The 56,367-nt window shown below is 64.9% G+C and carries 53 protein-coding genes (1 of these 53 only partly in view); 33 read left to right on the forward strand and 20 right to left on the reverse strand.

Going from position 1 to position 56,367, the window contains the following annotated elements:
* Positions 1–141 precede the first annotated feature (141 nt).
* The 4 genes from ACFPPB_RS12145 to ACFPPB_RS12160 form a co-directional block, all read right to left on the reverse strand.
* Positions 142–492 carry a hypothetical protein gene (locus tag ACFPPB_RS12145; RefSeq protein WP_377327410.1) on the reverse strand — a complete coding sequence of 117 codons (351 nt, stop codon included), beginning with the start codon at positions 490–492 and terminating at the stop codon, positions 142–144.
* Between the two features lie 77 nt (positions 493–569).
* Positions 570–935: a DUF6404 family protein gene (locus ACFPPB_RS12150; RefSeq protein ID WP_377327412.1), complete on the reverse strand. Its 366-nt coding sequence runs from the start codon at positions 933–935 to the stop codon at positions 570–572.
* 55 nt (positions 936–990) lie between these two features.
* Entirely contained in the window at positions 991–1,434 is a 444-nt protein-coding gene (locus ACFPPB_RS12155; RefSeq protein ID WP_377327414.1) for a hypothetical protein, read from the reverse strand.
* A 75-nt stretch (positions 1,435–1,509) separates the two neighbouring features.
* On the reverse strand, positions 1,510–1,875 hold the full coding sequence (locus ACFPPB_RS12160; RefSeq protein WP_377327416.1) for a DUF2262 domain-containing protein: 366 nt from the start codon (positions 1,873–1,875) through the stop codon (positions 1,510–1,512).
* Between the two features lie 706 nt (positions 1,876–2,581).
* Here ACFPPB_RS12160 and ACFPPB_RS12165 point away from each other — a divergent pair.
* Positions 2,582–3,556: an integron integrase gene (locus ACFPPB_RS12165; protein WP_377327417.1), complete on the forward strand. Its 975-nt coding sequence runs from the start codon at positions 2,582–2,584 to the stop codon at positions 3,554–3,556.
* Positions 3,557–3,576: 20 nt separating this feature from the next.
* On the opposite strand, the gene ACFPPB_RS12170 is transcribed toward ACFPPB_RS12165, so the two are convergent.
* The gene (locus ACFPPB_RS12170) at positions 3,577–5,559 is read right to left on the reverse strand and encodes a hypothetical protein (RefSeq protein WP_377327419.1); all 1,983 of its coding nucleotides are present in this window, start codon (positions 5,557–5,559) and stop codon (positions 3,577–3,579) included.
* A gap of 565 nt (positions 5,560–6,124) precedes the next feature.
* Positions 6,125–6,916 (reverse strand): hypothetical protein, encoded by a 792-nt coding sequence (locus ACFPPB_RS12175; protein WP_377327421.1) that lies wholly within the window; start codon positions 6,914–6,916, stop codon positions 6,125–6,127.
* Here ACFPPB_RS12175 and ACFPPB_RS12180 point away from each other — a divergent pair.
* The 3 genes from ACFPPB_RS12180 (at position 6,896) to ACFPPB_RS12190 (ending at position 10,062) form a co-directional block, all read left to right on the forward strand.
* A complete protein-coding gene (locus ACFPPB_RS12180) occupies positions 6,896–7,297 on the forward strand; it encodes a hypothetical protein (RefSeq protein WP_377327423.1) in 402 nt (133 codons plus the stop codon). The two genes, ACFPPB_RS12175 and ACFPPB_RS12180, sit on opposite strands and share 21 nt — an antisense overlap.
* A gap of 392 nt (positions 7,298–7,689) precedes the next feature.
* Complete coding sequence (gene fusA / locus ACFPPB_RS12185) at positions 7,690–9,741, forward strand: elongation factor G (RefSeq protein WP_377327425.1); 2,052 nt, start codon at positions 7,690–7,692, stop codon at positions 9,739–9,741.
* Positions 9,742–9,804: 63 nt separating this feature from the next.
* On the forward strand, positions 9,805–10,062 hold the full coding sequence (locus ACFPPB_RS12190; RefSeq protein WP_377327426.1) for a hypothetical protein: 258 nt from the start codon (positions 9,805–9,807) through the stop codon (positions 10,060–10,062).
* A gap of 296 nt (positions 10,063–10,358) precedes the next feature.
* Here ACFPPB_RS12190 and ACFPPB_RS12195 read toward each other — a convergent pair whose 3' ends face one another.
* Positions 10,359–10,832 (reverse strand): SET domain-containing protein, encoded by a 474-nt coding sequence (locus ACFPPB_RS12195; protein ID WP_377327428.1) that lies wholly within the window; start codon positions 10,830–10,832, stop codon positions 10,359–10,361.
* 111 nt (positions 10,833–10,943) lie between these two features.
* Here ACFPPB_RS12195 and ACFPPB_RS12200 point away from each other — a divergent pair, with 111 nt between their 5' ends.
* From ACFPPB_RS12200 to ACFPPB_RS12215, 4 genes are all read left to right on the forward strand, one after another.
* On the forward strand, positions 10,944–11,426 hold the full coding sequence (locus ACFPPB_RS12200) for a hypothetical protein (protein WP_377327429.1): 483 nt from the start codon (positions 10,944–10,946) through the stop codon (positions 11,424–11,426).
* Between the two features lie 51 nt (positions 11,427–11,477).
* Positions 11,478–13,268, forward strand: coding sequence for an acyl-CoA dehydrogenase C-terminal domain-containing protein (locus ACFPPB_RS12205; protein WP_377327431.1), 1,791 nt, complete (start codon positions 11,478–11,480; stop codon positions 13,266–13,268).
* 329 nt (positions 13,269–13,597) lie between these two features.
* Positions 13,598–14,569, forward strand: a complete 972-nt coding sequence (locus ACFPPB_RS12210; RefSeq protein ID WP_377327433.1) for a polysaccharide deacetylase family protein — start codon at positions 13,598–13,600, stop codon at positions 14,567–14,569.
* Positions 14,566–15,339, forward strand: a complete 774-nt coding sequence (locus ACFPPB_RS12215; RefSeq protein ID WP_377327435.1) for a formyl transferase — start codon at positions 14,566–14,568, stop codon at positions 15,337–15,339. Before ACFPPB_RS12210 ends, ACFPPB_RS12215 begins: the two co-directional genes overlap by 4 nt.
* A 3-nt stretch (positions 15,340–15,342) precedes the next feature.
* On the opposite strand, the gene ACFPPB_RS12220 is transcribed toward ACFPPB_RS12215, so the two are convergent.
* The 3 genes from ACFPPB_RS12220 to ACFPPB_RS12230 all read right to left on the reverse strand — a co-directional run bounded on the left by ACFPPB_RS12220 (position 15,343) and on the right by ACFPPB_RS12230 (position 16,638).
* On the reverse strand, positions 15,343–15,579 hold the full coding sequence (locus ACFPPB_RS12220; RefSeq protein WP_377327437.1) for a hypothetical protein: 237 nt from the start codon (positions 15,577–15,579) through the stop codon (positions 15,343–15,345).
* 158 nt (positions 15,580–15,737) lie between these two features.
* The gene (locus ACFPPB_RS12225) at positions 15,738–16,394 is read right to left on the reverse strand and encodes a hypothetical protein (protein ID WP_377327438.1); all 657 of its coding nucleotides are present in this window, start codon (positions 16,392–16,394) and stop codon (positions 15,738–15,740) included.
* 34 nt (positions 16,395–16,428) lie between these two features.
* Positions 16,429–16,638 (reverse strand): hypothetical protein, encoded by a 210-nt coding sequence (locus tag ACFPPB_RS12230; RefSeq protein WP_377327440.1) that lies wholly within the window; start codon positions 16,636–16,638, stop codon positions 16,429–16,431.
* Between the two features lie 215 nt (positions 16,639–16,853).
* Between ACFPPB_RS12230 and ACFPPB_RS12235 the strand changes: the two genes are divergently transcribed.
* Complete coding sequence (locus ACFPPB_RS12235; RefSeq protein ID WP_377327593.1) at positions 16,854–17,840, forward strand: Lnb N-terminal periplasmic domain-containing protein; 987 nt, start codon at positions 16,854–16,856, stop codon at positions 17,838–17,840.
* Positions 17,841–17,861: 21 nt separating this feature from the next.
* Here ACFPPB_RS12235 and ACFPPB_RS12240 read toward each other — a convergent pair whose 3' ends face one another.
* On the reverse strand, positions 17,862–19,304 hold the full coding sequence (locus tag ACFPPB_RS12240) for an RNB domain-containing ribonuclease (RefSeq protein ID WP_377327442.1): 1,443 nt from the start codon (positions 19,302–19,304) through the stop codon (positions 17,862–17,864).
* A gap of 206 nt (positions 19,305–19,510) precedes the next feature.
* Between ACFPPB_RS12240 and ACFPPB_RS12245 the strand changes: the two genes are divergently transcribed.
* Complete coding sequence (locus tag ACFPPB_RS12245) at positions 19,511–19,984, forward strand: GNAT family N-acetyltransferase (protein ID WP_377327444.1); 474 nt, start codon at positions 19,511–19,513, stop codon at positions 19,982–19,984.
* Positions 19,985–20,048: 64 nt separating this feature from the next.
* Here the strand turns inward: ACFPPB_RS12245 and ACFPPB_RS12250 are convergent, their stop codons facing one another.
* Positions 20,049–20,831 (reverse strand): SapC family protein, encoded by a 783-nt coding sequence (locus tag ACFPPB_RS12250; protein ID WP_377327446.1) that lies wholly within the window; start codon positions 20,829–20,831, stop codon positions 20,049–20,051.
* A 332-nt stretch (positions 20,832–21,163) separates the two neighbouring features.
* On the opposite strand from ACFPPB_RS12250, the gene ACFPPB_RS12255 reads away from it, so the two are divergent.
* On the forward strand, positions 21,164–21,763 hold the full coding sequence (locus ACFPPB_RS12255) for an HNH endonuclease (protein ID WP_377327448.1): 600 nt from the start codon (positions 21,164–21,166) through the stop codon (positions 21,761–21,763).
* Between the two features lie 32 nt (positions 21,764–21,795).
* On the opposite strand, the gene ACFPPB_RS12260 is transcribed toward ACFPPB_RS12255, so the two are convergent.
* Positions 21,796–22,230: a low affinity iron permease family protein gene (locus ACFPPB_RS12260; protein WP_377327450.1), complete on the reverse strand. Its 435-nt coding sequence runs from the start codon at positions 22,228–22,230 to the stop codon at positions 21,796–21,798.
* Positions 22,231–22,374: 144 nt separating this feature from the next.
* Between ACFPPB_RS12260 and dxs the strand changes: the two genes are divergently transcribed.
* The gene (dxs, locus tag ACFPPB_RS12265; RefSeq protein WP_377327452.1) at positions 22,375–24,267 is read left to right on the forward strand and encodes a 1-deoxy-D-xylulose-5-phosphate synthase; all 1,893 of its coding nucleotides are present in this window, start codon (positions 22,375–22,377) and stop codon (positions 24,265–24,267) included.
* Positions 24,268–24,427: 160 nt separating this feature from the next.
* On the opposite strand, the gene prmC is transcribed toward dxs, so the two are convergent.
* The gene (gene prmC / locus ACFPPB_RS12270; RefSeq protein WP_377327454.1) at positions 24,428–25,252 is read right to left on the reverse strand and encodes a peptide chain release factor N(5)-glutamine methyltransferase; all 825 of its coding nucleotides are present in this window, start codon (positions 25,250–25,252) and stop codon (positions 24,428–24,430) included.
* Positions 25,245–29,345, reverse strand: coding sequence for a hypothetical protein (locus tag ACFPPB_RS12275; protein WP_377327456.1), 4,101 nt, complete (start codon positions 29,343–29,345; stop codon positions 25,245–25,247). The genes prmC and ACFPPB_RS12275 overlap by 8 nt, the downstream gene beginning before the upstream one ends.
* Positions 29,346–29,578: 233 nt before the next feature.
* On the opposite strand from ACFPPB_RS12275, the gene ACFPPB_RS12280 reads away from it, so the two are divergent.
* From ACFPPB_RS12280 to ACFPPB_RS12315, 8 genes are all read left to right on the forward strand, one after another.
* Entirely contained in the window at positions 29,579–30,592 is a 1,014-nt protein-coding gene (locus ACFPPB_RS12280) for an NADP-dependent oxidoreductase (protein ID WP_377327457.1), read from the forward strand.
* A 444-nt stretch (positions 30,593–31,036) separates the two neighbouring features.
* Positions 31,037–31,510, forward strand: a complete 474-nt coding sequence (locus tag ACFPPB_RS12285) for a hypothetical protein (RefSeq protein WP_377327459.1) — start codon at positions 31,037–31,039, stop codon at positions 31,508–31,510.
* 122 nt (positions 31,511–31,632) lie between these two features.
* Complete coding sequence (locus ACFPPB_RS12290; protein ID WP_377327461.1) at positions 31,633–32,010, forward strand: hypothetical protein; 378 nt, start codon at positions 31,633–31,635, stop codon at positions 32,008–32,010.
* 29 nt (positions 32,011–32,039) lie between these two features.
* Complete coding sequence (locus ACFPPB_RS12295; protein ID WP_377327463.1) at positions 32,040–33,011, forward strand: LysR substrate-binding domain-containing protein; 972 nt, start codon at positions 32,040–32,042, stop codon at positions 33,009–33,011.
* Between the two features lie 129 nt (positions 33,012–33,140).
* On the forward strand, positions 33,141–33,560 hold the full coding sequence (locus tag ACFPPB_RS12300; RefSeq protein ID WP_072758265.1) for a rubrerythrin family protein: 420 nt from the start codon (positions 33,141–33,143) through the stop codon (positions 33,558–33,560).
* Positions 33,561–33,712: 152 nt separating this feature from the next.
* Positions 33,713–35,056 carry a (Fe-S)-binding protein gene (locus ACFPPB_RS12305; protein ID WP_377327465.1) on the forward strand — a complete coding sequence of 448 codons (1,344 nt, stop codon included), beginning with the start codon at positions 33,713–33,715 and terminating at the stop codon, positions 35,054–35,056.
* 112 nt (positions 35,057–35,168) lie between these two features.
* The gene (locus ACFPPB_RS12310; protein WP_377327467.1) at positions 35,169–35,750 is read left to right on the forward strand and encodes a DUF3501 family protein; all 582 of its coding nucleotides are present in this window, start codon (positions 35,169–35,171) and stop codon (positions 35,748–35,750) included.
* A gap of 2 nt (positions 35,751–35,752) precedes the next feature.
* Positions 35,753–36,352 carry a hypothetical protein gene (locus ACFPPB_RS12315; RefSeq protein WP_377327469.1) on the forward strand — a complete coding sequence of 200 codons (600 nt, stop codon included), beginning with the start codon at positions 35,753–35,755 and terminating at the stop codon, positions 36,350–36,352.
* A gap of 54 nt (positions 36,353–36,406) precedes the next feature.
* Here ACFPPB_RS12315 and msrA read toward each other — a convergent pair whose 3' ends face one another.
* The 3 genes from msrA to ACFPPB_RS12330 form a co-directional block, all read right to left on the reverse strand.
* Positions 36,407–37,048: a peptide-methionine (S)-S-oxide reductase MsrA gene (msrA, locus tag ACFPPB_RS12320; RefSeq protein ID WP_377327595.1), complete on the reverse strand. Its 642-nt coding sequence runs from the start codon at positions 37,046–37,048 to the stop codon at positions 36,407–36,409.
* 62 nt (positions 37,049–37,110) lie between these two features.
* Positions 37,111–37,629: an adenine phosphoribosyltransferase gene (locus tag ACFPPB_RS12325; protein WP_377327471.1), complete on the reverse strand. Its 519-nt coding sequence runs from the start codon at positions 37,627–37,629 to the stop codon at positions 37,111–37,113.
* A gap of 36 nt (positions 37,630–37,665) precedes the next feature.
* The gene (locus ACFPPB_RS12330) at positions 37,666–37,941 is read right to left on the reverse strand and encodes a putative signal transducing protein (protein ID WP_377327473.1); all 276 of its coding nucleotides are present in this window, start codon (positions 37,939–37,941) and stop codon (positions 37,666–37,668) included.
* Between the two features lie 114 nt (positions 37,942–38,055).
* Here ACFPPB_RS12330 and ACFPPB_RS12335 point away from each other — a divergent pair, with 114 nt between their 5' ends.
* The 10 genes from ACFPPB_RS12335 (at position 38,056) to ACFPPB_RS12380 (ending at position 50,520) form a co-directional block, all read left to right on the forward strand.
* On the forward strand, positions 38,056–39,846 hold the full coding sequence (locus ACFPPB_RS12335; RefSeq protein ID WP_377327475.1) for a glutamine--tRNA ligase/YqeY domain fusion protein: 1,791 nt from the start codon (positions 38,056–38,058) through the stop codon (positions 39,844–39,846).
* A gap of 9 nt (positions 39,847–39,855) precedes the next feature.
* The gene (locus ACFPPB_RS12340) at positions 39,856–40,413 is read left to right on the forward strand and encodes a nucleoside deaminase (RefSeq protein ID WP_377327477.1); all 558 of its coding nucleotides are present in this window, start codon (positions 39,856–39,858) and stop codon (positions 40,411–40,413) included.
* Complete coding sequence (locus ACFPPB_RS12345) at positions 40,410–41,126, forward strand: TVP38/TMEM64 family protein (protein WP_377327479.1); 717 nt, start codon at positions 40,410–40,412, stop codon at positions 41,124–41,126. The genes ACFPPB_RS12340 and ACFPPB_RS12345 overlap by 4 nt, the downstream gene beginning before the upstream one ends.
* 432 nt (positions 41,127–41,558) lie before the next feature.
* A complete protein-coding gene (locus ACFPPB_RS12350; protein WP_417715090.1) occupies positions 41,559–41,948 on the forward strand; it encodes a type IV pilin protein in 390 nt (129 codons plus the stop codon).
* A 3-nt stretch (positions 41,949–41,951) separates the two neighbouring features.
* Positions 41,952–42,431: a GspH/FimT family pseudopilin gene (locus ACFPPB_RS12355; RefSeq protein WP_377327483.1), complete on the forward strand. Its 480-nt coding sequence runs from the start codon at positions 41,952–41,954 to the stop codon at positions 42,429–42,431.
* Positions 42,428–42,988, forward strand: coding sequence for a type IV pilus modification protein PilV (gene pilV / locus ACFPPB_RS12360; RefSeq protein ID WP_377327485.1), 561 nt, complete (start codon positions 42,428–42,430; stop codon positions 42,986–42,988). The genes ACFPPB_RS12355 and pilV overlap by 4 nt, the downstream gene beginning before the upstream one ends.
* On the forward strand, positions 42,988–44,115 hold the full coding sequence (locus ACFPPB_RS12365) for a PilW family protein (RefSeq protein ID WP_377327597.1): 1,128 nt from the start codon (positions 42,988–42,990) through the stop codon (positions 44,113–44,115). Before pilV ends, ACFPPB_RS12365 begins: the two co-directional genes overlap by 1 nt.
* On the forward strand, positions 44,115–44,669 hold the full coding sequence (locus tag ACFPPB_RS12370) for a pilus assembly PilX family protein (protein ID WP_377327487.1): 555 nt from the start codon (positions 44,115–44,117) through the stop codon (positions 44,667–44,669). The genes ACFPPB_RS12365 and ACFPPB_RS12370 overlap by 1 nt, the downstream gene beginning before the upstream one ends.
* A 65-nt stretch (positions 44,670–44,734) precedes the next feature.
* The gene (locus ACFPPB_RS12375; RefSeq protein ID WP_377327599.1) at positions 44,735–48,022 is read left to right on the forward strand and encodes a pilus assembly protein; all 3,288 of its coding nucleotides are present in this window, start codon (positions 44,735–44,737) and stop codon (positions 48,020–48,022) included.
* A gap of 497 nt (positions 48,023–48,519) precedes the next feature.
* Positions 48,520–50,520 carry an ATP-binding response regulator gene (locus ACFPPB_RS12380; protein WP_377327489.1) on the forward strand — a complete coding sequence of 667 codons (2,001 nt, stop codon included), beginning with the start codon at positions 48,520–48,522 and terminating at the stop codon, positions 50,518–50,520.
* 6 nt (positions 50,521–50,526) lie between these two features.
* On the opposite strand, the gene ACFPPB_RS12385 is transcribed toward ACFPPB_RS12380, so the two are convergent.
* The gene (locus ACFPPB_RS12385) at positions 50,527–51,747 is read right to left on the reverse strand and encodes a type VI secretion system protein (RefSeq protein WP_377327491.1); all 1,221 of its coding nucleotides are present in this window, start codon (positions 51,745–51,747) and stop codon (positions 50,527–50,529) included.
* Complete coding sequence (locus ACFPPB_RS12390; RefSeq protein WP_377327493.1) at positions 51,744–52,523, reverse strand: DotU family type IV/VI secretion system protein; 780 nt, start codon at positions 52,521–52,523, stop codon at positions 51,744–51,746. The genes ACFPPB_RS12385 and ACFPPB_RS12390 overlap by 4 nt, the downstream gene beginning before the upstream one ends.
* A gap of 369 nt (positions 52,524–52,892) precedes the next feature.
* Between ACFPPB_RS12390 and ACFPPB_RS12395 the strand changes: the two genes are divergently transcribed.
* From ACFPPB_RS12395 to ACFPPB_RS12405, 3 genes are all read left to right on the forward strand, one after another.
* Entirely contained in the window at positions 52,893–53,543 is a 651-nt protein-coding gene (locus ACFPPB_RS12395; RefSeq protein ID WP_377327495.1) for a LuxR C-terminal-related transcriptional regulator, read from the forward strand.
* 164 nt (positions 53,544–53,707) lie between these two features.
* A complete protein-coding gene (phnD, locus tag ACFPPB_RS12400; RefSeq protein ID WP_377327497.1) occupies positions 53,708–54,775 on the forward strand; it encodes a phosphate/phosphite/phosphonate ABC transporter substrate-binding protein in 1,068 nt (355 codons plus the stop codon).
* Between the two features lie 530 nt (positions 54,776–55,305).
* Positions 55,306–56,367: the 5' portion of a sensor histidine kinase gene (locus ACFPPB_RS12405; protein WP_377327499.1), read on the forward strand. 387 nt of this gene lie beyond the right edge of the window; 1,062 of the gene's 1,449 nt are visible here — the first part of the coding sequence; its start codon is at positions 55,306–55,308; the stop codon falls past the right edge of the window.

The following is a 56,367-nucleotide window of genomic DNA, read 5'->3' on the forward strand; positions in this document are numbered from 1 at the left end:
AACGTTCAACGCCGCACGCACTGACATGCACGACGCAACACAGAGGACAACATGATGGCCAGCGAAAGCCTGAAAGCTCAAGGCAAGAGCATCAAGCGGGCGGTATTGACGGGAAGTCTCTTACGGAACTGTTAGCGCGTACTAGAAGACCATCACGTGGTCGACCAAGTACCTGCCACCTTGTTGAACAAGAACGAGTTCGGCGACGAACTCGCCTGGTACTTTTGTGAAGGTTTGCCGCCAGACAACTGCGATGGACTCCGGGCGCCTGAAGGCTGCCACAAACTCGCGCTTTGCAAAGAAACCCTTTGCACTCTGGTATTGATTACAAATTGACTCAAGTGCGCTTTTAGAGAGGACGCTCTTGGCACGCTCGGTGAAGTCTTGTGTGTGTCGCTCGTAGTCGATGACGGTCGAAGCTTCCATCAGATTGTCCATGATGGGATCAACAACAGCCAAAATCTCTTCGTCTGATTTATGTGCCAAGTCCATGGTGACTCCTTCGCAGCGCTAACGCTGGAATTAAGCGGCGGCGTAGCCGTCCGCTTGGATGATTGGTTAGGTGCGACCTACGAGTGCGGCGGCCCGTTGTAGTCGGCCCAGAGTGGGAGATCATAAGTATGGGCGATGGTACGGACACGCTTTGCATTGATGTAGCCGAATAAGGCTCCGAACAGCAGTGGAATACCGACCACGACCCACATTGATTCACCACCGCGTGACCAGAAGACAAGCCACATGAACAAGCCCCATAGCACAGCGGCGAGCCCACCCGTTAGCAAAGCTACAGAAGCAAAGGGCAAGAAAACCAGCGGTGGGACCGGAACCTTGAAGAACCACAGAACACGCCAAACCCAGGGTGCGCCAGTAATAGGACTAATGCCAAGAGACGCGAAGTGCACCTTCATGGCCTTCAATTTCTCGGAGCTTGTCATGAGCACCTAACGCTAGAGTTAAGCGGCGGCGAAGCCGTCCGCCTTGAACGACTGGTTAGCTGCTTTGCTCGAAGCGTAGCAGCAGTGAGGAGAGGGTGGCTTGCTCCCCCTGATCAAGTGACTCCGTGCATGAGTCAAGGATGCCTTTGACGAGATAGAACTCGGTCTCGTTGCGTATCCTGCCGCGTTTGAGGACTCCCTTGTATTGCCTTGAATACCTGCGACGCATCTCCGCGAGCGCCACCGCACCGGCTGCTTGCAACTTAGCATCAAGAACCGCTAGCTCCTGTTGGGAGAGGCTTTGAAGTGACTCAATCGCATCATTCGCAGCCTGCCGCGCGCCAACCAGGGCTTGTGATTTCCCCATGGTTGAAACGATGTGCGCAGCAAAATTTGTTGGGTGCACAGGATCAGCGGGATCAATTTTCCAAGTTTCTGTGGCGAAGATGCCTACGAACGAAATGAGCTCGGCGAGTTCACGCTTTCTGTTCGGTGACATACGCGATCCCTTGAGAAGCTAACGCTTGAATTAAGCGGCGGCGGAGCCGTCCGCTTGAATGACTGGTTAGGTTGCTTAGCCAAGAATTTGAGCATGGCAAGGCGACCCGTTTTTGATTGTAATTTCGATGCTGTGGCCTGCGAAGATGCCGCCATCGTCGAAGTAGACCAATGCTGCCCCGATCTCGTCGTAGACATGCACCGAAGGCCGAGCCAATTTTTGCATGAAGGTTTGCTCGTCCAGTTGACCAATCTCGTCGTCTAGCCAGACATTGTTGTAGAGCGGCAAAAGCGATTGTGCTGCGTAGCGCTTGAGCTCGCCGATGTTGGCAATGAGAGTTGAGTAGTAAACAACTGCGTCTGGGGTCGGCTGCCCGCGGGAAAGATAAGGCCCGTCGAGCACTTCGACGCTCGTTCCCGCATATTGCAACGTAATGCTCATAGACAACCTAACGCTAGAGTTAAGCGGCGGCGTAGCCGTCCGCCTTGAACGAAATGTTAGACGGGTGCGGCACGATGCGCTTGAGCGATGGCTTACAGCCAGGATGAGCGCAGAACATGAGCAACCAACTACCCCAAAACTACCAGCTCTGAATGCTGAAGGCTTGCCGCGCCGCTGCAGAAAAATGCTGCCGAAGCGAAGAACAACAAGCAGACGCGAAGCTGGGCGAAACGCACCCGTGCGGAACAACAGCAAAGCAACCGCCTAACGCTGGAATTAAGCGGCGGCGCAGCCGTCCGCTTGAATGACTGGTTAGGGATTTGCGGCCAGAGCGCGACAAGGCGAACTACACGACGCCGTGCAACACCAACGAGCCACGAACCCCACGCTTTGAAACTTGATGGCTTGCCGCAAACACCAAACAGACTTGCCGAAGCGAAACACTACACGACAACGCGTTGACGAACGAAACCCACCTGGCCGAGCTGCCCCACAAGCAAAGACCTAACGCTTATTAGACCCCACATCGGGGCATATGCACCGGATGTTCAGCTTTCGGCCGCCCTTCGTCAAGCGGGCAAATCCTACGGACAGGCAAGGATTTAGCGGATGGCTGCGGCGACGTGGGAGGGCGAGGATGGCCTTCGCATATCTCCCAAAATGATGCGCTATGTCTTATGACTCCGGAAACGCGGAAATAAACCGTATGGTCGGCGGCTCGCCTGCGCCACGGTTGCTGGACGAGGTGCGACGCGTGTTGCGGCTGAAGCATTACAGCATGCGCACCGAGGCGGTCTACGTGGCCTGGATCCGTCGCTTCATTCTGGCCAACGGCAAGCGGCATCCGCGCGATATGGGCGAAGCCGAGGTCGAGGGGTTTCTGTCGCAGCTGGCAGTTCAAGGCAAGGTGGCGGCGACCACGCAAAATCAGGCGTTGGCGGCGCTGTTGTTTCTGTACAAGCAGGTGCTGGGAATCGAGCTGCCGTGGATGGAAGGCGTCGTGCGGGCCAAGCGATCACAGCATGTGCCGACGGTGCTTTCGCGTGACGAGATCACGCGCGTGCTGGCAAGAATGGATGGGCGCACCTGGTTGCTCGCCAGCCTGTTGTACGGTACCGGGATGCGCTTGATGGAGGCGCTGCGGCTGCGTATCAAGGATGTGGATTTCGGGCGGAACGAGATCGTCATCCGCGATGGCAAAGGTGGCAAGGACCGTCGCACCATGCTGCCGCGCTCGCTGGTCGAACCGTTGCGCCGGGAGATCGAGCGCGCCCGCCTGCTGCACGACTCGGACCTGGCGGCGGGCTTCGGCGCGGTGTGGCTGCCGCATGCGCTGGCACGCAAATATCCGAATGCTCCGCGCGATGTCGGCTGGCAGTATGTGTTCCCCTCGGCGCAGCGCTCCCTTGATCCGCGGGACGGCATCGAACGCCGGCATCATTTCGGCGACGCCATCCTCTCGCGTGCGTTGAAGACGGCGTGCCGCGCTGCCGGGGTCGCCAAGCCGGTTAGTGCGCACACGTTGCGTCATTCATTCGCCACGCACCTGCTGGAAGCCGGCTACGACATTCGTACCGTGCAGGAACTGCTAGGCCACAAGGATGTCGCCACCACTCAAATATATACCCACGTACTCAACCGCGGCGGCCACGGCGTACTGAGCCCGCTGGATCGATGCTGAGCCCGGCAGCCAGGTGCACCTCAGTGGAACTGGTCGCTGGCCGGTACCCACGAGCTGGACGACGACGCAGGTGAGCGGACTGGCTTGACCGGCAGCACGATGCCTTCGCAGCCGGGCGGCGGCGGGCCGCCGCCGACGCGGGCCGCTGCGCATTCGGCGCTGTTGTCGAATTTGATCATCGGCGCGGGAGCCGCGCCGCTGCCAGCGGGTGCGGGTGGCGCCACCGGGTTGGCGGGAGCGAGGTGCAGGCGTTCGTAGACTTTCGCGTCGACCGGCTTCGCCGGCGGGTCGGGATCCTTGCAGCCGAACAGAGACATCGGCAGCAGCGGCATCACTGCGCATTCGACGCGCACGCCGCGGGGCAGATGGAAGGTGTGCTTGACCGTGGTTTTTTCCACCGCATGACGCAGCGCGGTGTCGATCGAGCTTTCGCCCTCGGGGGTCCAGTCCTGATCGAAGCGGGTCGACTGGTAGCCGATGTTCGGGGTGCCGTGGCTCATGATCTCGGTATCGCCGCGCGGTTTCAGTTGCACGTAGCTACCGAGTTCGCCGTGCTTCTCGCCCTGGTCGGCGCCGGGCTGGTCGCCGCCGGGCTGGCCGGTGCCCTGCTGTTGGCCGGTGCTGCCCTTGTCGCTGCCCTGCCCCGCTTTCGGCGACGTGGCGGCCGTGTTCCTGCCGGTGTCCGTTTCCGGCGCGGCGACCACGCCGTTGGGCTCGCCCGGCGTGGCCGTGTCGCTGCCTTGCGGCGTGGCGTTGGGTGCGCGGCTGACGTCGCGCCCGCTGTTGATGTCGCCTGGACTCGGGTTGGTCTCGTGCGCGGCGGGTTGCTCGGTCGCTGCCGGCGACGGCGACTGGACCGGGTTGCTTGCCGCGGTGATCGTCGGTGTAGCGGCGGTGACCGGCGCACTCAGCTGCGGCCGCTCGATGGACGGCTGGATGGCCGGCGTGCGCGCGGTGTCCGCAACCTCGATCTTCACGCTTGGTGTCCGCGCTTCGCTACGTGCCGGCGTGGCGGGCACCGGCGGCACTGCTTCGAGTTCGGCTTCGGCGACCTCGGCTGTCGGCACCTGCACCTGCGGTTTCTCATTCGGCACGGTCGGCGTCGGCACACTCAGCTGCGCCTGCAGGTTCACGCTCGGCGATGGCTGGGCCGGCAACGGAATCGGCTGCAGCTCGGGTGCCGGCGGTGCGGCGGCGACCTCGGCGTGGGCTGGCGCCACGCTCGCCGGCGCGTTGGTTTTAGGCACCTCGGTATTCAACGTGATGCTGGCCACGCTGATCGGCGGCGGTGACTGCGGCGGCACGTCCGGCAGGGCCAGCGAAGCCGGTGGTGTCAGTGGTCGGTTGCCTTCCAGTTGCGGCTTGCGTATGGATTCGGGCTGGAACTTCGGCGGTACCGGTGGCTGCAGGGTCGGCGTCGGCAGCGCCACCGCCGGCGGCTCGCCGGCCAGTGGAACCGGCTGCAAGTCGGGTGTCGGCGCCGGCTTCGGCAGGCTCACCGGCGGTGACGGCGCGGCCTTCGGTTTCGGTGCCGGCGCATGCGGCTTCGCAGCCTTTGCAAGCACCGGTGTAGCGGCGGCCGGTGCCGGCGATGCCGCTATGGTCGCCTGCGTGTACGCACTGCGCTCGCTGCTCGGCGTGGGCTGGCTGCTGCGCCCCTGATGCCGCGGACCGCGCTCCTTCGGCGGGGTGCCGCGCACCGGCGGCGGTAGCGGCGGCTCGGGCGGTTCGATCAGACGCACCTGCATGAACTGCAGCTTCGGCTCCGGCGGCGGCGTCACCTCGTAGGCCGGCCCCAGCACGAAGCTCAACAGGAACACGATGTGCACCAGCAGTGCGCCGATCGCGGCGACCGCCTGCCGGCCACGCTCGCGTGGGCGCTGGCGGGTGCGTTGATGGTAGACCCGGGCTCGGGAGGCCGCCGCCAGCGGCGAGTTCAGCATGATCCGCGCGGGGTTGGCGGAACGGCCGGCGGCGGGTTGGTCCGGGGGTGGCAAGGGCATGCAGCCAGTGTAGCGGGCGCAGCCGCCGTTCCGCATGACACCCAAGGGACGTCTGAACAAGCTTCTGTTCGTCGCCGGGATGCCCGTTTGCCTGTGGGAGCGACTTCAGTCGCGATGGCCGCGGCAGCGGACTGCAGCATCGCGGCGTTGCGGCGGCTCGGTGCACAAGCGGGTGGCGCAGCGTGCTGCCAAGCATTCGCGACTGAAGTCGCTCCCACAAGGCTAGGGATGCTCTGATCAATTCTACGTAGGCGTCACCGTGACTGTCTGTTCGCAGGCCACAGGGCCGTCGGCGAGGGCAGACTGGCCGTCTGTCGAGACGGCGGACCGAAGGCATGCGGACAGACAGTCACGGCCCCAACGCATTGAATTTAAAATGATGGGGTGATGTCCAGAAGGCGCGCAGGCTGCGCCGCGCAGCTTGGCAAGACGGCCAGTCTTCCCTGCGCCACGCAACACACCCTGCGCGCCTTCTGGACATCATGCCGCCTACGTAGAATTGATCAGAGCATCCCTAGGTAGGGCAGGTAAGCACTTTTCTGCGGACCGCAGTGGACTTCGTTCCTTAGGGACGGGCGGCACCCTCGGCATGTTCGCGCAGTTCGGCGTCGACCGAACGATTGGGCGTATCGACCGGACAACCCGACGCCAGCGGCTTGCCGGCGCGATACATCGCGATGCATGCCTCCACGCTGGGCGGCTTCGGCGCATGCGCCCGGCCATCCAGCGGCCTGGCCGGCGCCATGCTGAGACGCTCGTCGCCATCCTTGGCCGAAGGCGGCGCCGGCGGATTGATGCAATTCGGCGTCGGAATGCCAAGCACCGTCATGCATTTCAGATGCACGCCACGCGGCAGATTCACGTCCTTCGACTTCACCACCGCATCGACCACATGCCGAACCGCCGCGCCGCCTGCGGTTTCATCCGGCGGCGGAAAGTACTGCTCGAAGCGCGTCGCCTTGTACTTGATCGCATCGGTGTGTTGCATGACGCGCGCGTCGCCTTGCGGCAGGTGCTGTACATAGCCTGGCTCGGGCGCGCTGGCGGCGGCCGCCGGCAGCAGTGGCTGGCCGTTCTTGTCGTACAGCCGCGCCGTGGCAGCCGGCTTGGGCGGCGGCAGCTGCAAGGTCATCGCTTCCTTCGCGACCGGCTCGGGCAGCCTGGGCCGCGTGTGCGGTTTCGGCGGCGGCGGCAGATTCTGCGCGGGCGGCGGTGCGACCGCCGGAATGGGCGACCGGACGATGAGCCGAATCCGCAGCACTTCGTCCGTTCGAGCCGCTACCGTGGGCGTGAGCCGCGGCCGCATGCCGTACCAGGTCGCCACCACGAACAGCGCATGCAGCAGCACCGCCACCATGATCGCCAGCCAGCGCTGCCGACGATTGCGCCGCGGCTCGCGCCAGCGCCGCTGCCGCAGCCGCGCCTGGGTCGGGCCGTCCAGCGGGGCCAGTCCGCCATCCAGCCGATTCCGGCCCGGCTGGACGCGGTCGCCTGGCTGGTCCTGGCGTGGCCATGGCTGGCGTTGATCTGCGGCCTGCTGCGGACGGACGATGATGATGCCTCGTGGAATGCGGAAGACGGATGGCGCTTGAACCCCGGCGTACCGTGCCGGCGGAAGCGGAGTTCACGCGCACTACAGACCGCCGCCACGTGCCGCCGGTTCCCCGCACTGCAGCTTGACCGCATCGGCGGTTCGCTCAAGTCTAGACGCGTGGTGCCCCGCGCCACTCCGCCATGACCGCCCTCGCCCTGTGCATATGCCCGCCCTGCCCATGCGAGGGTCGACCATGACGGCCCGCCATCGTCAGCCGCCAACGCGCGGCCTCATGTGCCGCCGTTCATGCCACGAGGCCACGCCCTGCTTGAGGAGGGTCGCATCGTGCTTGAGCCTGTCTGGACAGTCATAGCGATCCACGTTGCCCCGCCAGGGTTGTCAGGTGGGAGTGCGTGGCGCAGATCATGGTGGTGCCATGATCAAGCTGCGCGCTGCCGCATGACGGCCCTGGCGGGGCAACCCTTCGGGCCGGGTCTGTTTGCCCACATGGCTGCGTCATCGCCCGGTCGCGTATCGACACACGCTTCCTCCCTCTTCCTTGCCCTGCGGGCAAACAGCTCCCGGCGGGGATCGCTATGACTGTCCAGACAGGCTCCTCCACGGAAAGCATCCGCAACATCGCGCTCGTCGGCCATGCCGGCGTGGGCAAGACCACGCTGTTCGAAGCGCTGCTGCTGGCCGGCGGCGCGATTCAGGCACCGGGCACGGTCGAGCGCGGCAACACGGTGTCGGATACCGACAGCCAGGAAAAAGCCCGCGTGCACTCGATCGACAGCTGCATCGCGCACCTGGCTCGGGACGACTGCCACCTCAACCTGATCGACACCGCAGGCTATGCCGATTTCCGCGGCGCCACGCTGGCCGCGCTGGCCGCGGTGGAAACCGTGGCGATCGTGGTCAACGCGATCAACGGCATCGAGCACGGCACCCGCCGCATGATGATGCATGCGAAGCAGCGCGGACTTGCACGCATGCTGGTGGTCAACAAGATCGACTTCGACGGCGCCAACCTGGCGGCTGTGGTGGATGCGCTGCGCGAGGAGTTCGGCAACGAATGCCTGCCGGTGAACCTGCCCGCCGGACGTGGCACGCGCGTGCTGGACTGCTTTTTCCACAGCGAAGGCGCCACCGATTTTTCTTCGCTGTCCGAAGCGCATCAGCGCATCCTCGACCAGGTCGTCGAGATCGACGAAACCATGATGGACCGGTACCTCGATGTGGGCGAAGGCGCACTGACCCCGCAGCAGTTGCACGATGCGTTCGAGCAGTGCCTGCGCGAAGGCCATCTGGTACCGATCTGCTTCGTCAGCGCGCGCACCGGCGCCGGCGTCAACGAACTGCTGGATATCGCCACGCGACTGCTGCCGAATCCGGCCGAAGGCAATCCGCCACCCTTCGTGCGCAGCGATGGATCGCCGCTGGCGGTCAGCGCCGATCCGGCCAGCCACGTGATCGCCGACGTATTCAAGATCGTCAACGATCCGTTCGTGGGCAAGCTCGGCGTCTTCCGCGTGTGGCAAGGCACGATCCGCCGCGACAGCCAGTTGCTGGTCGACGACGGCCGCAAGCCGTTCAAGGTCGGCCATCTGTTTCGGCTGCAGGGCAAGACGCACGTGGAGATCGAGGCGGCGATCCCGGGCGACATCGCCGCGGTGGCGAAGATCGAGGACATCCACTTCGACGCGGTGCTGCACGACTCGCATGACGAGGATCGGATCGCGCTGGCGCCGCTGACGTTTCCGTCGCCGATGTTCGGCCTCGCGCTGGAGCCGAAGCACAAGGGCCAGGAGCAGAAGCTCTCCAACGCGCTGGGGCGGCTGGCCGAGGAGGATCCGTGCTTCCGCGTCGAGCACCGCAAGGAGCTCAACGAGACGGTGGTGCGCGGGCTGTCCGACCTGCATCTGAAGGTGATGCTGGAGCGCATGCGCGAACGCTACGGTGTCGAGGTGGCGACCCATCCGCCGCGCATCGCCTACCGCGAAACCATTTCCGGCCACGCCGAAGGCCATCACCGGCACAAGAAGCAGACCGGCGGCGCCGGCCAGTTCGGCGAAGTGTTCCTGCGGGTGGAACCGCTCGAGCGCGGCACCGGTTTTGAATTCGTCGATGCGGTGAAAGGCGGCGTGATTCCCGGCCAGTTTCTGCCGGCGATCGAGAAAGGCGTGCGCCAGGCGATGGAGCACGGCGCGATCGCCGGCTATCCGCTGCAGGATCTGCGGGTGACCGTGTACGACGGCAAATACCATCCGGTCGACTCCAAGGAAGTCGCCTTCATCAGCGCCGGCAAGAAGGCGTTTCTCGACGCGATCGGCAAGGCGCGGCCGATCGTGCTTGAGCCGATCGTCAACGTCGAGGTGGCGATTCCCGAGCACAACGTGGGCGACGTCACCGGCGGCCTCGCCGGCAAGCGCGCACGCATCATGGGCACTGACACCCAGCGCGGCGGCGAGCTGGTGATCAAGGCGCAGGCGCCGCTGGCCGAACTGATCGACTACCCCACCGAACTGAAGTCGATGACTGGCGGACGCGGCCGCTACAGCCTCGATCTCAGCCACTACGAAGCGGTCCCGCCGACCGTGCAGAAGCAGCTCAGCGAGGCGTGGAAACCGCACGTGGAAGAGGATTGAGGTGCAGTCGATCCGCCTCGCTGCCATGTGCGCGCCCATCATGTAGGAGCGACCTCGGTCGCGATGCTCTTGCTCGTGATTCGGAAAAAAGAGAAGAGCATCGCGACCGAGGTCGCTCCTACAAAAACATCGCACACCGCACCGCAATTACCTGGTAGGCGCGCGACTCACGTCGAGCGTGTTCACGCCCTCGCGGCGCAGGCCTTCGTGCACGCGCTCGCGTTCGGCGAGGTAATGCATCGCGGCTGCGCTGCGGATGCTGGTTTCCAGCTCGTCGCCCGGCTCGATCGCGGCGCGTTCCAGCGCCAGCTCGCGGGCTGACCAGCATCACCAGATGAGGCCTGGCCAGCATCGACACCGCCATGCGCAATTCCGCGTCGTCCACGTCGCGCACGTTGGTGATCAGCACCACCAGCAGCGAACGCCGAGACGCCTGCCGCGCCTGGCCTTGCGGTTTTCCAGATCATATGCATCTCATACAAGCGACATCGTCGACCACGGCTGCTGGTGCGGCATACGGGTTTGTTTCCATCGCTTCCTTCCCCTTGTAGCTGTCCTGGTTGCCAGCCCCCACGTCGGGCACATCCGGAGTATAGAAGCGATTTTTTTGCGAGTGCCTACCGCTTCGGCTTGAGCAAGGTCCCAGTGCATTTCGGCGATCCGCACAGGCAAACCCACAGCTTTTTCAGGCGCGCGATGTGCGGCACGTCCAGCACGATGCCGTAGTCGTAGGTGAGCTCCTCGCCCGGCTTGATCGCGCGGATGGCCTCGATCAGCACCTTGTCCTTGCGCGGATCGCCGCTGGCGCTTTCCTCGACCACGGCGCGGCAGTTCGGTGCGCAGCTGTGATTGATCCAGCGCGCGCTGTTGCCGTGCTGGTTCGCGTCGATGATGTAGTCGTCGTTGAGCGTGAACAGGAAGGTATGGCCGGTTTCGCCGCCGTCGCCATACAGTTCGTCGGCCTCGGCGTGGGTCAGCAACTTGCCCTTGTATTGGATGATCTCCTCGCCTTTGGCGATGGCGCTGGCGGCGAAGACTCCGTTGCCGTGGATCGGCGAACGGCGGGCGATGATGCGACGGGCTGAGGTCATGGGCGGATCTGCTGGCTCTGGGGAACGGACCCCCGATGATGCCCGTTGCAGAGCGTCATGGGAATTTCCGTCAACTTTGCTAAGATTCAAACAATCGTTTGAGGTGAAGCCATGAAACGACTGCTGCAAGAATTTCTGATTGTCCTGTTGATCGCCGGCCTGACCGCCTGCGGCCCGGCGAAGAAGAGCGTCTATCCGCCCACCGTGAGCATCCAGCAACTGGCGGTGCTGCCCAGCGGCCAGTGGCAGCTGACCGTGCGCATTCAGAACAACAGTTACGGCGAGATGGATTTCACATCGTTGGACGGCCAGCTGCAGATCGCCGAGCTGGTGCCGGTCCGGCTGCATGGCGTGTTCAAGCGGGACATCCCGGCGCTCGCCGGCGACGTGGTGCAGCTCGACGTGCTGCCCACCAGCGCGATGGCGCAGGCATTGCAGGCGATCGCCGCCAAGGGCAGCAGCGGCACGCTGGCTTACCGCGTCAGCGGCAGCGCCAGTGCCAGGCCCGAGCAGGAGGACAAGCCGCGCGACTTCGACTTCCACGGCAACGACTGGCTTTCGCCGGTGCCGGGCATCGCCAACACCTATCGCTGACTCTTTCCGGGACATCCTTCATCGCATGTCTCCTCTATCCCAGGAATCACCATGACCGCTTACAAGGCTCCACTCGATGACTTGCGCTTCGCTCTGTTTGACGTGCTGGGCGCCGAAAAGACCTTGACCGGTCTGCGCGGCGGCGAAGCACACAGCCGCGACTTGCTCGACGCCGTGCTGGAAGAAGCCGGCCGCCTCAGCGAGCAGTTGCTGGCGCCGACCAACGGTCCCGCCGACGAGGAAGGCTGCCACTTCGACAAGGCCACCGGGGCGGTGACCACGCCGAAAGGATTCAAGGAAGCGTTCAAGCAGTTTGCCGAAGGGGGCTGGACCGGCCTGACCAACCCCGAAGCCTATGGCGGCCAGGCGCTGCCTGGCGTGCTCGGCACGGCGACCACCGAGATCTTTCAATCCGGCAATCTGGCGTGGAGCCTGTATCCGCTGCTGTCCGAAGGCGCCACTCACGCCATGGAGCTGCATGGCGAAGAGTGGCAGCGCGAGCGCTTCATGAAGCCGATCGTGGAAGGCCGCTGGACCGGCACGATGTGCCTGACCGAGCCGCAGGCCGGCTCCGACCTCGGCCTGCTGAAGACCCGCGCCGAACCGGCCCAGGCGGAATCGGGCGATCGCAAGACCTACAAGATCACCGGCACCAAGATCTTCATCAGCGCCGGCGAGCACGACCTCGCCGAGAACATCGTGCACCTGGTGCTGGCCCGCCTGCCCGACGCGCCGGAAGGCAGCCGCGGCATCTCGATGTTCATCGTGCCGAAGTTCAAGGTCAACGAGGACGGCTCGCTGGGCGCGCGCAACACGGTCGCCGCCGGCGCGATCGAACACAAGATGGGCATCCATGCCTGCTCCACCTGCGTGATCAACCTGGACGGCGCCGAGGGTTATCTGATCGGCCAGCCGAACAAGGGCTTGATGGCGATGTTCACCATGATGAATGCGGCGCGCCTGTCGGTCGGCGTGCAAGGTCTGGCGCTGGCCGAACGGGCGCTGCAGAACAGCCTCAACTACGCCCGCGAGCGGCTGCAGTCGCGCTCGCTGTCCGGTCCGAAGTTCCCCGACAGGCCGGCCGACAACCTGCTGGTGCAACCGGACGTGCGCCGCATGCTGCTGACCCAGCGCGCCTTCGTCGAGGGCTCGCGCGCGCTGCTGCTGTACACCGCACTGCAGACCGACATCGAGGCACGCGCCACCGATGAAGCCGCACGCAAGGCGGCGGGCGAACTGGTGGCGTTCCTGATCCCCATCGCCAAGGGCGTGGTCACCGAGCTGGCGCAGGAGTGCACCAAGGAAGCGCTGCAGATCTACGGCGGCCACGGCTACATCGCCGAGAACGGCGTGGAGCAGTTCGTCCGCGATGCGCGCATCATCACGCTGTACGAAGGCACTACCGGCATCCAGGCCGCCGATCTGCTCGGACGCAAGATCCTCCAGCTGCAAGGTGTGGGATTCAAGCATTTCCTCGAGGAGATCAGCACGTTCTGCCAGCAGCACAGTGCCGACGAAACCTTGCGCGCGTACATCGCCCCGCTCGCCATCGCCACCAAGAACTGGAGCGATCTCACCTTGAAACTGGCCCAGCGCGTGCAGGCGAACCCGGAGGAACTCGGCGCGGCCGCCGTCGACTACCTGTACTACTCCGGCTACGTCGCACTGGCCTACATGTGGGCGCGCAGCCTGGCGGCCGCCGTGACCGGAACGCAGTCGGCCGCGTTCAAGCAGGCCAAACGCGACACCGCCAGCTTCTACTTCGCACGCATCCTGCCGCGTACGCTGATGCACCATGCGGCGATCGAAGCCGGGGTGGCCACGCTGCCCGACATCGCCTGAACCGTCACCGGCCTATTGGCGGCAAAAAAGCCCGGCATGCCCCGGGCTTTTTGCCGCCGCGACTGAACGCGCACCGCCACTTGTAGGAGCCCGCTAGCGGGCGATGCTTTTGTTCTAATGGTTGGTTGGGTAGGCAGATTTAAAACAAAAGCATCGCCCGCGAGCGGGCTCCTACGAGGACGAGGACGACGGAGGAGGGGAGGCGGCGGCGGCCGCAGAGGTTGCATGCCTCCGACAGCAGCCGGCCGGCCACAGGCGGGGTTTCGGAGTAACGCCAGCGTTCACCCGGAGCTGATACGCTCGTGCCAGTGGAAAGCAGGCTGGATGGTATGAACACCGGCGCACTCACCATATCCATCGACTTCGAACTCTATTGGGGTGTGCGCGATACGCGCAGTCTGGATGATTACCGCGAACGTCTCGACGGTGTCAGGCAGGCCATTCCCCGCATGCTGGGCCTGTTCGAGCAGCACGATATTCACGCCACCTGGGCGGTCGTGGGCTTTCTGTTTTGCCATGATCGCGACGAGGCGCTGTCGGCGGCGCCGTCCGAAAGGGCCGACTACAAGAACCGCATGCTGTGCCCTTACCGCTATCTGGAGCAGTCGACGGATCTTGTCGAGCGCTATCATTTCGCGCCGGCGCTGGTCGACCTGATTGCCGCAACGCCGCAGCAGGAAGTGGCGAGCCATACGTTCTCGCACTACTACTGCCGCGAAGCCGGCCAGACCGCGGCGACGTTCAGCGCCGACATCGCCGCCGCCATCCGCATCGCCACGGAACGGGGCCTCGCCATACGCAGCCTGGTATTCCCCCGCAACCAGTGGCATCCCGACTACCTGGCGGTGCTGGCGGAGCACGGCATCACCGCGTACCGCGGCAACGAACACGGCTGGCTGTATGCCGCCACCGATCATGTGGGACAGAACACGGTGCGCCGAATGGGCCGCCTGCTGGACAGCTACATCAACCTCAGCGGTCACCACACGTATTCGCTGGAAAGCTGCGCCGGTACGCTCCCGTTCAACTTTCCGGCCAGCCGGTTCCTGCGTCCGCACGACCCGCGCCTGGCCTGGCTGGATGGCCTGCGGCTACGCCGGATAACGCACGCCATGCGCCATGCCGCCAGACACCATGAAGTCTTCCATCTCTGGTGGCATCCGCACAATTTCGGCATCGACACCGAGCAGAACATCCGCTTCCTGCAGCGCATACTCGAGGAGTTCGAACACCTGCGCCGCCGTCACGGGATGCGCTCGCTGGGCATGGCCGAACTCGCCAACGCACTGGCCGCACGATGAGCCCACGGCGTCCCCGCATCGTCATGTTGTGCGGCGATGGACTGTCGTCCTGGTTCATGTACAACGCGCTGGCGGCGGAGGCGGAGATCCTCGCCGTGGTAGTGGAGCGCAAGCCGTCGGCGCGGGCCATGATACGGCACCGGCTGCGCCGGTTGGGCTGGCCCACGGTCATCGGCCAGCTGGCTTTCATCGGGTTCAACCGGGTGCTGGCGCAATGGCAGCAGCGCCGCATCGATCAGCTCGTCCAGCATTATGGATTGCAGGCGGCCCTGCCGTCGCCGGCCATCACTCATCGCGTGCCCAGCATCAACGCCGCCGCAGTGCGCCGGCTGCTCAAAAGACTCGATCCCGATGCCGTCGTGGTGAACGGCACACGTATCATTTCGCGCAGCGTGATCGACTGCATCGAACGCCCCTTCATCAATACGCATGTCGGCATCACGCCGCGTTACCGCGGAGTGCACGGCGGCTACTGGGCGCTGGTCCACGACGATGCAGAGAACTGCGGCGTCACCGTCCACCTGGTGGATGCCGGGGTGGATACCGGCGGCGTGCTGTACCAGCAACGGATCCGCGTCGAGCGCGGCGACGGTTTCAACACCTACCCGCTGCATCAGCTGGCCGCCGCGATTCCACTGATGAAGCAGGCCTTGCGCGATGTGCTCGATGGCACCCTCGCCAGCCGCGAAGGCGTGGGCCCATCCGGACTCTGGTATCACCCCACGCTTGGCCAGTACATCAAGTACTGGTTTACGAAATCGGTCAGATAGGGCTCACCGGCCGGCGACGTCGCGGAACGCCTGTCCGTTCATTCGCAGGTATTGCTGGATCATCGCCTCGTGCATGGCGTCGGCGAGCATCAGCTCGCGCGCCATGGCCTCCTGCACCTCGGCAAGGCTCGCCGCCGTCGGTGCGGGCGGCGGGGTTTTGACAACCCGCAGCTGCGGCGCTTCGACCGTGGTCGTTTCGGAGTCAAGCAGATAAGAGATGTCGTACGCATGGTCGCTCATGCCGTGAGCAAAGCAACATGCTTGCCAACGTCGGCACAGAGTGTGGATTACGGCATATTTCGGGAATCCGGTGCCGTCCCCGCGTGGTTTGGGTAGCCGCGGACGGGCAAGCAGAGGCCGCCGTCTGACACGCAAGGTACCGATTTGGACACGATGCGTCACATCGGTCCCTGGTAATTGCGGCGCAGGTATTCGTCGCCCATCACCTCGTTCGCCACATTGATCCATGCCTCCGGACTGCTGGCCAGACCATACAGCATGACGACGGTGAGTCGATCGGGATCGTACGGCTGCATCAGCAATACGCGTGGCGTGGTGATGCCGCCTTCGCGACCGAGCAGCGAGCGGATCGACTGGCCGACGAAACCCGAGCGCGCCAGCCACATGCCATAGGCCGCGGTGAAGTTCGCACCGAGCGGCACCACGCGGCCGCCCACGGTGATGCTGCCGTCGCGATACGGATCCCGGGCCAGCACCTGCACCTGCCTCGTGGCCGGTACCTCGGTCAGCGTATGGCCCTCGAACACCAGTGCGCCGGTCATCGACACATAGCGCGGATGGCGCCACGGCACTTCGGCGGCGGCCGGTTCCGGTGGTGCGACGGCGACGAAATCCGAGCCGAAGCCATCGCCGGCCAGCGACGTCTGTGTCCACTGCGTGCCCAGCTGCGGCAATGCATGGAAGAAGCGGGCCACCGCGCGCTGGACGGCGAAGTTGTAGAAGCCGATCTCCTGCACCTGACGCAGTTCGAACGCGCGCTCGGATGGCTGGCGCACGATGTAGAAGAGGCAGGCATAATCGCCTTGCTCATCCACAATTCGGACAGCGTCGAAAGGCGCTGCTCGTCGGTCAGCCCGGCCGAACGGGCGACGGTGTCCGTGCACTCCGCGAACGCTCGCGTGCAGGCATCGGCGGCGAGCGCGACCACGTGAGCGACTGCATCGTGCCGTCGCTCAGGCGGCCGCTGCCGATGATGTCGGCGCGCCGTTCCGCGACATAGTCGTGCGGCTTGACATTGCTGACCCCGACCATGGCGCACGCGCCGAGGGAAAGCAGCATGGCTAGAGCGATGCATCGCACGATCCATATCCGTGGCCTGCTACTCATGCTGCTGTGGTCCATTCCGCGGGCGGCGGCGTGATGGTAGCGATCGGATCGCAGGCCGGGCTCGCTCCTGCGCCGGGCCATGCATTGTCTTCCCGCAATCAAAGCCGCAGGCTTGCGGCGGCGGTCGACGCGGCAGAGACGGTGGAGAGGCGATGACGAAGAGACTCATGGTGATGGGCCGGGCCGTGCTGTTCGTGGTGACCGCGCTGGTTACGGTCCTGTCGGGCGCGTGGGGTACGCTCGCGCTCTGGTACCAGCTGCCGGGTGGCTCGGTCGCGCGAATACTTGGCGGCGCAACCTGGGCGCTCGCCGTGATCGCGCTTGCCGTGTTCGCGATCAGCCGGTGCAGTTGGCTGCCGCTGGGCATCTATGTGGCTATGTACGCGGCGCTGCTGATCTGGTGGGCGAGCATCGCGCCCTCGAACGACCGGGTGTGGTCGGACGATGTCGCCCGCAGGCTGACCGGCCGCGTGCAAGGCAACGCAGTCACGCTCGACAACGTGCGCGATTTCACCTGGCGCACCGACGACGACTACGATGCGCGCTGGGAGACGCGCCATTATGATCTGGACCGCCTGGTCTCCGCCGACGCCGTGCTGTCCTACTGGGGCAGCACGGCGATCGCGCACGCCATGATCTCGTTCGGCTTCGACGACGGCAGCCACGTGGTGTTCTCGGTGGAGATCCGCAAGAAACGCGGGGATCAGTATTCGTCGATCGGCGGATTCTTCCGCCAGTTCGAAACCACGCTGGTCGCCGCCGACGAACGCGACATCATCCGCGTACGCACCAACGTGCGCGGCGAGGACGATTACCTCTACCCGCTGCGCATGGACAACGCCACCATGCGTGCGCTATTCCTCTCCTACGTGCAGGCGGCGAACACGCTGTCCGCCGAACCGGAGTTCTACAACACGCTCACGTCGAACTGCACCACGATCGTCTATCGCATGGCGCGGCGGATCGACCCCGGGCTGCCATGGGACGTGCGCCTGCTGCTGACCGGTTACCTGCCCGAATATCTCTACAAGATCGGCGCGGTGGATCGCAGCGTCCCGCTCGAGCAGTTGCGCTGGCGTGGGCGCATTACCGACAAGGCTAAAAACGCTTCCGCGTCCAATTTTTCAATGGCCATACACGCGAATTCCCGTTGATCGGCATGTCCGGACTCCGGCTCAACCAGCCAGCTCGAAACGCGTCACGCGCTTGACCGGGTCGGCCTCGATCAAGGTCACCTTGACGTCGGCGCCCAGCGCCAAACTGGACGAACTCGACACACTGGCCTCGATCGCCGGATCGCGCACGATCACGACGCCTTTGCCGGGTGCATTGGCGGCGACTTCGACGATGGCGCCATCGAAGGTTTCCCCGACGCGCGGCGCCAGCACCGCGGCTTCGGCCAGATCGAGCACGGCTTTCTCGTACTGGCTGGCGCGATGCCCGGAAGCCTGCATGGTGGCGGGCAGACCCGGCAACGCGGCGAGCACCCAGGCTGGCACGGGCTGTTTCGCGCACAGCGCCACACAGACTTCGCCGGTATAGCGATCGACGAGGCGGCGCAGTGGAGCCGTGGCATGGGTGTATTCCGCTGCCACCGCCCACTGCACCGGCTGTGCGGGCAGCTCGCCGTTGAAGGCCGTATAGCCGGCACCGCGCAGCACGGTGGTGCATGCGGTCAACATCGCGACATCAGTGTCCTTGCCCGGGTCGAGCGAGCGGATGAATTCGGGATAGCTCGAGGTGTCCGGCCAGTCGATGTCCAGCGCCCGTGCGGTGAGCCGCAGCCGCTGCAGCGACTGCGGCTGGGGTTCGGGCAAGGTGCGCAGCAGTCCGACCCTGGCCTGCACCATCAGCTGCGCGGCCGCCATGCCGGTCAGCAGCGATATCTGCTCGTTCCAGTCCTCGACGGCCAGGCGCGCGCGGAATGCCAGCGACCAGCGGCCATCGACCACGTCGATCTCCTGCTCCGGCAACGGCAGGCTGATGCCGCCGCGCACCTGTTCGCGCTGCTTGCGCAACTCGCCGATCTCGCGCAGCACCGCCCACATGGGATCGGCGGTACTGGCATCGATCTGCTGCTGCACGCCGGCATAGTCGAGCTTGGCGCGACTGCTGACGCGGGCGCGCCGCACGTCGATGCCGGCGATCTCGCCGGTCCTGTCCAGTTCGATCGTCCACAACAAGGCGGGGCGCAGCTGGCCGGGCAGCAGCGAGGTGGCGCCTTCGGACAGTACCTTGGGGTGCAGCGGGATCTTGGCGTCCGCGCCGTACAGCGTCTCGCCGCGGCGGTTCGCTTCCAGGTCGACGGGATCGCCGGCGGTGACGAAGGCGGCGACATCGGCAATCGCGTAGTACACCCGGTGGCCGGCGTCGGTACGCTCGACGTACATAGCCTGATCCAGGTCCATCGACTCCGGAGGATCGATCGTGACCAATGCGATATCCGTGCGATCCAGTTCCGGCAACCGTGGATTGGCGGCAGCCTGCGCAGCGGCCGCCTCGACTTCCGGCGGAAACGCCGGCCGCAGCTTCAGCTGGCTCTGGATGTCGCGCATGCCTTGCACCAGCACGCTGTCGCCGGCGGGTCGGATGCGGAGGCGGCGGGTGGTGGTCGGCACGATATATATCCCGATGCGATGGCTTGCGGTATGTGGGCGGGAATCCAGCACCCGAGGTGCGGATGGCATATTTCCCGGAATATACACGGCTCGAACCATCGGCCGGCACCGCGCGCGCGCGTCTCATCCACTGGCCGGGACTTCCGTCGCCCTCGCGCAAGGTGTAGAAACGACAACGTTATTCCCCGTCCCGCACTCGATTCCTCATGACCGACACCTCCTTGCTGATCCGTCTGGCCGAAGACGACGACGATTTCATCCTCTCGCTGGTACCACGCTTCGTGGATTTCAACTTGCCGCCATGGCGGCGCCGACACGAATGCATCGAGGGCATTCGCGATGACTTGCTGCGGCATCTGGAGGACCAGCCGGCGAACAGCTTTCTGTTCGTGGCCGAGGACTCCGATGGCGAACGGGTCGGCTTCATCCATCTGCAGCGCACCGCGGATTTCTTCACCGGACGCAGCAACTGCCACATCTCCGATCTGGCGGTGGCGCCGAAACACGAAGGCAACGGTGTCGGCAGGGCGCTGCTGACGCACGCCGAGGACTGGGCCCGCGAACACCATTGCCAGCTGGTGACGCTGGCGGTGTTCCCCGGCAACGAGCGCGCGCGTGCGTTATACGAGGCGACGGGCTACGCGCCGGATCTGTTCAGGCTGGCCAAACCGGTGCACTAGGCCGTAAACGAAAAAGTCGCCCGAAGGCGGCTTTTTCGCGACTTGTCGCGATGATGGACGGCGATCAGTTCCTGGTGATGCCCGCCGCCGCTTCGGCCTGCTCGCGCACGTCCAGGCGCTGAGCCAGACGGTCGATGTTGATCAACGACAGCAGGTGCGCATAGATCCAGCCGAGCACGCCTTCACGCAGCAGCTCCTGGGTGACCTTCTCGTCCAGCGCGCGCAGCTTTTCTTCATTGACCACGAACAGGCCATTGAGATTGATCGACCGGCCTTCCTTGCCGTCCGTGCCGTCCTTCTGCAGCCGGACATTGCGCGGCTCCAGCAGGTCGTACTTGACCAGCTGCTCCATGAACCACCTGGTGCGCGCGATGTTCTGCTGGAATTCGCCGAGGAAGCCCACCGCCTTGCTCAGCATCTCGCTGTCGCTGCCGTCTTCCATGAACAGGCGCTCGCCTTCGCTGGCGTTGAAGCCTTCGTAGCTCTCGTCGAGGAACACGGTGAAGTCATCGCCTTCCTGCCCGGCCGGCTTCTCGGCCAGCACGAACGGGTAGCGGCGCACGAAAGCCGGAACATACGTATTCGCGGCCCAGTGACCTTCGGCGTCGACATACAGGTTTTCGTTCTCGCGCAGGCCGAGCAAGGCCATCGGACCGGCTTCGGCCATCGACGCGCCACCAAACACGATCAACAGATCGCGGGCGGCGATGCCGAACTCCACACCGGTCAGCGGGACCGAGTGCGCGTTCATCGCGAACTTCACGTTCGGCACGCCCTTCAGGCGCATATCCTTGTGTTCGTTGCGGTTGAGCGGCACCGGGTGCTCGTAGAAAAGAACTTCGGCCACGTTACTTACCTCTGCCCCCCGCCGTGCCGGGTCACCACCGAAGCGCCCCTACCAAACCCGGCGTCAGGTCTGTGTTGACTGGCAATCATATCAGCGCTTCCGCGCGGCGGCGACTGCTCTGCCGATGGCTCCCCAGCCCGATTTGCATGCGGATTGCAATGGAATTGTTCTATGCTCGGGCCAGGAGCCCGCCGGGCTTTGGTGGTCGAGGCGAGAATTCGGCTGTGCGAGGACGGATTCACAGCCCGGCCAACCAAAGTCCGGCAGGCTCCTAGAAAGCATCCTGCATCGCCGAAACGCTCTTTCCAAGCCCTGGCTGAAGGACGATTTACATGCTGATGGAAGTGCCAAGTCGGGCCGATCTCCATGCGACCCGTGTGTTGTCGCTGGACGCCGCCGGCCGCATCCTCGACTGGATCAGCTGGCAGGACGCGGTTTGCCTGTACGTCCGCGACGCGGTCGCCTGGACGCTGGGCGATCCCTGCCTGACCGTGCACGGCGGCCATAACCGCGTGCTCGGCGCACAGAGCCTCATGCACCTGCACCCCATCATCGCCAGCACCGGCCACTGCCGGGAGCACGCCATCGACCCGGCCCCGGCGCTTACCAACACCGCGCTGTTCGCCCGCGATCGCCATATCTGCCTTTATTGCGGCGAGCACTTCACCCGCAGCGAACTGACCCGCGACCATGTGCTGCCGATTTCCAGGCACGGCAAGGACGAATGGGAGAACGTGGTCAGCGCCTGCCTCGCCTGCAACCTGAAGAAGAGCAACCGTACCCCGCAGCAGGCCAACATGCCGCTGCTGGCGGTGCCGTACCGGCCAAGCTGGGTCGAGCACCTGATCCTGTCCAATCGCAACATCCTGGCCGACCAGATGGAATTCCTGGTCAGCCGGCTGCCACGCGACCGGCGTCCGATCGCCGCCTGACCCGGGGCCGCTTGACTTCGGACAGCCTGGCCTCAGGCGGCGTCATCGTCTTCTCCCTCGTCGTTGTGCAGGTCGCCGGTGTTCTGCTCGATCGTCTCCAGCGTGCTGTAGGCGGCCTGTGCCAGCTTGCGGTAGTGCCGGCGGATGCGGTCCAGGTCATCCTCGTCCAGTTCTTCCAGGTTCAACAACGCGTTATGGGCCTTGCTGGTGCGGATCAACTCGTCCAGCTTGATCTGCAAAGCCGCGGAGTCGCGGTTCTGGCTGCTCTGGATCAGGAATACCATCAGGAACGTGATGATCGTGGTGGAGGTGTTGATCACCAGTTGCCAGGTGTCGCCGAAGCGAAACAGCGGTCCGGTGGCGGCCCACAGCACGATCAGGATGACGGCGAGAATGAAAGCCATCGGCTTGCCGGCCTGGCGTGAGGTGGCTTCGGCGAAAAGGCGAAACAGCTTGCGTACAGTCATGGCCAGGTTCCCTGCTGGAAGATGTCGCGCAGCGTTGCTTCAGCGGCGTATGCATCATGTGGAGAGCCGTTTGCGGCGGCGCTGCCCCGGCCTGTTCAGATGTCCGCCCTTGCCCCGCCCCTCCGCTGGACCAACAATACGCGGATGAACGATCTTTCCCACTACCCTCATCTTGCCCCGATCGAGACCCCGGCCGATTTGCGCCTGGTCCCCGACGAGGAGTTGCCGGCCGTGGCGGATGAGCTGCGCCAGTACCTGATCGAGGCCGTGGCCAGCTCCGGCGGCCATTTCGGCGCCGGCCTGGGGGTGGTGGAGCTGACCGTGGCGCTGCACCATGAATTCGACACACCGCACGATCGCCTGGTGTGGGACGTCGGCCACCAGTGCTATCCGCACAAGATCCTCACCGGTCGCCGCGAGCGGATCACGACGATCAAGAAGAAGGACGGCCTGGCGCCGTTCCCGCGCCGCGAGGAAAGCGAGTACGACACCTTCGGCGTCGGCCATTCGTCCACCTCTATTTCGGCCGCGCTGGGCATGGCGATCGCGGCGCAGCGCAAGGGCGACCAGCGCAAGGTGGTGGCGGTGATCGGCGACGGCGCGATGACCGCCGGCATGGCGTTCGAGGCGCTCAATCATGGCGGCGACGTCGAACCCAACATGCTGGTGGTATTCAACGACAACGGCATGTCGATCAGCGAAAACGTCGGCGCGCTGACCAAGGTGATGGCGCGCGCGATGGCCAGCCACACACTTAACGCCCTGCGCGAGCGCGCCAAGCGGGCGATTCCGAAACAATCGCTGTTCGGGCGTTTCTTCAAGCGCTGGGAAGAGCACGCCAAGGGCATGTTCGTGCCCTCGACCTTGTTCGAGGAGCTGGGCTTCCACTACACCGGCCCGATCGACGGCCACAACATTCCCCAGCTGTTGCATGCGCTGCGCACGGTGAAGGATCTGCCCGGCCCGCAGCTGCTGCACGTGATCACCACCAAGGGCAAGGGCTACGCGCCGGCCGAGCAGGCGCAGATCGAATACCACGCCGTCGGCCCGTTCGACCCGCAGGCCGGCCTGGTGAAAAAGAATGCGCCGGCCAAGCCGAGCTATACCGACATCTTCAGCGACTGGCTGTGCGACCAGGCGGCTGCCGACGAACGCCTGCTGGCGATCACGCCGGCGATGCGCGAAGGCTCCGGCCTGGTGCGTTTTTCGAAGGAATACCCGCAGCGCTACTTCGACGTGGCGATCGCCGAGCAGCATGCGGTGACGCTGGCTGCAGGCATGGCCTGCGAGGGCGCGAAACCGGTCGTGGCGATCTATTCGACGTTCCTGCAGCGTGCCTACGATCAGACGATCCATGACGTGGCGCTGCAGAATCTCGACGTGACCTTCGCGATCGATCGCGCCGGCGTGGTCGGCCCGGACGGCGCCACCCACTCCGGCAGCTTCGACCTCACCTTCCTGCGCTGCCTGCCGAACATGCTGATCATGGCGCCGGCCGACGAGAACGAATGCCGCATGATGCTGAGCACCGGATTCCAGCATCAGGGCCCCGCCGCGATCCGTTATCCGCGCGGCAGCGGCCCCGGCGTCGCGATTCATCAGCAGCTCGATACCTTGCCGATCGGCAAGGCCGAGCTGCGCAGGCGCGGCCGCGGCCTGGCCCTGCTCAGCTTTGGCACGATGCTGGCACCGGCCGCCACGGTCGCCGCCGAGCTCGACGCGACCCTGGTCAACATGCGTTTCGTCAAGCCGCTGGATGAGGCGCTGATCGTGGAGCTGGCAAAAACCCACGACGCCTTCGTCACCCTGGAAGACAACGCGATCGCCGGCGGCGCCGGCTCTGCCGTGGCCGAGTGCCTGGCCGCGCACGGCATCACCCTGCCGATCCTGCATCTGGGCCTTCCGGACGTCTATCTGGAACACGGCAGCCGCGAGGAAGTGCTGGGCATGGCCGGCCTCGATCTGCCGGGCATCCGCCGTGCGATATCCGCACGCTTCCCGCAGCCGGCCGCATCGAACATCGCCAGCATCGGCTGAGGCCCTGGCCCACGCTGCGCTATGGGAGCGGCTTCAGCCGCGATGCCTTTGCTCCGGATTTGCCATTGCACAGCTGCGTGCTCGCTCGCCAGCAATGAACCGGAGAGCATCGCGGCTGAAGCCGCTCCCACAAAACCAGAGAAACCCGATGTGCGGCGGTCTACGCGAAGCGGCCGCCACTGACGCGGTCGCGCTGCTCCAGGTCACAAGCCGTGAATACCTCGGCGTAGCCTGCCTCGCGCAGCAATGCACGAGAGGCATCGCCCTGGTTCCAGCCATGCTCGAACAGCAGCCAGCCTTCGGCATGCAGGCAGGCGGGTGCCTCGCGCACGATGCGGCGGATATCGTCCAGGCCATCAAGGCCTGAAGCCAGCGCGCTGGCCGGTTCGAAACGCAGATCGCCCTGCACCAGATGAGGATCTTCCGCTTCGATGTAAGGCGGGTTGGAGACGATCAGGTCGAACTGCCGGCCGGCCAGCGGCACCAGCCAGTCGCCCTGCACGAAAGCGACGTTGCCGATGGTGTGACGCTGCGCATTGCGGCGGGCGACGGCAAGGGCATCGGCGCTGGCGTCGGTGGCGGTCACCTGCGCGCGCGGTCGTTCGTGCGCGATGGCCAGCGCGATCGCACCGCTGCCGGTGCCGAGATCGGCCACGCTGCAAGCGGCGACGCCCGGCAGGCGCTGCAATGCCAGTTCGACCAGCAGCTCGGTCTCCGGGCGCGGGATCAGCGTGGCCGGAGTCACTTCCAGATCCAGCGACCAGAAGCCGCGGTGCCCGGTGATATAGGCCACCGGCTCGCCGCTCGCGCGACGATCGAGCAATCTCCCGTAATCGGCCCGGACGTCTCCATCCGGCACGTCGTCGGCATGTGTGAACAGCCAGCTGCGCGGCTTTTTCACGACGTGCAGCAGCAGCAGCTCGGCATCGAGACGCTCGCCGAGCCGCTGCGTGGCCGCCGCCAGCATGTGGCGGACATCAGGCATCGTGCGGCTCCGGTTTCGGCGGCGTCGATGGTGGCGGTGGTGCCGCGCCGGGTTTCGGTTCGCGCTGGCGCCAGTAGCCGCCGTGCGTCCATGCGTCGAACGCCCAGCGCAGCCAGCCGATCAGCGCGTTGGCCAGCCACAGCGCCCACGCCAGCATGGCCAGTTTGTACACCCACAGCGAAACGCTGAACACGCCGCCGCCAGGCAGCATATTGGCGCTCTGATCGGCGAACCAGCGCAGGTTCCAGGCAGTGGACTCGTTGCCGGCCACATGCATGTCGGGCAGGCCGAGCAGCCCCTTCGGTACCGCGCTGATCAACACGGCCAGCGCCACCAGCGTGAGTGCCGCGAGGCCGAATTGCAGCAGGTTGAATGTCGTCGGAGCCAACCGCTCCGCCGGCGCGCCGCGCGCGCGCAGGCCCAGCAGGATCAGCCACAGCACTACCAGCGCGTAGGCACTCCAGGCGAACGCGGAGAAGCCCAGCCCCAGCAGCAGCCAGTGATGGAAACGCAACGGTGTCGGCGCGTAGCGCGCCAGCCCCCATGCCGCCAGCAGCAGCACGATCAGCTGCGACCAGTACAGCACCGCCGGCCCGGCGGTCGGTCCCCATGTCCACAATACCCAGCGATCCTGCGGCAGCTGCAGTGCCAGGTTGATGTTCGCCATCGGTGCGTGCAGCGCGAACGTCGGCGTGTGCGTGCGCGCGGCAACGCCATGAGGTTCGCGCAGGCGCAACGTGTAATCGTGCGCACCGGGCAGCAGCGGCAGGCTGAGCTTGCCCTCGCGCACGGCGAGGTTGATCGGCAGGTTGTCGCGCTGCGCCTCCAGCAACTCGGCACCCGCCGGCAGGTCAATCGCATGCTCGCCGCCGCGCGTGCTGCGGGCATGCAGGCTCAGCGTGGTCTCACTCGAACGCTCGCCTGCGGTGCTGGTCAGCTGCACGCCATCGAAGGCCAGACTGTCGCCCGCCACCGCCACCGGTTGATTGAAAGCCAACTGCAGGCTTTCGCCCGGCAACGGCTGGTAAAGCAGGCCGTCGTCGCTGGCGCTGGTCGGCACGCCCTTGGCATCGACATGCCACATCGGTGCCGCCTGGATTTCCCAGACCTCGGCGCGTTCGCCGAGGTCCGGAGCCTTCAACGCCAGCTGCGCGGCATGATCGAGGCGACTGGTCCAGCTCACGCTGTTGCTGTTCGCGTTGAATGTGACGCTGATGCGTCCATCCTTGACCAGCGCATCGTCGCCCAGCGGGTGCTCGCCCGGCAGCAGCGGCAGCGTGGTGCTGAAGCCGCCCTGCTGCGGAGCGATGCGTTCGGCCACGTTCTGCACTGTCCAGTCCAGACCCAGCACCAGACGGCGGGTCAGCCGCACATACGGCGGAAAACTCTGCGCGGCCGGAAGATTCTTGCCGTCGCTGGCGGTACGCACGCGATGCAGTGCGATGCTGTCGCCCAGCACGCGGCCGTCATCGACTCCGTCCAGCCACCAGCCCTGACCGCTGAACATGACGCGCTGCGGTCGCTGCGCAAAACGCAGACTGACGCTGTCGGCCGCCCCGATGCGGTAGTGCAGACTGACCCGATGCACGCCGCGATCCAGCCGCAACAGCAATTGACCGGCGTCGCGCGCGAGCGGCGCGCCGGCATGGCCATCCACGGCGACATCGAGCCATTGCAGTGCATCGTCGGCCTGCGGCAACGGCAGCGCGACCGGCGCGCCGATATGCGCTTCCAGTTCCACATCGAGCGCATCGCCATTGACCTGCAGCTGCGCCTGCGCCAGGTCGGCACAGGCCGGCGCGCATTTCGGCGCCTCGGTCAGGCGGTTGCGCAACTGGTCGAGCAACTGGTCGCTGGGCAAGCTCTGCGCATGCACGCCATGCGGCAACAGCGCCAACGCCAGCAACGCGGCACCTGCCACGCGGCCGCCACGCCAGCCAGCCCAGCGACCACGCCACGGCAGCAGCAGCGTCGTCACCAGCTTCGCCAGCAAGAGGGCCAGCAGCGCGACCATCGCCACACGTAGCAAGCGCACCAGCCACGAAGGCGCGATCACCAGCCGCATGCTCTGCTCCGGCGTCACCGGGCCGGACCAGCCCAATTGGTAGTTGTTGCCCTCGTTCCAGCGCGGCATGCCGGCGCCGGCCTGGATCACGCTGCGGGTATCGATGCCATGACCTGCGCCAGCCGGACCTTGCGCAGTCGACTGGGCGACGCCACCAAGAACCTGTAAAACGACCGGCGGTTCGGAAGAGGACATCGCATCGTTCGCCATCGACTCGGCTGGCGGTGCTGGCGGTGCTGGTGCCGGCAACATTTGCCGCTTCGCCGAAAGCTCCTCGACCGCCGGCGGCTCGATGAAATTCGCCTGCACGATGCGACTTCGATTGCCGCCTTCCAGTTGCGGATGCAGCGCGTACTGCAGCTGTGTTGCGGCGAACGGCAGCGTCCACAATACCGCCAGCGCGAAGATCGCCACCGCCCCGGTGCGGGCAGCGGAGCGCAGACGGCCTTCCGGCAATGCGCGCAACAGCAGTGCCAGCGCCAGCGTGACGGCCAGCGTCCACAGCGGCGCATGGCTTTCGTGCTGCGCCAGCGCGAGATAGCCCGCGGCTAGCAGCGCCCACCGCCAGCCCAGCAGGCGGCCGGCCAGCAGCGCGATCAACGCCACCACGAACAGGTCGAGCAGGCTCCATTGCGCGACCCATGAGTCGGGCGAGCGATCGACCCCGACCGTACCGAGCAATCGATAGCCCGAAGGCAGATGCAAGGTGGCGTGGATGCCTTCCAGCGGTATCTGCCAGCCCGCACTGGGGAGCGCACCACGATAGCTTGCGAGGCGCAAGCCGGCGTTGAGGTCGAGCTGCTGCTCGCGCAGCTCGACGCCGCTTCTATCGCCGGTGCCTCTGGTGATCAGCAGCGGCTCGTCAGCCTGCGCCGCGCGCTGCAGTTGCCACGGCGCCGCCACATCCAGCCGCTGGTGATGGCGCAGATCGCCGGAGAGATGGTCGGCCACGCTGAGGCCTGCGCCGTCGAAATCCAGCCACAGCTCGCGCTGCAAATGCAGCTGATCGCCTTGGCCGCCCTCGTCGCCACGCGCGCCCTGTTCTATCGCCAGGCCTGTGTTGTCGTCGAGAGCATAGGCCGGCAGATTGTTCCAGTCGGGTGGCACTCCAGCCTGTGCCGCATCGGTAGCGTTGCCCTCGACGCGCGTGCTGCGCAGACCGGTGCTGTCGGCATAGCTCCAGATTTCCTGTCGCGGCCACGGCACGGCCGGCAGTCTCAGTGCCACCTTGCTCAGCGGCGCGACACTGCGGGCCGCCAGCACGACGGTCCATTGCCCCGGCCGCAGCTGCACGCGCAACTGGCCATCGTTCTCCAGCCGGGCCGGCAGGTCACCGGACAGCGCGGTAGCCACAAAACCGGCCGGCAAAGCCGGACCAAGCAGCTGCTCACGCGCACTCCCGGTGACATTGAGCTGCAGCCGCGTTTCCAGCGTGGCCGGCAGCCCGTCTTCGAGGCGGCGATAGACACGCAGCGACAACGCGTCGGCGGCGCGTTGTGCCGCGGCGGCTTCGCCGAGAGTGAGCTGGTCGCCGTTGCGTTCGATGCGCGCAACGGCCGCACCGTCGACGCTCAGCGAAACCAGTCCGATCATGGCCGGCACGCGCAGGCGCGCGGGGCGAGACGTCCACGGCAACGTGCCGCTCAATTGATAGTCGCCCGGCATCAGCCACAGCATCGGCGCGCCGGCGCGCTGCAGTACCGTCGCCGTCTGCTTGTTGACGCTGACCTGCTGCGGCCAGCTCCTTTCGTCGCCCGGCAAAGCCACCCAGCCCGGCGCATCCACGTGCACGTCCAGGCTGAAACGGCCGCCGTCCCTGCCGGCATCGAGGGTCAAGCGGCCGGGCCACGCGCATCGATAACTGCCGTCGCCCGGCATCTGGTTGGCGAGGAACGGACAGTCGTGCTGCGGCACATCGTGCAACACCCAGCTCTGCCAGTCGCGCAACGGCGCCGGCAAATCCTGTGCCGGCAACGGCGTGGCGAACAGCAGCCCCAGACTCAGCAATCCGGCCAATCGACGAAGCATGCGATTCTCCCTGTGTGCCGTGCGGCCGGCACAGTGTAAGTGGAACACGCAGGCATGTAGCGACACCTGCATCCGTTGTGACGGCGGTGACGCGGCGCCGATGACAATTCAACGCAGCTGACCGACCGATGGGGTTGCCAGCCGGGGCGTTGCGCCGAAACTGCATCTCGGTGACCGGCGGCGCCACGCCGTATAGTCGCGAGCGAGCTGCCTCCCTTCTCTAGGTGAACCGCATGTCCCTGATCAATCGCCAGCTGCGTCTCAAGACCCGCCCCGAAGGCCTGGTCGCCCGCGAGGATTTCGACCTGGTCGAACAAACCGTGCCCGAACTGAAAGACGGCGAGGTATTGGCGCGCGTGCTGTACCTCTCGATGGACCCGACCAACCGCGTATGGATGCGCGACATTCCCCAATACCTGCCGCCGGTGGCGATCGGCGAAGTGATGCGCGCACTCGGCCTCGGCCGCGTGGTGCAGTCGCGCTCGACGCAGTACCGCGAAGGCGACCTGGTGCAAGGCGTTACCGGCTGGCAGGATTATCTGGTGTTCCACGACAGCGCCAAAGGCTACGTGCGCCTGCCCGCCGACCCCGGCATCCCGCTGCCTACCCTGCTCGGCGCCTGTGGCATGAGCGGCGTCACCGCCTACTACGGCCTCACCGACATTGCCCCGGTGCAGCCCGGCGAGACGCTGGTGGTTTCCGCCGCTGCCGGCGCGGTGGGCTCCATCGCCGGCCAGATCGGCAAGATCATGGGTGCCCGCGTGGTCGGCATCGCCGGCGGCGCCGACAAGTGCCGTTATCTCACCGGGGAACTGGGCCTCGATGCCGCCGTCGACTACAAGTCCGCGGACTTCAAACAGCAGCTCAAGGCCGCCACCTCCGACGGCGTGCACGTGAACTTCGAGAACGTGGGCGGCGAGGTCATGCGCGCGGTGCTTTCACGCATGGTCATCGGCGGGCGCGTGGCGCTGTGCGGACTGATCTCCGGCTACAACAGCGGCGAGCGGCCCAGTGACGACTTCGGCGTTTTCGTGATGAAGCGGCTGAGTATGCGCGGATTTCTGGTGCTCGATTACACGAAGACGCGCGAGGCGGTGCAGGCGCTCGGTGGGTGGATTCGCGACGGGCGGTTGAAGGCCGAGGAGACGGTGGCCGAAGGGTTGGAGAACGCGCCTGTGGTGTTGAACCGGTTGTTTGATGGAAGTCATCGGGGGAAGTTGGTGTTGCGGGTGGACCCGCAGGCTTGATGATTTTTTCTGTAATGCCTGCTTTCGGTGGCGGCCTTGGGTGGCCGATGCAGCGGTTTGTCCATATCGTTGCTGCTTACTCGCAAGCCACATTGAAGCAAGAGCTTTCGTTCTCCCGCGGAACCAGGGCCACCTTACACCGCGACCTCTTGTAGGAGCCCGCTGGCGGGCGATGCCTTTGCTCCGGGTTGGTCGGTTGATTCAAATCACCTACCAAAGAGCAAGAGCAAGAGCATCGCCCGCCAGCGGGCTCCTGCAACAACGAAGGGTCGGGCGAAGTGACTCGGTGGTCGAGGGTCGATGAAAGTTCCTGCCTGCGGTCCGGCAACGAAGCGACAAAGCATCGCGACTGAAGTCGCTCCCACATCCCGCCATGAGAGAGAAAACCCAGGCGCCACATCCCCAAGAGAGGTATCGTCCGCGCTCCTCCGGATCGGACTCCCCATGGCAACGCCGAAACCCTTCCAGTACGCCGGATTCCTGAGCCATCTGGAACAAATCGCTGCGTTCGTCCCGCTGACAGCCGATACACCGATGCCGCCAGTGCTCGCACGCATGCTTCTGGCCGCAGACGGAACCGGCCAGCCGGCGCCAGCCGTCGCTCACCTGATCCAACTGTTTAAAGCTCGCAAAGCCGTGCTGCAGGCATCGTCAGAGACCGCCTTGGTGGCCGATGAGCTGCGCCGATACCAGAAATTCGCCAAACCGGGACAGCCATCGCCGCATATCGTGCAGCTGCGGCAGCAACAGGCGGCCGTGCGGCAGGCTTCCAGCCGGTCGAAACAATCCTTCATCAAGGCGGCGGCCGCATTCGTGCGGGAGGCCGGTATCGACGTTCCGCAGCGTATGGCGCTCGAGGTGTTCATCGTCGGCTGGAGCGATGCCAACGTGCCGCTGGATGCCGTGATCGTGAGCTGAGCTTCGGCTGTCGGGTGATCCAAGGATGGTCTAATCAACCCCCGTATTCGTCATTCCCGCCAAGGCAGGGCTCTCCAACAGCCGAAGGGCTGGTCATCCCGTGCCGTTCGCGTGACGCGGTGATGCGCAAAGGCGCCGGGTCCCCGGATATCGCTTCGCGATTCCGGGATGACGAGAAAAATCAGACCATCCCCAAGACCTTCACACGTCTCAGCGGCTACTGGCAGGCACCGTCAACCGGGCGTCAAGGGTCCAAACGCATGGCCCGCGGATACCGCGATGGCGGCTACCTAAGATCAAAGCCGCCCTCCCTGTCATCGGTGAAGAACCAAAAAAAGCCGATGGCGGGTCATCTCGCCATCGGCCGGGAGAGCCCGCGCGCCTGCGGGGCAGATGGAGGGACTCCGGCACACGGGCTGGCGCGGGCAAAAGCCCAGAACCTCGTGCTTGCATTGCTCCAATTGATTGTTACCATCCAAGCCATAGCAAAAACCTATTGAAAGTGCGAATACATCGAACCGGGTGATCCATGAATCTGCGCGATCTCCAATACCTGGTTGCTCTGGCCGAACACCGGCATTTCGGGCGCGCCGCCGAGGCCAGCTTCGTCAGCCAGCCGACCCTTTCCACCCAGATCAAGAAGCTGGAGGACGAGCTGGGCGTGCCACTGGTCGAGCGCACCCCACGCAAGGTGCTGTTGACCGAAGTCGGGCGCGACATCGCCATCCGCGCACGCGATGTGCTCAACCAGATCGACCAGATCCGCGGCGTGGCCCGGCGCACGCTCGATCCCGAATCGGGCACGGTGCGGCTTGGCATCTTTCCGACCCTGGGGCCGTATCTGTTGCCGCATGCCTTGCCGCTGGTGCGCGCGGCGTTCCCCCGGCTCGAACTGCTGCTGGTCGAGGAAAAAACCGAGGCGGTGCTGCGCCTGTTGCGTGAGGGCAGGCTTGACGCCGGCATCCTGGCCCTGCCTCTGCACGAAGACAGCCTGCACAGCGAATTCCTGTTCGAGGAACCCTTCCTGCTCGCGGTTTCGGAACAGCATCCGCTGGCGCGCAAGCAAGGTCAGCTGAAACTGGCCGATCTGAGCAACCAGAACCTGCTGCTGCTGGAGGACGGCCACTGCCTGCGCGACCAGGCGCTGGAGGTATGCCATATGGCCGGCGCCGGCGAGCGCAGCGGTTTCCGCGCCACCAGCCTGGAAACGCTGCGCCAGATGGTGGCCGCCAACGTCGGCATCACCTTGCTGCCGGTGACGGCGGTGAAGCCGCCCGTGGCACCGGTGCATGGCTTGCACCTGATCGAGTTCAAGGGGCATCCGCCAAGCCGGCGCATCGCCATGGTCTGGCGCAAGAGCTCGGCGATGGACGCGTTCCTGAAACGTCTGGCCGAGGTCTTCAGGCAACTGCCTGCCGATCTGCTGGACGCCCACAATGCCGCCACGCCGCTACCGGAAAAAAGCGCGGCGCCAGCCACCGGCAAGGCCGCTCGTCGATAGCTGCGGGCTATGCGCTCCATCTAGACAATCAATTTCATCATTTGCCCAGCCGGCGCTAGGCTCGGTCGATGACGACCGCAACGGTCGAACCCGCATTGCCCTCCCAGCCGCACGCCACGAGGTGATGTCATGAGCAACCTGAAAGGCTCCAAGACCGAGCAGAACCTGAAAGACGCTTTTGCCGGCGAATCGATGGCCAACCGCCGCTACCTCTACTTCGCCGGCAAGGCGGATGTGGAAGGATTCAACGACGTCTCGGCGGTGTTCCGCTCCACCGCCGAAGGCGAGACCGGCCACGCCCACGGCCACCTGGAATACCTGGAAAACGTGGGCGACCCCGCCACCGGCCTGCCGTTCGGCGAGACCCATCTGAACCTGAAGAGCGCCATTGCCGGCGAGACCCACGAGTACACCGACATGTACCCGGGCATGAGCAAGGCCGCACGCGAAGAGGGCTTCGACGAAATCGCCGACTGGTTCGAGACCCTGGCCAAGGCCGAACGCTCGCACGCGAACCGCTTCACCAAGGCGCTGAACGAGCTGGGCTGAGCTGTCCGTCGGCTTCGCTTTTTCTGTGGGAGCGGCTTCAGCCGCGACAGGTGCGCGAGGCTGGAGCAACGCCCCGGCCACCCGGTAGATCGATCGCGGCTGAAGCCGCTCCCACACGGAAGCACGCACTGGCATGCTCTGAGGAAACGACCATGGCCGAGCCCACCGGCGGTACACGCGAAGGCAACCTGGATGCTCCAACCCGGCATCCGCTGGACTGGACCAATCCCGACTTCATGGATCAGCAATCGCTGGATGCGGAGCTGGAACGCGTGTTCAACATCTGTCATGGCTGCCGCCGCTGCGTCAGCCTGTGCCATGCCTTCCCCACCCTGTTCGACCTGATCGATGCGTCGAAGACGATGGAGCTCGACGGCGTCGACAAGGCCTACTATCCCAAGGTCACCGAGCAGTGCTACCTGTGCGACCTGTGCTACCAGACCAAATGCCCGTACACGCCACCGCATCCGTGGAACGTGGATTTTCCGCACCTGATGCTGCGCGCCAAGGCCGTGCACTTCCACGAGCACGGCGCACCGCTGTCGTCCTTGATCCTGTCGAATACGCGCGGGGTCGGCAAGCTGGCCTCGATCCCGGTGGTGGTGCAGGTGATCAACGCGGCCAACCGCCGTCCGGGTGCGCGCAAGCTGCTGGAGAAAACCATGGGCGTCGATGCCGATGCCCGCGTGCCCGCGTACCACACGCCCACCGCACGCAAGCGCCTGCGCGACCTCGACGGCAGCGGCACGGTGACGCCGGCCGGCCGCACGCGCGGCAAGCTGGCGTTGTTCGCCACCTGCTATTGCGACCATTCCGATCCGGTGGTGGTCGAAGACCTCGCCGCGATACTCGCGCACAACGCGATCCCGACCCGGCTGGTCGAACGGGAAAGCTGCTGCGGCATGCCCAAGCTGGAACTGGGCGACCTGCAGACGGTGAAGATGTACAAGGAGCGCAATATCCCGGTGCTGGCCAAGATGGCGCGCGAGGGCTGGGACTTCACCGCGGCGATCCCGTCCTGCGTGCTGATGTTCAAGCAGGAGCTGCCGCTGATGTTCCCCGACGACGCCGACGTGGCGCTGGTGCGTGACCGCTTCTTCGACCCGTTCGAATATCTCGCCGAACGGCACAAGGCGGGGCTGTTGCAGACCGGCTTCAAGCAGTCGCTGGGCAGGGTCGCCTGGCAGGTACCGTGCCACCAGCGCGTGCAGAAGATCGGCCCGAAGACCCGCGACATCCTGCAACTGGTACCGGATACGGAAATCGTCACCATCGAACGCTGCTCCGGCCACGACGGCACCTACGGCGTGAAGCACAAGACTTATGCGAACTCGCGCAAGCTGGCCAAACCGGTGGAGAATCGCGTGGCGCAGGCCGACGCCGACCACTTCACCAGCGACTGCCCGATGGCCGGCGGCCATATCGCCCATGGCCTCGACGACAAGCCGGCGGCGGAACATCCGCTGAGCCTGCTGCGCAAGGCGTACGGCATTTGAGAAACGAGTGGAAAGAGCGAGAAACGAGTGAAGAGGAGTGAGAAACGAGTAAAAGCCCCCACTGCCCTCACTCATTTCTCACTCCTCTCCACTCTTCACTGATTTAAAGCCCATGCACAAGCTAACCCGCTCCGACCTGCTCACCCTCGAAGCCTATGCGCAGCAACGCGGCGAGTTCCGCGCCCGCGTGATGGCGCACAAGAAGAAGCGCACGGTGCACATCGGCGAACACCTGACGCTGATCTTCGAGGATCGCCTCAGCGTGCAGTACCAGGTGCAGGAGATGTTGCGCATCGAACGCATCTTCGAGGCTGCCGGCATCCAGGACGAACTGGACGCTTACAATCCGTTGATACCGGACGGTGGCAATCTCAAGGCGACCTTGCTGATCGAGTACGCCGACGTCGAGCAGCGCAAGCGCGAACTGGTGCGCCTGCGCCGCATCGAACATGCGATCGCGCTGAGCGTGCACGAACATGCACCGGTGACCGCCATCGCCGACGAGGACATGGAACGCAGCAATGACGAAAAGACCGCCGCCGTGCACTTCCTGCGTTTCGAGCTGGACGCGGCGATGATCGCGGACTGGAACGCGGGCGCAGCGGTCACGCTGGCCTCGACGCTGCCGGCAATGCCGGCCGAAGTGACCCTGACACCCGAACAGCGCTGCATGCTGGCGGCCGATTTCGTTTGAGCATGCGCAAGCTCCTGCTTGGCGCCGCCGTGCTGCTGGCGCTGCTGGGTGCGATGTCGCACTGGCGCCACCGCCCGCTGCACCCGCTGCCGGGCGTGCTCGCGGCCGAACCGCCCGAGCAGGTCGACCTCGACCACGGCGCGCAATTGCAGCGCGGCGACATCACGCTGACCACCCGCGCCCATTTCGACATCACCGCACGCGTGCTGTCGCGCAGGGATTATTCCTGGGGCGCCGACGCGGACCTGGTCCCCGAAGACCTTGCGCTCGGCTGGGGCCGCATGTCCGACAGCGATGTGCTGGCAAACATCGACATCACCCAGTCCGGCCGCTTCTACTACTGGCACGTGAAGGAATTCCCGATCCCGCGCCGCGAAATCGAAACCTCCAGCGCCAACATGCACATGATTCCCGCCGACCCCGGCGTGAGGCGCGAACTCGAACAAGTGCGCCAGGGCCAGGTCGTCCATATCGAAGGCTTCCTGGTTGACGCCAGCCGGGCCGACGGCTGGCACTGGAACACTTCGATGACCCGCGAGGACACGGGCGCAGGCGCGTGCGAGCTGGTCTATGTCGAAAGCCTGGATATCGTCGCGCCTTGAACGCCGTCCAGGACGACTGGCACCGGCCGGCGCGGTCGCATCATCCCCGCAAGCTCACCCGATCGGATGACGCACTCCGGTTCCGCCCAACCCGTCTTGTCCATCCGGGTTCCTGGACAGGTATTGCTGGTACTCGTCCTCGGCGTAGTAGAACGGGCCGGCGACGGATATCTCCGTCGTGATCGAATGAAGGCCGGCGCGGTTGAGTTCCGCCTGACAACGTCTGGCCGAAGCTTCGGCGATGCCCAGCTGCGCCACGTTGGACGTATAGACGGCCGAACGGTATGGGGTGCCGACGTCGTTTCCCTGGCGCATGCCCTGGGTCGGATCGTGGCTTTCCCAGAACACCTTCAGCAATCGTTCCAGGCGGATCTGCGCCGGGTCATAGATCACCTGCACCACCTCGGCGTGGCCGGCCCGGCCGGAACGGACTTCATCGTAGGTCGGGGTCGACGTATAGCCGCCGGCGTAGCCGACCGCCGTGGTCAGCACGCCCGGAAGATCCCAGAACCTGCGTTCCGCGCCCCAGAAGCGGCCCATGCCGAACAGCACCATCTCGCTCCGCGGATAATTCCTGGACAGCAGCGAGCGCCCGTGAACGTGATGCGGCTGGGCGGGCGCCATCGCCTGCTCGCGTCCAGGGAGCGCCTCATGGCTCTGCGGCATCCGTTGTTTCCAGCCCCCTGTACCGATCACGATCATCGCGCTCTTCGGACGCTACACCTCGCAGCCGACGGCTGCGCTGGATGCCGCTTCAGTCAATAACGCAACAGACTGTGCAACGGCTTACTCCCCTGCCAGCGGGTCCGCCCGCGGGCTGCAACCAGCTCGATGACCACGCTGGCGCCGATCAGTTCGGCATGCAGCCGGTCGACCAGGGAGGCTGCCGCGGCCAGCGTGCCGCCGGTGGCCAGCACGTCATCGACCAGCAGCACCCGTTCGCCCGGCTTCAGCGCCTCATTCTGCGCCTCCAGCCGATCGCTGCCGTATTCCAGTTGATAGTCCACGGCCACGACCGGCGGCGGCAGCTTGTTCGGCTTGCGCAACGGGACGAAACCGGCATGCAGCTCCTGCGCCAGCGCGGCGCCGAAAATGAAGCCGCGTGCCTCGATGCCGCATATCGCCTGCACACCGCTGGCCCGCCAGGGCTCGGCCAGTGCGTCGATACACCGGGCAAACGCAGCGGCATCGGCGAGCAACGGAGCAACGTCACGGAACAACACCCCGGGGGTGGGGAAATCCGGTACGGCACGAATCAGGGCAGCCAGCTCTTGCATGAAGCTCCTTGAAGATGTCGCGCCGGCCTGGGCGGCTCAGCAAGGTACGGTCAGCGGATCATCGGGCAGGTCGTCGTCCTGAATGGCCGACCGCGCCTCGACGAGCCGGGCTTCCACTTCGCCCACGATGCCGCGGGCGATGGCCACACTCGATTCGGGCACCATCACCGCGATGTAATCCATGGCGGGCAGCTGGCCGACCGCACCGGTCAGGTATTCGCCGGCGATGAATGCCGGGATGTCACCGGCTTCCAGCGCATCCTTGACCAGATGGGCATCGAACAGGTTTTCGGCGCGATAGACGATGTGCATGGCCTGCACGCTAACCCGCTCGGCCTCGCGGGGCAAGGTGGACCGGCGATCTGCGTCCAGGGCGGCGACAAGGTAAACTTGGACGTTTCCGCTACTGCCTGCGAGCCCTGCCCGATGTCGATCGACCATCCCGCCACCGCACCAGCCACGCCGACGGCCATCGTGCATCCGGCGGCTTCGGAGCAGGCGGCTCCGCAGCAAGACTTCATCCGGCAGATCGTGCGCGACGACCTGGCCTCGGGCAAGCACCACGCCATCCATACGCGCTTTCCGCCGGAACCGAACGGCTACCTGCACATCGGCCACGCCAAGGCGATCTGCCTGAACTTCGGCATCGCGGGCGAGTTCAGGGGCTGGTGCAACCTGCGCCTGGACGACACCAACCCGGGCAAGGAAGATCCGGAGTTCGTCGAGGGCATCAAGGACGACGTGCGCTGGCTCGGCTTCGAATGGCATGCCCTGCGCCACGCGTCGGATTATTTCGAGGTGTTCTACCGTTCCGCGCTGAAGCTGATCGAGGATGGCGTGGCTTATGTGGACGACCTCAATGCCGAGGAGATGCGCGAGTATCGGGGCACGCTGACGGCTGCCGGCCGCAATTCGCCCCATCGCGAGCGCAGCGTGGCGGAGAACCTCGACCTGTTCCGCCGCATGCGCGCGGGCGAGTTCGCCGACGGCAGCAAGACGCTGCGCGCGAAGATCGACATGAGCGCCGGCAACATCAACATGCGCGACCCGGCGATCTACCGCATCCGCAAGATCGCCCACCAGAACACCGGCGACGCGTGGCCGATCTACCCGATGTACGACTACGCGCACTGCCTGTCGGATGCGCTGGAGGGCATCACCCATTCGCTGTGCACGCTGGAGTTCGAGGATCACCGGCCGCTGTACGACTGGTTCGTGGACAAGGTCGACCTGCCGAACCACCCCCAGCTATGGCAGCCGCTGGTCGACGCCGGCCTCTCGACGGTGCCGGCCAAGCCGCGCCAGATCGAGTTCTCGCGGCTCAACCTCAGCTACTGCATCACCAGCAAGCGCAAGCTGGCCCAGCTGGTGAACGAGAATTTCGTGGACGGCTGGGACGATCCGCGCATGAACACGTTGCGCGGCCTGCGCCGGCGCGGCTTCACCCCGGCCGGGCTGCGCCTGCTGATCGAGCGCGTGGGCGTGAGCAAGCAGAACAGCGTGATCGACTACGCGGTCCTGGAAGGCTGCATCCGCGAGGATCTGGACACCACCGCGGCGCGCCGCATGGCGGTGCTCGATCCGCTGAAGCTGGTGCTGACCAACCTGCCGGAAGGCCACGGAGAAACGCTCACCTTCGCGAACCATCCGAAGAACGAGAGCTTCGGCACCCGTGAAGTGCCGTTCGCACGCGAGTTGTGGATCGAGCGCGAGGATTTCGCCGAGGTGCCCCCGAAGGGTTTCCACCGCCTCAAACCCGAGGGCGAAGTGCGCCTGCGCGGCGTCGGCATCATCAAGTGCGAACAAGTGATCAAGGACGCCGACGGCAAGGTGAGCGAGCTGCACTGCGCGCTGGACCCGGAAACCCGCCACGGCATGCCCGGCGCGGATCGCAAGGTGAAGGGCACGATCCACTGGGTCAGCGCGAAGCACGCAGTCGCCGCTGAAGTGCGCATCTACGAGCGCCTGTTCAGCGTGGCCGCACCGGACAGTGAAGAAGACGGCAAGAGCTGGCTCGACCACGTCAATCCGCAAGCCAAGCAGGTGGTGCGCGGCTGGCTGGAGCCGGCGGCGGCGAACGTCGATCCGGAACAGCGCTTCCAGTTCGAGCGGCTGGGCTATTTCGTGGCCGACCGCGTCGATCACCGCGCCGCGGCGCCGGTGTTCAACCGCACCGTGACCTTGCGCGACACTTGGGCCGCGCAGGCCGGAGCCTAGGGAAGCCGCATGTTGCCACTGCAGATCCATCTGACCTTGCCGCCATGGATCAGCGAGGTCGCCGACGAGAGCCGCACCTATCTCACCGACGAGGAACGGGTCGGGTTGGCGATAGAGCTGTCGAAGCACAACGTCGAACACGGCCTTGGCGGCCCGTTCGGCGCGGCGGTGTTCAACGCGGCGGGGCGGCTGATCTCGGTGGGCGTGAATCGCGTGGTGGCGCAGACCTGCTCGATCGCGCATGCGGAAACGATGGCGTACATGATGGCGCAGCAACGTCTCGCGGCGTTCCGGCTCAATGAGCAGGGCGGCCGTTACATCCTGGCCAGCAGCGCGCAGCCCTGCTCCCAGTGTTTCGGCGCCACCATCTGGGCCGGCGTCGACGAGTTGCTGATCGGCGCACGCGCCGAGGACGTCGAAGAGCTGACCGATTTCGACGAAGGCCCGTTGCCGACCGACTGGATCGGCGAGCTGCAGCGCCGCAATATCGCCGTGCGCCGCGACATCCTGCGCGACCAGGCGCGCGCCGTGCTGGCCGGGTACGGCACCAGCGGCATACCATATTGAGCCGTTGGCGCGCAGCGCTCCCCCTGATTCTGCTGGTGCTGGCCGGCATCGTGTTGTTCGCGTCCGGCTCGCTCGACCAGTTGACTCCGCGGCAGCTGGTGACGCATCAGGCCGAGCTGCAGGCGCAGATCGCCGAACACCCCTGGCTTACGCGGCTGGCCTATGTCGGGCTGCTGACGCTGACCGTGGCCACCGGCATTCCCGGTACCATCGTGGTGATCCTGGCCGGCGGCTTCGCGTTCGGCATGCTGGATGCCACGCTGTGTTCGTCGGTCGGGCTGACCCTGGGTTCGCTGATCCTTTACCTGGCCAGCCGCTATGCGTTCGGTCCGGGCAGCCGGCGGCCACCGGCGGTCGTGGCGCGGCTGCACCATGGTTTCGAGCGGCATCCGGTGAGCTATACCTTGTTTCTGCGCTTCGTGCCGGTGGTGCCGTTCGGTGCGGCCACCGTCGCGCTGGCCTGGCTGCGCTGTCCGCTGTGGCTGTTTCTCGGTGCCAGCTGGCTTGGCGGCACCATCTCCCTGATCTTCGAAACTTCCATCGGGGCCGGCCTGGGCGACGCCATGAGCCAAAGCGACAGCTTCGGCCTCGCCTTGTTCATGCACCGCGAAGTGCTGCTTCCGCTGGGCGCACTCGCCCTGCTCGCACTGCTGCCCCTGCTGGTCGAGCGCATCACCCGGCGCCACCGGCAGGCGACCAGGCACATCGATTGAACGCCAGGGCGGGCGCTTTGCGTGCCTCGTGGGCCTCCCATGCCGTCCAAGGCGCCCGGCGCGTTCTCCAGCTAGCGGAAAATTCACGCCATCGCCTGACCCAAACTTCTGCCAGTTCCGAAAGGGTGCGTCAGGCCTGAGTAAATGACTTCCCGGACGAAGTCGATAGATCATGCGGAGGGTTCGGCAACCTGCCGAAAAGCCCGCAAATCCGCCATTTGACATTGATTAGGGAACATCTCATATTTCCAGCCGAGCATGGAGTTAGCCCGTGACACAGCACACGGACGAACCTGTCGGTCAACTGAAATAATGCCGACAACCCTAGGGGGGAATATGCCAGTTTCGATCCATTCCGATCGGCGGCTCGCGTCAGCGACCCGCAGATTTTTGTGCCGGACGCGGTCCGGGCCGTGCGCGCGCGGTTTCACGTTGATCGAGCTGATGATCACGGTGGCGGTCATCGCCATTCTCGCTGCCATCGCGGTACCCAGTTACTACCAATACATCCTGCGCTCCAACCGCTCGGCGGCCGAGAGCGCCATGCAGGAAATCGCCAGCGCGCAGGAGCGCTACATGGTCGACAGCCGGCAGTTCGCCGGCGCCCTGACCACGCTGGGCTACAGCGTGCCGAACACGGTGTCGCCCAGCTACAGCGTTTCGATGGTGGCCGTCGCGGCCTCCGTCTCCGGCGGCACGTCGCCGGGCTACACCATCACCGCCACGCCGATAAACGGCCAGACCCGCGACACGACCTGCGGCACGCTCAAACTCATGGGAGACGGCACCAAGTTGCCGACTACCCCGAACTGCTGGAAATGAGCCATGCGCCTATCGCGTAGCCACGGCTTCACGCTGATCGAGATGCTGGTCACGCTGGCCGTATTCGCCGTGCTGCTGATGATCGCCGTTCCCTCGATGCGGCCGTTCCTGCAGTCGCAGAGCGTCAAGAACGCCTCGATGGACATCAGCTCCGCCGTGGCGTTGGCGCGCAGCGAGGCGATCAAGCGCAACGCCACGGTCGACGTGACGGCCAACAACGCGGCCGACTGGAGCCAGGGGTGGGTTGTCAGCCAGACGACCCCCATCGCTACCATCCGCAAGCAGGCTGCCCTCGGCAATATTGTCATCACGGCCACGCCATCCGGCGGAAGCTTCACCTTCGACGGCAATGGCCGGATGACCACCACAGGGGCCACCTTCACGATCGCGCCACTCGACAAGACCGCTCCGCAGCCGCTCTGCCTTACCGTCACGGTGGGCGCCACCGGCCGTGTCGAGTCCACCAAGGTCACCTGCACATGAAAAACCAGACTGGCATGATGTTGATCGAGGCGCTGGTGTCGCTGGTCATCGCGGCCATCGCCCTGCTCGGTACCGTCACCTTGATGGCGAAATCCACGCGCGGCGAGATGGAGTCGTACCAGCGGGTACAGGCACTGACCCTGGTGCAGGACATGGTCTCGCGCATCAACGCCAACCGGCAGGTCGCTTCGTGTTATTCCAACAGCGCCACCGGTCTCAGCACGACCACCTCTCCCCTACCCACCTGCGCTACGGGCTCGGCCGTCCAGATCGCCACCGCCAATGCCGATCTCGCGGCATGGAAAAACGCGTTGCTCGGTTCCAGCGAAGTTTCCGGCAGCTCCAAGGTGGGCGCCATGATCGGCGCCGTCGGCTGCGTCGACGAGGTCCTCCCCTTCGATCCCAACAACCCGATCTATCGCGTCAGCGTTGCCTGGCAAGGCCTGATGCCTACCGCCAAACCGACGCTGACATGCGGGAAGACTTCGATCGGCGATAGCAGTGTTCGGCGCGTGATCAGCGTCCAGGTCCAGATCGCCAACCTCACGACGACATGATGACTCCTCGCGCCCACAGCCAGCCGTTGTCGCATGTCCGCCATCAAGCGGGCATGTCCCTGATCGAGCTGATGATCGCCGTCGCCATCGGCCTGGCGCTGCTGGCCGGGCTCAGTTCGCTGTACGTTTCCACCAGCAAGGCGCGCTCCGAGTTCAACAAGACTTCCGAGCAAGTCGAGAACGGCCGCTTCGCCCTGCAGTCCATCACGCGCGATATCGAGATGGCAGGCTTCTACGGCCGTTCCAGCCTGCCAGTCGCCACGACAAGCTATGCCTTGTCGGATCCCTGCGCCACGGCGCCGGCGTCGATGGGTTTCAGCACCACTCCAGCGCTCACCGTTCCGCTCCCGGTCTACGGGCCAGCGCTGGCAAGCACCGCTCCCGCGTGCTTGCCGGCCACCCTTGCAACCACCCTCCCCAACATGAAGGCGGGCGCGGAGGTCCTCACCGTCAGCTACGTCTCCGGCAGCACCACCGCCACGCCTGATGGCAACAATTACTACCTGCAGCGATCCGGCTGCGAGACCGACAGCGTGTCGATGGTCTACAGCAAGACCGCCGGCGCTTTCACCCTGCACAACAAGGCGCCTTCTGGCAGCAGCGTCTGCAGCACCAGCACGTCGGCCGAGCTGCGCCAATACGTCGAACGCAGCTATTACGTGGCCACCTGCGATGTGTGCAGCGGCACCGGCGCCGATACCACGCCGACGTTGAAGGTGGCCGAGTTCGTGAATGGCGCGATCCAGGTTTCCTCACTGGTCGCAGGCATCGAGGACGTGCACTACAGCTACGGCGAAGATCTCGACAACAACGGCTCGCCTGACTGCTATGTCGACAATCCGTCCGACGTCAGCGCCGTACCGACGGCCTGTGCGGCGGCAGCCGCCGCCGCAGTCCCCCCTTACACATGGACCGCGTCAGCCACCGCCAACTGGGCCAACGTCACCGCCGTGCGCATCAACCTGCTTTCGCGCAATCTCGACAACACGGCCAGTTGGACCGATACCCGTAGCTACGACCTGGGCCGCGCCGCGGCGGACGGTCCGTATAACGACCACTACAAGCGGCATGTCTACGGCACCGTCGCGCGCATCTGGAATACGGGCGGCCTGAGGGAGAACCAGTAATGAAGACCTCTTCAGCCCGCGCCTCGCAGCGCGGCTTCACCCTGGTGATGACGCTGATCTTCCTGGTCATCTTCATGCTCTTCGCCATTTCGATGGTCAGCTCGAGCATGATCAACACCAAGGTCGCCGCCAACCAGCAATACCGGCTGGAAGCCGGCACCGTGGCGCAACAAGGCATCGAGCAGGTGATGAGCCAGCCTTTCATCCGGGTGCCGATTACCACCACCACCCTCGTGCCAGTCGACGTCAACGGCGACGGCAAACCGGATTTCACCGCGCAGGTCGCGCCTCCCGCCTGTCTCGACAGCAAGGTGATCCCGAACGCAATCCTGCCGGTGGGCGACGTGTGCAGGGTGCCAAACAACCCCAACGGCAACCTGATCCTGCCGGGTCCGGCCTCCACTGTATCTCCGCCCCCGGCGGCGCCCTCGATGTGCTCGGCGACGCAGTGGGACATCCAGTCCAGCGTCACCGACCCGAACGACACCGCCGTTGCGGTCACCGTGCATCAAGGCGCCTCCGTACAGGTACCGATCGGTACGCCCTGCCCTTAATTAACCTTTGCATCCGCCCCCGCGGAGGAATCGTCATGCTACACGCGCACACCACCTTGAATCGGATGCGTATCCTCGTTCTGATCGCCGCGACGCTGGCGCTGCCGGGTGTGGCCAGTGGCGAGGATATCTCCCTGTATACCGGCACGCCGACCGGCGGCGGCAAGCCGAACGTTCTGCTCGTCCTGGACAACGCCGATGCGGGTAATGCGGCCGTCACGATACCTGCCGGCAGCAACTGTCCATCCTGGATAGCCAGCAATCCCAAGGATCTAGACTTCGAGCAATGCGCGCTGTACCAGTTGGTCAGTGCGGTTGGTACGTCGGGCAGCTCGTTGAACGGCAATCTCAACATGGGCCTGATGATGTTCGCTCCAGATAGTACAGGTGGCGGACTGTTCTTCTATCCGAATCCCACGCCGAATCCACCCGGCCCTCTTCCGCTGATGGACACCACTGGCGCTAGCAATTTTCTGAAAGCAATCGCGGGAACACCAGGCGGCGGGACCGGCACCGGTATGGCTTTCGGCAACGGCAAGAATAAGGTGGACGAATCCATGGAAGAGGCGTGGGCCTTTTACACCGCCAGCACGGGCATATCCGGAACCAAGTACGCCAAATCGATCACGGACGCGTGCCAGAAGAACTTCATCATCTATCTGGCCAATGTGACCGGCAACAATGCACCCAAAACGTCAAGCAGTGTGACGCCTGCGGAACAAACGTTGACGGCAGCCAACGGTGGAACCACCCCACCGATCATCCAGTTGAACCCCACTGGCTACCAGCAAAACTGGGGCGACGAGTGGACGCGGTTCATGTACAACGCCGATCTTTCCGGCACTGATCCTTCGGTCGCGCATAACCCCCAGAACATCATCACCTACACTATCGCCGTTTCAGATGGTTGCGAGGCAACGCAAGCCAAATGCAGTAATCACATCAACCTGATCAAGAGCATGGCCGCGAACGGTGGCGGCAAATATTTCCACGTCAATGCGGGCGATGTGGCCTCGCTGATCAGTGCGCTGAACACGATCCTGACCGAAGTGCAGGCGACCAACAGCGTGTTCGCCTCGGTGAGCTTGCCGGTCAGCGTGAATGCCCAAGGCACCTCGCTGAACCAGGTGTATGTCGGCATGTTCCGCCCGGATGCAACCGCCGCTCCGCGCTGGGCGGGCAACCTCAAGCAGTACCAGCTTGGCCTTGACTCAAGCGGCAACGTCGAACTTGACGATTCGTTGGGCAATCCGGCGATCACCAACAGCGGTACCGGCTTCATTACTCCCTACGCGCTCAGTTTCTGGACGGCGGACCGGCAGACCGGCGTCGCCGGCACCAGTACTGGTACGGGTACAGGTACCGGTACGCGCAACGGTCCGTTCACCGTCAACGCCAGTGGCTACACCAGCACCATCTTCACCAGCTGGCCACCTAACGGCTTCTGGATCAACAGTGCGAGCGGTGCCGGTGGGGCATTCGATGCCCCCGACGGCCAGATCGTCGACAAGGGTGGCGTCGCCGAGATGATACGCGCGGACTATCTTACTGATCAGTCGACACGCAAGATCTATACCTGTGACAGCGTAGGTGGCTGTCCTACCACCGGTACGCTGCCCACATTCGATACCAGCAATACGGCGCTGACGCCCACCGCCTTGGCCCTACCATCCGGTTCGACGTCAACCGATGCCAGCAACCTGATCAACTGGGTCCGCGGCACGGACAACAATACAGGCACGGGCGCCGAGACCCAGAAGGGACCCGGTACCCCGGTCACCGTGCGCCCGTCCATCCACGGCGACGTGCTGCACTCACGACCGGCGGTCGTCAATTACGGCGGTTCCACCGGCATCGTGGTGTTCTACGGTTCCAACGACGGACTCTTCCGCGCCGTCAACGGCAACAAGGATGCCACCGCCCCCGGTGTCATCACGATGTCCAGCGGGCGCCTGGTGCGTCCCGGCGGCGAGCTGTGGTCGTTCATCGCCCCGGACTTTTTCAGCAAATTCCAGCGCCTGCGCAACAACACCCCAGGGCTCACGCTGGATTACCCCGCTACCAGCAGCGGCAAGGATTACTTCTTCGACGGCACCACCACGGTCTACCAGGATTTGCGTGTCGCCGGCAGCCCGAAAACCTACATCTACCTCACCGCGCGTCGTGGCGGCCGCGTGATCTATGCGTTCGACGTGAGCGATCCAACCAAGCCACCGATATTCATGTGGACAAGAACAAACGTCGACATCCCCGAACTCGGCCAGACCTGGTCGCAACCCAAGCTGGCCCTGGTCAAGGGCCACACGGACACCACTGGCAATCCCATTCCCGTGGTCATCATGGGTGGTGGCTATGACCCCGCCGAGGATACCGACCCAGTAGCCGTTGCCGATACCATGGGGCGCGCGATCGTGGTGCTGGACGCCATCAACGGCAACACGGTATGGACCGCCTGCCCGTCCGGCTGCACGAGGACGGTTGCCGGAATGACCTACGCCATCCCCGCCGACATCACCTTGCTGGATCGCAATGGCGACGGTTATACCGACCGCCTTTACACCGCTGATCTGGGCGGCAATATCTGGCGTGCCGACATCGACGACACCAACCCGGCCAACTGGACGGTGACCAAGATCGCCAGCCTCAGCGGCGGCACCAGTACCAGTGCCCGCAAGTTCTTCTATCCGCCCGACGTCACCCCGACGGCCAGTTTCGACTCGGTTGTGGCCGCCAGTGGCGACCGCGAGCACCCGCTGTTGGCAAATGCGTCGTCCACCGTGATCAACCGTTTCTACATGCTGAAAGACACCAACACCGGCACCAGCGTGGCCAGCAACTGGACCACGATCACCGAAACCATGCTGACCGACGAAACCGGCGCCGCCGCGGGAACGACAACGCCGTATTCCTCCACCAGCACCACGTCCGGGTTCTATGTCACCTTAGGCACACCCGGTGACGGCGAAAAGGCCGTGAATGCGCCATTGACCGTGGCGGGCTATACCTACTTCGGCACTAATACACCGTTTAATCCCACGGCGAATCCCGACATGTGCTACCCGAATCTGGGTCTCGCACGCGGATACGCGATCAACTTCCTGACCGGCACTGGCCTGAACAGCAAGGGCTACATCACCTTCGACGGTGGTGGCCTGCCACCCTCGCCGGTATTCGGCCTGGTCGAAATCAACCCCGGCTCCGGCGTGTACACCCCAGTCCTCATCGGCGGCGGCAACCAGACCGGATCAGCGGTCGGCGGCAACAACACCTCGGCGCTGGGAGCCAACAAAGTCGTCCCACCCAACACCGGCAAGCGCAAGCGCACCTACTGGTTCACCGAAGGCCTGAAGTAGGCATCAACCAGGCCCCGGCAGGCGCGGCCATCGAGCCGCGCCTGCAACACGGCCAACACGGATCATTCGCGATGGCCGTTGCTTCGTCTACAGCCGGTTAGGGATGGTCTGAATAAGTCCACTGCGGTCTGGAGAAGGGTGCCCCTTGTGGGAGCGACTTCAGTCGCGATCGCAAAGCAGCGCGCTGCGCCGCCTGACTGTGCATCGAGCCGCTGCAACGCCGGGATGCTGCAGGCCGCTGCCGCGGCCATCGCGACTGAAGTTGCTCCCACGATGCAGGCCACGGCCGGTGTGTACCTTTCTCCGGAACGCAGGGACGTCGTTCCTTGGGGTGGTCTGAACAAGTCCGAATTTTCCAGCGCTTGTCACCGCAAATCATCAAGGTAAAAGACTTCTGATTTTCGCGTCTGGACTAGTTCAGAGCATCCTTAGAGGGATATTCGAAGCCGCAATGGAATCCGCCGTCGGCCATATGGCTGATCGCCGACCCGAATACCATGCGTGCGGGCTCCCGTTCGCTGCTTTTCGCGCTAGGCTCACGCTGGCGGCACGCGGGGTTGCCGCAGGGGCACAAAGCAGTGATGGACGGCAGGACACGCAGCTTCCCGGTACGCCTGTGGCGACGCGCGTCGCTGATGCAGCGGCTGGGCTTCATCGCGTTGGCGCCCACGCTGATCACGGCCATGTTGCTGGTCACCATCCTCACCCGCCACCAGCTGGCGACCCTGCGTGTGATGGCTCGCTCCAACGCGGACGCCATCGCAACCCAGGCCGCATCGATCTCCACCGATCCCCTGCGCAACCTGCAGCGTCGCGAACTGGTACGCATCGCCCAGTCGACGGGCGGATTGCCGCACGTGGTGCATGTGCAGATTCGTGCGGTCGATGGCGAGATCCTGGCCGACGATCGCGAAGCCGGCAAGGCGCAGACGCAGGACAACCTCACCGTGGTGCGCGACGTGGTCGACCGCGATCAGCCGCAGCGGCCGACGCTGGGTTCGGTGCTGGTGGAATTGAACCTGAGCGAGGCTATTGCGGCGCAGCGCTCCAGCCTGCGCATCGCGATCATCACGCTCGTCGCCAGCCTGCTCGTCGCAGCGGTGATCGGCTGGCAGGCGGCACACTGGATTGGCTCACCTCTGCGGCACCTCGCCCGTGCTGTGCATCAACTCGGCCGCAACGAACGTCAGGTCGAGGTGGAGATCACCGACCAGACCGAGATCGGTGAATTGCAACGCGGTTTCAACGCGGCCGCCGCCGCGCTGTTCGACATGCATCGAAGCATGGAGCAGGAGATCGAGCAAGCCACGCTCGAACTGGCCCACAAGAATGCCGCGCTGGAGGCCGCCAGCGTAGCCAAGGCTCGCTTTCTGGCCGCTGCTTCTCACGACTTGCGGCAACCGCTGTACGCATTGACCCTGTTTTCCTCTGCCCTGGCGGTGGACGAATACGATCCGGTGCGGCTGGATCGGATCGCACACATTCAGGAATGCGTGCAGGCGCTCGATCATCTGTTCAGTGAACTGCTCGACCTGTCGCGGCTGGAAACCGGCGCCATGCAGGTCGAGATCAGCGAGTTCCCGCTCGATCAGGTCTTCGACGAAGTCAGCCGGAACTTCCGCATGATCGCGGAACAGCACAATCTTCGGCTCATCGTGCGAACCACCCGCCAGTGGGTGCGCTGCGACTGCAGCATGCTCGCGCGCATACTCAACAATCTGGTCAGCAACGCCTTGCGCTATACCAAGGAAGGTGGCGTGCTGGTCGGGGCGCGCCGCGGGCCGGCCGGTACCTTGCGAGTCGACGTATGGGACACGGGCGTAGGCATCGACACCGAACACCAGCTGCGCATCTTTGACGAATTCTATCGGGTCGAACCTCATGGCGGGCACGACTACGATGACGGCCAGCGCCGTGGGCTAGGCCTGGGCCTGGCCACAGTGCAGCGACTGACCGACCTGCTCGATATCCGGATGCAGCTCAAATCGCGCCCACGCCGCGGCAGTGTGTTCAGCTTCCTGCTGCCGAAAGTGCCGCCGCAGCACGTCCCCGACTGCAGAATCGAAGATCCGCCACTGGATGTTTCCGGCATGCGCGTGCTGGTGATCGACGACGAGCCGGCGATCCTGTCCGGCATCCGCTACCTGCTCAGGAGCTGGGGCTGCGAAGTGGTCGTCGCCGAAGACCGTGCACAGGCCCTGGAAGCCGCCAGTGAATGGATACTGCCGCCGGACATCGTGATCTCCGACCTGCGCCTGCGCGAAGGCGAGAGCGGACTGGACGTGCTGGCTGCGCTCGATCACCACTACTACAACGACAAGGAGGAGAACAACGGCGAACAACCCTTCGCACGTCTTTTGATCACCGGCGAGACACGCAGCGACCGCCTGCGCGAAATCATGGCCGCGAAGATCACCGTGCTGTACAAGCCGGTTTCGCCGGAGCAACTGCGCGAAGCCATGATGGCCGTCTGGACATCCGCACGCAGCGCGGTCTGAAGCGGTTCACGGCGACGTCGCGCCCGCCCGTCCCGTACGGCCCTTGAAGTTCGGCGTGGCGAGTGGCTGGTCGGCCGGCAGGAAGCGGGTGAACAGATCGGTGACGAATAGGCCGGCCGGTGTGTCCGGTGCCGCCCCGCCGGTAAAGTACAGGCCACGCCAGCGCGGCGAGTGCCGGAACGAATGGTCTTCCAGCAGCAGACCGACGAAACGGCGCAGGCCGTCCTGCAGCCGACTGATCGATTGCACGAACTCGAACACGCCGTGCCTGTCCTTCACTTCGTGCTGAGCAGCGAGTAGGGTGAGCCGCAACGCATGCAGGCGCTCGGCTACCGGCGCGAACAAGCCGTCGAACTGGGCGCTGGTATCCGCATGCACCGCTTCGTTTTCCGGCAGCCGCCAGCCCATCGCCTGGGCGAATACCTCGGCCGGCACGGCAGCCCGGAATGCCGCATAGCCGGGCAAGGTCTCCAGCCCGGTCACGATTACATACACCGGCAGTCGGACCTCCAAATGCTCCATGGCTTCGTCGACCAGCCGGCGCAGCCGCATGCCGGCATCTTTCAACGCGCCTGCGTCGCCGAGCAGGCCGCGGGCGCCGACGCAGACGACGATGCCATTGAGCGGCAGCCGATCGCGTTCGCTGGCCAGCCGCATCAGCGCTTGATACCAAAGGCCGCGTTCGCTGCGGACCAAGGCATCGCAGACGATGCGTGGACTGGTCTCGATCGCGATCAGCGACTTGAAGAACCACCAGCGCCAGACAACTCCCCCTTCGCCGCCCGCTGGCGCGGGAAACGGCGACATGGCACTCGCCGCCTGCAACAGGCCATGCACGTTGGCATCGGCGTCGCCGATGAACAGCATCCACGGTACGCGATACAACGGATCGCGACCGCCTGCCCCACCAAGATCAACAAGCCCGGGCGAACGCAGGATCGCGCGTTTGGCCTTCTGGATGGCCATACTCATCTGCGCAAGCGGCGCGCGTTCGTCATCCGGGTCACCGGGGCCGAGATCGCCGATGCGCCGACGCGCTCGGCCGGCAAGCGAAAACTTGCGCGCGCCCCTGGCGAACCACCACAACACCGCCAGCGCCCCAAGGCACAGGCCCAGCAGTTGCCAGAATCGCGTTGGGATGCCCAGGATCAACGCCGACAATGCGATGGCACCAGGCACGAACAGCGCTGGCCGAATCCAGGTTTTCTGCACGAGGCTCATTGTCATGGTCCTCGCCGCGTCGGCACGGTCCGGATGGCCATGAAATCGCCCTCTCCGCGGACCTCGCCGGTGAGATCGGCGCGGCCGTAGCCGGCGATTTCCTGGTCCACCAGTTGTTGCGTCGTGAATCCCGCCGCATGCGCGGCCGCAAGGTAGAACCACGCCAGGTACGCAAGCGGAATCAGCAACGCGACCACTGCTCCGGCCTTCAACAACAACGCGTCCCACTGCCTGGGATAGCGCGGCCCGGAGGGGTCCCTCATCCGGTAGGGCTGCGGCGTGATCTGTTCCTCGCGCAGCATAAGCAACGGCACCGGCGCTATCGGCAGCTGACGGCTGTTCAGCTCCTTGATCCTGCCCAGTTCGCCCTGGTCGCCCACCTCGAAGTAATACTGCCTGACGAAGCCCAGCAGCAAGGCGTGGTAGTACACCTCGCGGACCTCCTCTTCGCCGTTCTTGAGGTGGGACAGGTGCTCGAAGAACTCGTCGCCGGCACTGCCGGTATTGAACAATGACACCTGCAGCGGACTGACCTGATTCCGCCAGGATGGGTTGTGCGTGATCGTCTCGTCGAACCAGGCAACCACCGCGAACGCCGCCGACTCCACCTCCGCGGCCGGCTTGCCGGCGGCCAGTGCGCTGCAGCGAGCGTGTTCGATCAGTCTGCGCGCGAACGCGTGGATCTCGCCGATGCCGCCTGGCGCGGCACCATCGGCGATCTGCTCGTCGATCGCCAGACCGTAGGAGAACAGCGGGGTGAAGAATTCCAGGAGTTTGCTCATGGCTTCCTCGCCGCTCGCGTTCTCGCCGGGTGGCCGCCCGCAGGCGCCTGACCCGCCGACAGGCCAGACCGCGCGGCACTGGCTGACGGCAGCCGGGCAGCGACCCGGAGCAGCGGCCAAGCTGGCATCGCGCGGGCGGGCCGTACCAGCCTTGCCGGCGCTGCCGCCGCCCCGCCGCGAGTTGCCATGGCTGTTTTCCCGTCGCGATCATCGGCCATTCTTGCGACACGTCGCCACAACGGCCATATCGCGGAGAGCCTAGGCCGTTCGGGCTGGCACGCATGTGTTGCTGCCAGTGCTCACTGCGGCTATGTTGCCCAGGGGGCAGACAGGCTCGGGCGGGATGCCGCGATGCCACGGGGAACGGATATGCGGATTTTGATCGCGGATGACCATCGGCTGATCGTCGAGGGCGTCAAACTCAAGCTCGCCGAACTCGACCCGGCCACCGAGTTCACGGTGGCGATGGACGTGGAGGAACTGCGCTGCGCGATCCGGCAAGGTCCCGCTCCCACGCTGGCGCTGATCGATCTGACCATGCCGGGCAGCCATGGCTACGAGCACCTGATCGAAACGATCGACAGCCTGCCCGGAGTGCCGGTCATCGTGATTTCCGGTTCGGAAGATCCAGCCTTGATGAGGCAGCTGCTCGCCCTGGGCGTGCAGGGTTTCATCCCCAAGGCTTATTCGCCCGACGTGATGCTGTCCGCCGTGCGACTGGTGCTGTCCGGCGGCGTATATGTGCCGCCCATGCTGTTGCTGGAAGGCGGAGCCGCCGCTGCGACCATCCGTGCACAACCAGCCGCCAGTCTCGAGGAGCGCTTGCGCAAGCTGCTGACCGAGCGGCAGATCGACGTGCTGCGGTCGCTCTCGCAAGGCAAACCCAACAAGGTGATCGCCCGCGACCTGGGCATCAGCGAAGGCACCGTGAAGATCCATCTGGCGGCGATCTTTCGGGCACTCAACGTGCGCAACCGGGTCGAGGCTGTGGTTGCCTCGCGGAGCATCAGCGGGCTCTGAGAGCCTGCTTGAGGGTTCTCGCTCGCTAGCCGTGACGCTTGCCCTGCCGGCCGCGCCTGTCATCGCGCCATAACACAACACGCGCCGGCCGGCGGTAGACTGCCTTACCGTACGAGTCACCTTACGCACAGGATGCGCGCCTTGCAGATCAAGGGTTTGGGCACGTGCATCGAACTCGCAACTCATGCAGGACATCGCAACAGGCAAGGCGGCATGCGCTCTGCCGCATTGCGCTGCTGTTCGTGCTGGTCGCGCCGGGAGAACTGGCCGCCCAGCCAGGCACCGGCGTGTCACAGGCGCCGCTGACGTTCGGAATACTGCCGATCGGCGGCGCTTCCGAATCGCTGGACGCGTGGCGGCCGACACTGGAAGACATGAGCCGCGCATTGCTGCGCCCGGTCCGCAGTATCTCCGTGAGCACTTACGAGGGGTTGGCCGACGCGATCGCGGAAGAGCGCGTGGACATCGCCTTCGTCTCCGGACGGCTGGCACTGCATGCAGTAGGCGAACACCGCATGCAGGTGATTGCCCAGCTCACCCGCGACGACGGCTCGCACGGTTACTACGCCGTGCTGCTGGTGTCGAAGAACTCGCCCATCCACTCGCTGGACGATATCTACAGCAAGCCGAACCACTGGCGTTATGCACGCGGCGAATCGCTGTCGATGTCTGGCTACCTGGTGCCGGAGACGCAGCTTTTTGCCAGCCACAAACTCGATTCGGACACGTTCTTCGCCAACGTCGTGGTGGGCAACCACCAGAACAACGCACTGGCCGTCGCCAACAACGAAGTGGACGTGGCCACCAACAACACCGCCGACCTCGAACGCTTCGCCCAGCACTTCCCGGAGCAGTACGCGCGCCTGCGCGTGTTGTGGAAATCGGATCTGATCCCGCATGCGGTGATCATCGTGCGCGACGACTTGTCGCCGCAGCTGCGCGCGGCGATCACCGACTTCATCACGCATTACGCCAAGAGGGGGCGCAGTGCCCCGGCGGAACTCGCCAATCTCAAGCTGATCCACGACATCAGCGGTTTTGCCCCGGCCAGCAATGCCGCCCTGATACCGTTCGCCGACATCGACTACACGCTGGAGCGCCGGCGCGCGCTCAGCGCGCAATGGGTGAGCGATGCAGCCATGCAGGCACGCCTGCAGAAAATCGAGAACAGCCATCGCGCGCTGGTGAGGCGTCTCAACACCTACTCGGCGGCGAATTCGAACAGCCCCTGAAAACCCGCCGCCTACGTGCCCCACAGGCTTTTTCCATCTCTGCCACGGCACGTCCGGCGTGCACACGGGCAAATCATGCCCGGCCTCCTCAGGCATGGCAGCGCGCCTTGGCGTCATGCCTGACGTCACCGCTCCCGGCCTGCCCTTGTCGCGCCAGGCCTGCTGCACCAGCCGGAACTCACGACTGCACCGGACCGAATTTGCCGGCCACGCTCCAGCATGCCGGTCGCGGCAAAAGCGGATGTTCGATACCGACAGCCTGTACGACGCACCACGCCTTCCCGATATGCAATTCGCTCTATGTCGCATGTTGCCTCGTCGCTTCTCGCTATGTCGAAGTGCTTATCGAAGCGCTGACCGGATCAATCTAGAGTGTGATCACCGTAGCCATGGAAGGCAGTTCACCTCACCGAACCGGACCTGTCCCGACAGCTTCCCATGATGCCGATAAAGATCGCCATTCCCTTGCCGCCATCGCCACGGCGCGTACGCATGCGCTTGCCGCGCAGGGCAGCGGACCCAGGCTGACCATGCCGCGCCATTCCACTGCCCTGCTGTATCGCCTGCTCGCCGTCGGTGTATGGCCTTGCGCGTTCGCCGCACTGGTACTGACCGGCCTGCTCACCGCGCAACGGCTGCGCACCGTGGACGACACCGCTCACCTGCAGATTGCCGTGCAGCTCGAACGCCTTGCCGGCGCGCTGGAACATGCCACCGCGTCGGGCACGCAGGCATTGCTCGACGGGGCCTTGCACGGCAATCGCGACGAGCCGTTGCAGCGCATCGATCTGGAAGAATCCGACGGTCGCCGGCTGTCCAGCGGCGTGGCGGCAGACACCTCGTTCGAGCGCTACCGCCGGGACCTGTCGAGCGGACCAGGGCAGCATCGCGTCCTCACCGTTCGCGTCGATCCCGCACGCCGCCTGCGGACGCGGCGGCTTATTCTGCTGTATGGCATGTTGAGCGCCGTCGGTATCGGGGTGCTGGTGGCGCTGGCGACACTGACCTTGCGTTATCGCGTATCGACGCCACTGCGGGAATTGCAGCGTTCGCTCGACGCCTTGCTCGAAGGCGGCGATGAAGAGGTGAGCATGGACGCGAATCAACCGCATCGCGAATTCGCGCGATTGCGTGCGACTACCGTCGCACTGGCCGGACGGCTGGCGGCGCATCGTGCCGATTGCGCATCGATCCAGCACACCATGGCGGTCGATGCACTGGATCAGTCGCGCCAAAGCCAAGCCGCGGAGCGAGGAAAGTCGCAATTCATGGCGCTGGTCGGCCATCACTTCCGCCAGCCGGTGCAGGCGTTGCGGTTGATCGCGGCGGGCCTACATCCCGGCGTCGATTCCGAGCAAAACGGCTTGCTGGCACAGATGCGATCGAGCGTGGCGACGATGACCCGACTGCTGGATGCCTTGCTCGAAATCTCGCGACTGGATGCCGGCGTCGTCGCCTCGACGTCTGCTTCATTCAGCGTGGGAGGTCTGTTTGTGCGTAGCCGCGCGGCGCTGGCCGAAGATGCGCGCCAGCACGGTGTGCACCTGGCGTGGCACCCGGGCCATTGGTGTGTGCATGGCGACGCCGAACTC

The organism is Rhodanobacter terrae (genome assembly GCF_042657005.1).
Classification (GTDB): Bacteria; Pseudomonadota; Gammaproteobacteria; order Xanthomonadales; family Rhodanobacteraceae; genus Rhodanobacter; species Rhodanobacter terrae.

Bases quoted from the DNA above. Each gene is read 5' to 3' on its own strand.
- ACFPPB_RS12145 (WP_377327410.1), bottom strand. From the start codon at position 492: ATGGACTTGGCACATAAATCAGACGAAGAGATTTTGGCTGTTGTTGAT.
- ACFPPB_RS12150 (WP_377327412.1), bottom strand. From the start codon at position 935: ATGACAAGCTCCGAGAAATTGAAGGCCATGAAGGTGCACTTCGCGTCT.
- ACFPPB_RS12155 (WP_377327414.1), bottom strand. From the start codon at position 1,434: ATGTCACCGAACAGAAAGCGTGAACTCGCCGAGCTCATTTCGTTCGTA.
- ACFPPB_RS12160 (WP_377327416.1), bottom strand. From the start codon at position 1,875: ATGAGCATTACGTTGCAATATGCGGGAACGAGCGTCGAAGTGCTCGAC.
- ACFPPB_RS12165 (WP_377327417.1), top strand. From the start codon at position 2,582: ATGGTCGGCGGCTCGCCTGCGCCACGGTTGCTGGACGAGGTGCGACGC.
- ACFPPB_RS12170 (WP_377327419.1), bottom strand. From the start codon at position 5,559: ATGCCCTTGCCACCCCCGGACCAACCCGCCGCCGGCCGTTCCGCCAAC.
- ACFPPB_RS12180 (WP_377327423.1), top strand. From the start codon at position 6,896: ATGCAGCAGCACCGCCACCATGATCGCCAGCCAGCGCTGCCGACGATT.
- ACFPPB_RS12175 (WP_377327421.1), bottom strand. From the start codon at position 6,916: ATGGTGGCGGTGCTGCTGCATGCGCTGTTCGTGGTGGCGACCTGGTAC.
- fusA (WP_377327425.1), top strand. From the start codon at position 7,690: ATGACTGTCCAGACAGGCTCCTCCACGGAAAGCATCCGCAACATCGCG.
- ACFPPB_RS12190 (WP_377327426.1), top strand. From the start codon at position 9,805: ATGCTCTTGCTCGTGATTCGGAAAAAAGAGAAGAGCATCGCGACCGAG.
- ACFPPB_RS12195 (WP_377327428.1), bottom strand. From the start codon at position 10,832: ATGACCTCAGCCCGTCGCATCATCGCCCGCCGTTCGCCGATCCACGGC.
- ACFPPB_RS12200 (WP_377327429.1), top strand. From the start codon at position 10,944: ATGAAACGACTGCTGCAAGAATTTCTGATTGTCCTGTTGATCGCCGGC.
- ACFPPB_RS12205 (WP_377327431.1), top strand. From the start codon at position 11,478: ATGACCGCTTACAAGGCTCCACTCGATGACTTGCGCTTCGCTCTGTTT.
- ACFPPB_RS12210 (WP_377327433.1), top strand. From the start codon at position 13,598: ATGAACACCGGCGCACTCACCATATCCATCGACTTCGAACTCTATTGG.
- ACFPPB_RS12215 (WP_377327435.1), top strand. From the start codon at position 14,566: ATGAGCCCACGGCGTCCCCGCATCGTCATGTTGTGCGGCGATGGACTG.
- ACFPPB_RS12220 (WP_377327437.1), bottom strand. From the start codon at position 15,579: ATGAGCGACCATGCGTACGACATCTCTTATCTGCTTGACTCCGAAACG.
- ACFPPB_RS12230 (WP_377327440.1), bottom strand. From the start codon at position 16,638: ATGCTGCTTTCCCTCGGCGCGTGCGCCATGGTCGGGGTCAGCAATGTC.
- ACFPPB_RS12235 (WP_377327593.1), top strand. From the start codon at position 16,854: ATGGTGATGGGCCGGGCCGTGCTGTTCGTGGTGACCGCGCTGGTTACG.
- ACFPPB_RS12245 (WP_377327444.1), top strand. From the start codon at position 19,511: ATGACCGACACCTCCTTGCTGATCCGTCTGGCCGAAGACGACGACGAT.
- ACFPPB_RS12255 (WP_377327448.1), top strand. From the start codon at position 21,164: ATGCTGATGGAAGTGCCAAGTCGGGCCGATCTCCATGCGACCCGTGTG.
- ACFPPB_RS12260 (WP_377327450.1), bottom strand. From the start codon at position 22,230: ATGACTGTACGCAAGCTGTTTCGCCTTTTCGCCGAAGCCACCTCACGC.
- dxs (WP_377327452.1), top strand. From the start codon at position 22,375: ATGAACGATCTTTCCCACTACCCTCATCTTGCCCCGATCGAGACCCCG.
- prmC (WP_377327454.1), bottom strand. From the start codon at position 25,252: ATGCCTGATGTCCGCCACATGCTGGCGGCGGCCACGCAGCGGCTCGGC.
- ACFPPB_RS12275 (WP_377327456.1), bottom strand. From the start codon at position 29,345: ATGCTTCGTCGATTGGCCGGATTGCTGAGTCTGGGGCTGCTGTTCGCC.
- ACFPPB_RS12280 (WP_377327457.1), top strand. From the start codon at position 29,579: ATGTCCCTGATCAATCGCCAGCTGCGTCTCAAGACCCGCCCCGAAGGC.
- ACFPPB_RS12285 (WP_377327459.1), top strand. From the start codon at position 31,037: ATGGCAACGCCGAAACCCTTCCAGTACGCCGGATTCCTGAGCCATCTG.
- ACFPPB_RS12290 (WP_377327461.1), top strand. From the start codon at position 31,633: ATGCGCAAAGGCGCCGGGTCCCCGGATATCGCTTCGCGATTCCGGGAT.
- ACFPPB_RS12295 (WP_377327463.1), top strand. From the start codon at position 32,040: ATGAATCTGCGCGATCTCCAATACCTGGTTGCTCTGGCCGAACACCGG.
- ACFPPB_RS12300 (WP_072758265.1), top strand. From the start codon at position 33,141: ATGAGCAACCTGAAAGGCTCCAAGACCGAGCAGAACCTGAAAGACGCT.
- ACFPPB_RS12305 (WP_377327465.1), top strand. From the start codon at position 33,713: ATGGCCGAGCCCACCGGCGGTACACGCGAAGGCAACCTGGATGCTCCA.
- ACFPPB_RS12310 (WP_377327467.1), top strand. From the start codon at position 35,169: ATGCACAAGCTAACCCGCTCCGACCTGCTCACCCTCGAAGCCTATGCG.
- ACFPPB_RS12315 (WP_377327469.1), top strand. From the start codon at position 35,753: ATGCGCAAGCTCCTGCTTGGCGCCGCCGTGCTGCTGGCGCTGCTGGGT.
- ACFPPB_RS12325 (WP_377327471.1), bottom strand. From the start codon at position 37,629: ATGCAAGAGCTGGCTGCCCTGATTCGTGCCGTACCGGATTTCCCCACC.
- ACFPPB_RS12330 (WP_377327473.1), bottom strand. From the start codon at position 37,941: ATGCACATCGTCTATCGCGCCGAAAACCTGTTCGATGCCCATCTGGTC.
- ACFPPB_RS12335 (WP_377327475.1), top strand. From the start codon at position 38,056: ATGTCGATCGACCATCCCGCCACCGCACCAGCCACGCCGACGGCCATC.
- ACFPPB_RS12340 (WP_377327477.1), top strand. From the start codon at position 39,856: ATGTTGCCACTGCAGATCCATCTGACCTTGCCGCCATGGATCAGCGAG.
- ACFPPB_RS12355 (WP_377327483.1), top strand. From the start codon at position 41,952: ATGCGCCTATCGCGTAGCCACGGCTTCACGCTGATCGAGATGCTGGTC.
- pilV (WP_377327485.1), top strand. From the start codon at position 42,428: ATGAAAAACCAGACTGGCATGATGTTGATCGAGGCGCTGGTGTCGCTG.
- ACFPPB_RS12365 (WP_377327597.1), top strand. From the start codon at position 42,988: ATGACTCCTCGCGCCCACAGCCAGCCGTTGTCGCATGTCCGCCATCAA.
- ACFPPB_RS12370 (WP_377327487.1), top strand. From the start codon at position 44,115: ATGAAGACCTCTTCAGCCCGCGCCTCGCAGCGCGGCTTCACCCTGGTG.
- ACFPPB_RS12375 (WP_377327599.1), top strand. From the start codon at position 44,735: ATGCGTATCCTCGTTCTGATCGCCGCGACGCTGGCGCTGCCGGGTGTG.
- ACFPPB_RS12380 (WP_377327489.1), top strand. From the start codon at position 48,520: ATGCGTGCGGGCTCCCGTTCGCTGCTTTTCGCGCTAGGCTCACGCTGG.
- ACFPPB_RS12385 (WP_377327491.1), bottom strand. From the start codon at position 51,747: ATGACAATGAGCCTCGTGCAGAAAACCTGGATTCGGCCAGCGCTGTTC.
- ACFPPB_RS12390 (WP_377327493.1), bottom strand. From the start codon at position 52,523: ATGAGCAAACTCCTGGAATTCTTCACCCCGCTGTTCTCCTACGGTCTG.
- ACFPPB_RS12395 (WP_377327495.1), top strand. From the start codon at position 52,893: ATGCGGATTTTGATCGCGGATGACCATCGGCTGATCGTCGAGGGCGTC.